This window comes from Pseudomonas sp. 05N433 (assembly GCF_056396925.1).
Window position 1 is genome coordinate 1 of the sequence record NZ_JBFTML010000044.1, and the last position, 53,812, is coordinate 53,812.

Annotated in this window: 63 protein-coding genes and 1 pseudogene (1 of these 64 cut by a window edge); 38 read left to right on the forward strand and 26 right to left on the reverse strand. The window is 57.9% G+C overall.

The window, feature by feature from the left end:
• Window positions 1–232 (forward strand): malate:quinone oxidoreductase (locus AC1DIS_RS21420; RefSeq protein ID WP_477781069.1); only part of this gene is annotated, 232 nt, incomplete at its 5' end.
• A 92-nt stretch (window positions 233–324) separates the two neighbouring features.
• Here the strand turns inward: AC1DIS_RS21420 and AC1DIS_RS21425 are convergent.
• The 3 genes from AC1DIS_RS21425 to AC1DIS_RS21435 are packed head-to-tail and all read right to left on the reverse strand — an operon-like array spanning window position 325 to window position 2,197.
• Window positions 325–585: a hypothetical protein gene (locus AC1DIS_RS21425; RefSeq protein WP_477744406.1), complete on the reverse strand. Its 261-nt coding sequence runs from the start codon at window positions 583–585 to the stop codon at window positions 325–327.
• Window positions 582–974 carry a T6SS effector amidase Tae4 family protein gene (locus AC1DIS_RS21430; RefSeq protein ID WP_477744407.1) on the reverse strand — a complete coding sequence of 131 codons (393 nt, stop codon included), beginning with the start codon at window positions 972–974 and terminating at the stop codon, window positions 582–584. Before AC1DIS_RS21430 ends, AC1DIS_RS21425 begins: the two co-directional genes overlap by 4 nt.
• On the reverse strand, window positions 941–2,197 hold the full coding sequence (locus AC1DIS_RS21435) for a hypothetical protein (RefSeq protein ID WP_477744408.1): 1,257 nt from the start codon (window positions 2,195–2,197) through the stop codon (window positions 941–943). The genes AC1DIS_RS21430 and AC1DIS_RS21435 overlap by 34 nt, the downstream gene beginning before the upstream one ends.
• 531 nt (window positions 2,198–2,728) lie before the next feature.
• Between AC1DIS_RS21435 and AC1DIS_RS21440 the strand changes: the two genes are divergently transcribed.
• Together AC1DIS_RS21440 and AC1DIS_RS21445 are read left to right on the forward strand one after the other, a co-directional pair.
• Window positions 2,729–3,193: a hypothetical protein gene (locus AC1DIS_RS21440; protein ID WP_018928165.1), complete on the forward strand. Its 465-nt coding sequence runs from the start codon at window positions 2,729–2,731 to the stop codon at window positions 3,191–3,193.
• Window positions 3,180–4,073, forward strand: coding sequence for a tyrosinase family protein (locus AC1DIS_RS21445; RefSeq protein ID WP_018928164.1), 894 nt, complete (start codon window positions 3,180–3,182; stop codon window positions 4,071–4,073). Before AC1DIS_RS21440 ends, AC1DIS_RS21445 begins: the two co-directional genes overlap by 14 nt.
• Window positions 4,074–4,079: 6 nt before the next feature.
• Here the strand turns inward: AC1DIS_RS21445 and AC1DIS_RS21450 are convergent, their stop codons facing one another.
• A complete protein-coding gene (locus tag AC1DIS_RS21450) occupies window positions 4,080–4,973 on the reverse strand; it encodes a LysR substrate-binding domain-containing protein (protein ID WP_477744409.1) in 894 nt (297 codons plus the stop codon).
• A 108-nt stretch (window positions 4,974–5,081) separates the two neighbouring features.
• Between AC1DIS_RS21450 and AC1DIS_RS21455 the strand changes: the two genes are divergently transcribed.
• Both AC1DIS_RS21455 and AC1DIS_RS21460 read left to right on the forward strand, forming a co-directional pair.
• Complete coding sequence (locus tag AC1DIS_RS21455) at window positions 5,082–5,456, forward strand: tautomerase family protein (protein ID WP_064616942.1); 375 nt, start codon at window positions 5,082–5,084, stop codon at window positions 5,454–5,456.
• Window positions 5,457–5,561: 105 nt separating this feature from the next.
• Window positions 5,562–5,891, forward strand: coding sequence for a DHCW motif cupin fold protein (locus tag AC1DIS_RS21460; RefSeq protein ID WP_018928161.1), 330 nt, complete (start codon window positions 5,562–5,564; stop codon window positions 5,889–5,891).
• Window positions 5,892–6,201: 310 nt separating this feature from the next.
• On the opposite strand, the gene AC1DIS_RS21465 is transcribed toward AC1DIS_RS21460, so the two are convergent.
• Together AC1DIS_RS21465 and katG are read right to left on the reverse strand one after the other, a co-directional pair.
• The gene (locus AC1DIS_RS21465) at window positions 6,202–6,633 is read right to left on the reverse strand and encodes a hypothetical protein (protein WP_256597089.1); all 432 of its coding nucleotides are present in this window, start codon (window positions 6,631–6,633) and stop codon (window positions 6,202–6,204) included.
• A gap of 254 nt (window positions 6,634–6,887) precedes the next feature.
• The gene (katG, locus tag AC1DIS_RS21470) at window positions 6,888–9,185 is read right to left on the reverse strand and encodes a catalase/peroxidase HPI (RefSeq protein ID WP_477781070.1); all 2,298 of its coding nucleotides are present in this window, start codon (window positions 9,183–9,185) and stop codon (window positions 6,888–6,890) included.
• A gap of 386 nt (window positions 9,186–9,571) precedes the next feature.
• Here katG and AC1DIS_RS21475 point away from each other — a divergent pair, with 386 nt between their 5' ends.
• A complete protein-coding gene (locus AC1DIS_RS21475; RefSeq protein WP_064616944.1) occupies window positions 9,572–10,051 on the forward strand; it encodes a GNAT family N-acetyltransferase in 480 nt (159 codons plus the stop codon).
• A gap of 61 nt (window positions 10,052–10,112) precedes the next feature.
• Here the strand turns inward: AC1DIS_RS21475 and AC1DIS_RS21480 are convergent, their stop codons facing one another.
• The gene (locus tag AC1DIS_RS21480) at window positions 10,113–10,685 is read right to left on the reverse strand and encodes a hypothetical protein (RefSeq protein WP_477744411.1); all 573 of its coding nucleotides are present in this window, start codon (window positions 10,683–10,685) and stop codon (window positions 10,113–10,115) included.
• A 223-nt stretch (window positions 10,686–10,908) separates the two neighbouring features.
• On the opposite strand from AC1DIS_RS21480, the gene AC1DIS_RS21485 reads away from it, so the two are divergent.
• Together AC1DIS_RS21485 and AC1DIS_RS21490 are read left to right on the forward strand one after the other, a co-directional pair.
• Window positions 10,909–11,280 carry a hypothetical protein gene (locus tag AC1DIS_RS21485; protein WP_477744412.1) on the forward strand — a complete coding sequence of 124 codons (372 nt, stop codon included), beginning with the start codon at window positions 10,909–10,911 and terminating at the stop codon, window positions 11,278–11,280.
• Window positions 11,281–11,283: 3 nt separating this feature from the next.
• Window positions 11,284–11,466: a DUF1289 domain-containing protein gene (locus AC1DIS_RS21490; protein ID WP_081626539.1), complete on the forward strand. Its 183-nt coding sequence runs from the start codon at window positions 11,284–11,286 to the stop codon at window positions 11,464–11,466.
• A 7-nt stretch (window positions 11,467–11,473) separates the two neighbouring features.
• On the opposite strand, the gene AC1DIS_RS21495 is transcribed toward AC1DIS_RS21490, so the two are convergent.
• A complete protein-coding gene (locus tag AC1DIS_RS21495; protein WP_111453768.1) occupies window positions 11,474–12,367 on the reverse strand; it encodes a LysR family transcriptional regulator in 894 nt (297 codons plus the stop codon).
• A 128-nt stretch (window positions 12,368–12,495) separates the two neighbouring features.
• Here AC1DIS_RS21495 and AC1DIS_RS21500 point away from each other — a divergent pair, with 128 nt between their 5' ends.
• Window positions 12,496–13,917, forward strand: a complete 1,422-nt coding sequence (locus AC1DIS_RS21500; RefSeq protein WP_477744451.1) for an MFS transporter — start codon at window positions 12,496–12,498, stop codon at window positions 13,915–13,917.
• 274 nt (window positions 13,918–14,191) lie between these two features.
• On the opposite strand, the gene tcuC is transcribed toward AC1DIS_RS21500, so the two are convergent.
• Entirely contained in the window at window positions 14,192–15,493 is a 1,302-nt protein-coding gene (gene tcuC / locus AC1DIS_RS21505; RefSeq protein ID WP_477744413.1) for a tricarballylate/proton symporter TcuC, read from the reverse strand.
• A 212-nt stretch (window positions 15,494–15,705) separates the two neighbouring features.
• Here tcuC and AC1DIS_RS21510 point away from each other — a divergent pair, with 212 nt between their 5' ends.
• Both AC1DIS_RS21510 and sthA read left to right on the forward strand, forming a co-directional pair.
• Window positions 15,706–16,689, forward strand: coding sequence for an FAD:protein FMN transferase (locus AC1DIS_RS21510; protein WP_477744414.1), 984 nt, complete (start codon window positions 15,706–15,708; stop codon window positions 16,687–16,689).
• Between the two features lie 207 nt (window positions 16,690–16,896).
• On the forward strand, window positions 16,897–18,291 hold the full coding sequence (gene sthA, locus AC1DIS_RS21515) for a Si-specific NAD(P)(+) transhydrogenase (RefSeq protein ID WP_007935284.1): 1,395 nt from the start codon (window positions 16,897–16,899) through the stop codon (window positions 18,289–18,291).
• 42 nt (window positions 18,292–18,333) lie between these two features.
• On the opposite strand, the gene AC1DIS_RS21520 is transcribed toward sthA, so the two are convergent.
• Window positions 18,334–19,056: a glycerophosphodiester phosphodiesterase gene (locus AC1DIS_RS21520; RefSeq protein ID WP_018928152.1), complete on the reverse strand. Its 723-nt coding sequence runs from the start codon at window positions 19,054–19,056 to the stop codon at window positions 18,334–18,336.
• A 13-nt stretch (window positions 19,057–19,069) separates the two neighbouring features.
• Window positions 19,070–19,651 carry a PilZ domain-containing protein gene (locus tag AC1DIS_RS21525; RefSeq protein ID WP_028939700.1) on the reverse strand — a complete coding sequence of 194 codons (582 nt, stop codon included), beginning with the start codon at window positions 19,649–19,651 and terminating at the stop codon, window positions 19,070–19,072.
• 94 nt (window positions 19,652–19,745) lie between these two features.
• Here AC1DIS_RS21525 and AC1DIS_RS21530 point away from each other — a divergent pair, with 94 nt between their 5' ends.
• The 3 genes from AC1DIS_RS21530 to AC1DIS_RS21540 all read left to right on the forward strand — a co-directional run bounded on the left by AC1DIS_RS21530 (window position 19,746) and on the right by AC1DIS_RS21540 (window position 22,997).
• Complete coding sequence (locus AC1DIS_RS21530) at window positions 19,746–20,996, forward strand: lipoprotein-releasing ABC transporter permease subunit (protein WP_007935280.1); 1,251 nt, start codon at window positions 19,746–19,748, stop codon at window positions 20,994–20,996.
• A gap of 7 nt (window positions 20,997–21,003) precedes the next feature.
• Window positions 21,004–21,687: a lipoprotein-releasing ABC transporter ATP-binding protein LolD gene (gene lolD, locus AC1DIS_RS21535; protein WP_018928149.1), complete on the forward strand. Its 684-nt coding sequence runs from the start codon at window positions 21,004–21,006 to the stop codon at window positions 21,685–21,687.
• Between the two features lie 65 nt (window positions 21,688–21,752).
• Entirely contained in the window at window positions 21,753–22,997 is a 1,245-nt protein-coding gene (locus AC1DIS_RS21540) for a lipoprotein-releasing ABC transporter permease subunit (RefSeq protein ID WP_018928148.1), read from the forward strand.
• A 35-nt stretch (window positions 22,998–23,032) separates the two neighbouring features.
• Here the strand turns inward: AC1DIS_RS21540 and AC1DIS_RS21545 are convergent, their stop codons facing one another.
• Both AC1DIS_RS21545 and AC1DIS_RS21550 read right to left on the reverse strand, forming a co-directional pair.
• Entirely contained in the window at window positions 23,033–24,382 is a 1,350-nt protein-coding gene (locus AC1DIS_RS21545; RefSeq protein ID WP_477744416.1) for a heavy metal sensor histidine kinase, read from the reverse strand.
• Window positions 24,382–25,062 (reverse strand): heavy metal response regulator transcription factor, encoded by a 681-nt coding sequence (locus tag AC1DIS_RS21550; RefSeq protein WP_019649412.1) that lies wholly within the window; start codon window positions 25,060–25,062, stop codon window positions 24,382–24,384. The genes AC1DIS_RS21545 and AC1DIS_RS21550 overlap by 1 nt, the downstream gene beginning before the upstream one ends.
• Window positions 25,063–25,215: 153 nt before the next feature.
• Here AC1DIS_RS21550 and copI point away from each other — a divergent pair, with 153 nt between their 5' ends.
• Together copI and queF are read left to right on the forward strand one after the other, a co-directional pair.
• On the forward strand, window positions 25,216–25,752 hold the full coding sequence (gene copI, locus AC1DIS_RS21555) for a copper-resistant cuproprotein CopI (RefSeq protein WP_477781071.1): 537 nt from the start codon (window positions 25,216–25,218) through the stop codon (window positions 25,750–25,752).
• 61 nt (window positions 25,753–25,813) lie between these two features.
• A complete protein-coding gene (gene queF, locus AC1DIS_RS21560; RefSeq protein WP_477744417.1) occupies window positions 25,814–26,644 on the forward strand; it encodes an NADPH-dependent 7-cyano-7-deazaguanine reductase QueF in 831 nt (276 codons plus the stop codon).
• An 85-nt stretch (window positions 26,645–26,729) separates the two neighbouring features.
• On the opposite strand, the gene AC1DIS_RS21565 is transcribed toward queF, so the two are convergent.
• Both AC1DIS_RS21565 and AC1DIS_RS21570 read right to left on the reverse strand, forming a co-directional pair.
• Window positions 26,730–26,993, reverse strand: a complete 264-nt coding sequence (locus tag AC1DIS_RS21565; protein WP_018928143.1) for a DUF4404 family protein — start codon at window positions 26,991–26,993, stop codon at window positions 26,730–26,732.
• 110 nt (window positions 26,994–27,103) lie between these two features.
• Window positions 27,104–27,724 carry an HAD family phosphatase gene (locus AC1DIS_RS21570; RefSeq protein ID WP_477744418.1) on the reverse strand — a complete coding sequence of 207 codons (621 nt, stop codon included), beginning with the start codon at window positions 27,722–27,724 and terminating at the stop codon, window positions 27,104–27,106.
• Between the two features lie 199 nt (window positions 27,725–27,923).
• Here AC1DIS_RS21570 and AC1DIS_RS21575 point away from each other — a divergent pair, with 199 nt between their 5' ends.
• On the forward strand, window positions 27,924–28,613 hold the full coding sequence (locus AC1DIS_RS21575; RefSeq protein ID WP_018928141.1) for an MlaA family lipoprotein: 690 nt from the start codon (window positions 27,924–27,926) through the stop codon (window positions 28,611–28,613).
• Between the two features lie 73 nt (window positions 28,614–28,686).
• On the opposite strand, the gene AC1DIS_RS21580 is transcribed toward AC1DIS_RS21575, so the two are convergent.
• Window positions 28,687–28,986, reverse strand: coding sequence for a PilZ domain-containing protein (locus AC1DIS_RS21580; protein ID WP_007935265.1), 300 nt, complete (start codon window positions 28,984–28,986; stop codon window positions 28,687–28,689).
• Window positions 28,987–29,262: 276 nt separating this feature from the next.
• Between AC1DIS_RS21580 and rssB the strand changes: the two genes are divergently transcribed.
• On the forward strand, window positions 29,263–30,444 hold the full coding sequence (gene rssB, locus AC1DIS_RS21585; protein WP_477781072.1) for a two-component system response regulator RssB: 1,182 nt from the start codon (window positions 29,263–29,265) through the stop codon (window positions 30,442–30,444).
• Window positions 30,444–30,926: an anti-sigma factor antagonist RssC gene (rssC, locus tag AC1DIS_RS21590; RefSeq protein WP_007935262.1), complete on the forward strand. Its 483-nt coding sequence runs from the start codon at window positions 30,444–30,446 to the stop codon at window positions 30,924–30,926. Before rssB ends, rssC begins: the two co-directional genes overlap by 1 nt.
• Before the next feature lie 141 nt (window positions 30,927–31,067).
• Here rssC and tal read toward each other — a convergent pair whose 3' ends face one another.
• Complete coding sequence (gene tal / locus AC1DIS_RS21595) at window positions 31,068–31,994, reverse strand: transaldolase (RefSeq protein WP_019582092.1); 927 nt, start codon at window positions 31,992–31,994, stop codon at window positions 31,068–31,070.
• 356 nt (window positions 31,995–32,350) lie between these two features.
• Entirely contained in the window at window positions 32,351–33,370 is a 1,020-nt protein-coding gene (dusA, locus tag AC1DIS_RS21600; protein WP_477748847.1) for a tRNA dihydrouridine(20/20a) synthase DusA, read from the reverse strand.
• 102 nt (window positions 33,371–33,472) lie between these two features.
• On the opposite strand from dusA, the gene AC1DIS_RS21605 reads away from it, so the two are divergent.
• On the forward strand, window positions 33,473–34,570 hold the full coding sequence (locus AC1DIS_RS21605) for a site-specific integrase (RefSeq protein WP_477748848.1): 1,098 nt from the start codon (window positions 33,473–33,475) through the stop codon (window positions 34,568–34,570).
• Between the two features lie 105 nt (window positions 34,571–34,675).
• Window positions 34,676–34,954, forward strand: coding sequence for a DUF3892 domain-containing protein (locus tag AC1DIS_RS21610; RefSeq protein WP_477748849.1), 279 nt, complete (start codon window positions 34,676–34,678; stop codon window positions 34,952–34,954).
• Between the two features lie 52 nt (window positions 34,955–35,006).
• Here the strand turns inward: AC1DIS_RS21610 and AC1DIS_RS21615 are convergent, their stop codons facing one another.
• Genes AC1DIS_RS21615 through AC1DIS_RS21645 form a run of 7 tightly spaced genes read right to left on the reverse strand, consistent with a single transcriptional unit; the run spans window position 35,007 to window position 37,759 of the window.
• Window positions 35,007–35,276: a pyocin activator PrtN family protein gene (locus AC1DIS_RS21615; RefSeq protein WP_477748850.1), complete on the reverse strand. Its 270-nt coding sequence runs from the start codon at window positions 35,274–35,276 to the stop codon at window positions 35,007–35,009.
• Window positions 35,273–35,884 carry a hypothetical protein gene (locus AC1DIS_RS21620; protein WP_477748851.1) on the reverse strand — a complete coding sequence of 204 codons (612 nt, stop codon included), beginning with the start codon at window positions 35,882–35,884 and terminating at the stop codon, window positions 35,273–35,275. Before AC1DIS_RS21620 ends, AC1DIS_RS21615 begins: the two co-directional genes overlap by 4 nt.
• The gene (locus AC1DIS_RS21625) at window positions 35,881–36,360 is read right to left on the reverse strand and encodes a hypothetical protein (protein WP_477748852.1); all 480 of its coding nucleotides are present in this window, start codon (window positions 36,358–36,360) and stop codon (window positions 35,881–35,883) included. The genes AC1DIS_RS21620 and AC1DIS_RS21625 overlap by 4 nt, the downstream gene beginning before the upstream one ends.
• A 58-nt stretch (window positions 36,361–36,418) precedes the next feature.
• Entirely contained in the window at window positions 36,419–36,736 is a 318-nt protein-coding gene (locus AC1DIS_RS21630) for a pyocin activator PrtN family protein (protein ID WP_477748853.1), read from the reverse strand.
• Window positions 36,729–36,908 (reverse strand): hypothetical protein, encoded by a 180-nt coding sequence (locus tag AC1DIS_RS21635; RefSeq protein WP_141696558.1) that lies wholly within the window; start codon window positions 36,906–36,908, stop codon window positions 36,729–36,731. Before AC1DIS_RS21635 ends, AC1DIS_RS21630 begins: the two co-directional genes overlap by 8 nt.
• Window positions 36,895–37,179, reverse strand: coding sequence for a phage antirepressor KilAC domain-containing protein (locus AC1DIS_RS21640; protein WP_477748854.1), 285 nt, complete (start codon window positions 37,177–37,179; stop codon window positions 36,895–36,897). Before AC1DIS_RS21640 ends, AC1DIS_RS21635 begins: the two co-directional genes overlap by 14 nt.
• Window positions 37,180–37,189: 10 nt before the next feature.
• On the reverse strand, window positions 37,190–37,759 hold the full coding sequence (locus AC1DIS_RS21645; RefSeq protein ID WP_477748855.1) for a hypothetical protein: 570 nt from the start codon (window positions 37,757–37,759) through the stop codon (window positions 37,190–37,192).
• Window positions 37,760–38,366: 607 nt separating this feature from the next.
• Between AC1DIS_RS21645 and AC1DIS_RS21650 the strand changes: the two genes are divergently transcribed.
• The gene (locus AC1DIS_RS21650; RefSeq protein ID WP_477781073.1) at window positions 38,367–39,764 is read left to right on the forward strand and encodes a DUF3696 domain-containing protein; all 1,398 of its coding nucleotides are present in this window, start codon (window positions 38,367–38,369) and stop codon (window positions 39,762–39,764) included.
• The gene (locus AC1DIS_RS21655) at window positions 39,761–40,663 is read left to right on the forward strand and encodes a hypothetical protein (protein WP_477748857.1); all 903 of its coding nucleotides are present in this window, start codon (window positions 39,761–39,763) and stop codon (window positions 40,661–40,663) included. Before AC1DIS_RS21650 ends, AC1DIS_RS21655 begins: the two co-directional genes overlap by 4 nt.
• Window positions 40,664–40,783: 120 nt before the next feature.
• Here the strand turns inward: AC1DIS_RS21655 and AC1DIS_RS21660 are convergent, their stop codons facing one another.
• Window positions 40,784–41,515, reverse strand: a complete 732-nt coding sequence (locus AC1DIS_RS21660) for a LexA family protein (protein ID WP_477748858.1) — start codon at window positions 41,513–41,515, stop codon at window positions 40,784–40,786.
• Window positions 41,516–41,594: 79 nt separating this feature from the next.
• Here AC1DIS_RS21660 and AC1DIS_RS21665 point away from each other — a divergent pair, with 79 nt between their 5' ends.
• The 15 genes and pseudogenes from AC1DIS_RS21665 to AC1DIS_RS21735 all read left to right on the forward strand — a co-directional run.
• The gene (locus AC1DIS_RS21665; protein ID WP_477748859.1) at window positions 41,595–41,855 is read left to right on the forward strand and encodes a hypothetical protein; all 261 of its coding nucleotides are present in this window, start codon (window positions 41,595–41,597) and stop codon (window positions 41,853–41,855) included.
• 331 nt (window positions 41,856–42,186) lie between these two features.
• Complete coding sequence (locus tag AC1DIS_RS21670; protein WP_477748860.1) at window positions 42,187–42,705, forward strand: phage regulatory CII family protein; 519 nt, start codon at window positions 42,187–42,189, stop codon at window positions 42,703–42,705.
• Window positions 42,698–42,925, forward strand: coding sequence for a TraR/DksA family transcriptional regulator (locus AC1DIS_RS21675; protein ID WP_477748861.1), 228 nt, complete (start codon window positions 42,698–42,700; stop codon window positions 42,923–42,925). Before AC1DIS_RS21670 ends, AC1DIS_RS21675 begins: the two co-directional genes overlap by 8 nt.
• Window positions 42,915–45,034: pseudogene (locus AC1DIS_RS21680) on the forward strand (VapE domain-containing protein). Before AC1DIS_RS21675 ends, AC1DIS_RS21680 begins: the two are co-directional and overlap by 11 nt.
• Window positions 45,027–45,389 carry a PA0613 family protein gene (locus AC1DIS_RS21685; RefSeq protein WP_477748863.1) on the forward strand — a complete coding sequence of 121 codons (363 nt, stop codon included), beginning with the start codon at window positions 45,027–45,029 and terminating at the stop codon, window positions 45,387–45,389. The pseudogene AC1DIS_RS21680 and the gene AC1DIS_RS21685 overlap by 8 nt, the downstream one beginning before the upstream one ends.
• Before the next feature lie 519 nt (window positions 45,390–45,908).
• Complete coding sequence (locus tag AC1DIS_RS21690) at window positions 45,909–46,247, forward strand: phage holin family protein (protein WP_086945412.1); 339 nt, start codon at window positions 45,909–45,911, stop codon at window positions 46,245–46,247.
• 131 nt (window positions 46,248–46,378) lie between these two features.
• On the forward strand, window positions 46,379–46,903 hold the full coding sequence (locus tag AC1DIS_RS21695) for a terminase small subunit (protein ID WP_477748864.1): 525 nt from the start codon (window positions 46,379–46,381) through the stop codon (window positions 46,901–46,903).
• 43 nt (window positions 46,904–46,946) lie between these two features.
• Window positions 46,947–48,836: a phage terminase large subunit family protein gene (locus tag AC1DIS_RS21700; protein WP_477748865.1), complete on the forward strand. Its 1,890-nt coding sequence runs from the start codon at window positions 46,947–46,949 to the stop codon at window positions 48,834–48,836.
• Window positions 48,837–48,846: 10 nt separating this feature from the next.
• Window positions 48,847–49,062 (forward strand): hypothetical protein, encoded by a 216-nt coding sequence (locus AC1DIS_RS21705; protein ID WP_054597792.1) that lies wholly within the window; start codon window positions 48,847–48,849, stop codon window positions 49,060–49,062.
• A 2-nt stretch (window positions 49,063–49,064) separates the two neighbouring features.
• Window positions 49,065–50,672, forward strand: a complete 1,608-nt coding sequence (locus tag AC1DIS_RS21710; protein WP_477748866.1) for a phage portal protein — start codon at window positions 49,065–49,067, stop codon at window positions 50,670–50,672.
• 2 nt (window positions 50,673–50,674) lie between these two features.
• The gene (locus tag AC1DIS_RS21715; RefSeq protein WP_477748867.1) at window positions 50,675–51,907 is read left to right on the forward strand and encodes a S49 family peptidase; all 1,233 of its coding nucleotides are present in this window, start codon (window positions 50,675–50,677) and stop codon (window positions 51,905–51,907) included.
• A gap of 12 nt (window positions 51,908–51,919) precedes the next feature.
• Window positions 51,920–52,270, forward strand: coding sequence for a head decoration protein (locus tag AC1DIS_RS21720; protein ID WP_477748868.1), 351 nt, complete (start codon window positions 51,920–51,922; stop codon window positions 52,268–52,270).
• A 12-nt stretch (window positions 52,271–52,282) separates the two neighbouring features.
• Entirely contained in the window at window positions 52,283–53,311 is a 1,029-nt protein-coding gene (locus AC1DIS_RS21725; RefSeq protein ID WP_477748869.1) for a major capsid protein, read from the forward strand.
• Between the two features lies 1 nt (window position 53,312).
• On the forward strand, window positions 53,313–53,537 hold the full coding sequence (locus AC1DIS_RS21730; protein WP_477748870.1) for a hypothetical protein: 225 nt from the start codon (window positions 53,313–53,315) through the stop codon (window positions 53,535–53,537).
• Between the two features lie 2 nt (window positions 53,538–53,539).
• Window positions 53,540–53,812, forward strand: the 5' portion of a protein-coding gene (locus AC1DIS_RS21735) for a head-tail joining protein (protein WP_477748871.1). It continues 42 nt past the right edge of the window; the window shows 273 of its 315 coding nt (coding positions 1–273); it begins with the start codon at window positions 53,540–53,542; the stop codon falls past the right edge of the window.

Sequence of the window (53,812 nt, forward strand, 5' to 3'; positions counted from 1 at the left end):
GGACAAGGTTGCCACCCCAGCCTGGCAGGAAAAACTGCACCAGATCGTGCCTAGCTACGGCACTCAGCTGAACAACAGCCCTGAGAAAGTGGCTCAAGAGTGGGCTTACACCGCCAAGGTGTTGGAGCTGACTCCGCCGCCGGTGATTGGTCAGGTGGCGGCTCCGGCTGCTGCTCCGGCTGCTCCGGCTAAGGCGCCGAAGGCCAATGCTGCGACGGATATGGCTCTGTAACTAGAAGCCCTGTCAAAAGCCCACTGAACCGGTGACGGTCAGTGGGCTTTTTTGTGGGCGAAAGATCAAAAGATCGCAGCCTTCGGTAGCTCCTACGTGTTCGTGGTGTTCGTGGTGTTCGTGGTGTTCGCGTGTCGCAGATATCGCCGATACAAAACGACACCCATGACAACCGAAAGCAACCCAACCCCCGCATTACCCAAAAGCCAAATTGCAAAGTTCCGACTTTGGTCTGCCTCACTCTCGTAGAACGGCCCAAAGTAGCCAGACACTGTCACGAATATCAAGTTAAACGCTCCAATGGCCAGGGCAACAATAAGAATGACGAACAATGCCCCTTTAACAATTTTCATATGACCTTCCAAAACCATATTTCCTTCGACTCGTGGTAGTCGGAGAAGCTGCCCTCAATGGAGAACCCCAACTGAATACGAGGGTAGCTCATCCAGTCCGTTAATCTACGCCCGTTCCATAGATCGATATGATCGCCGCTGCGATTGCCGAAGGTCTCGTTGCCTCGGCGCCAGAAATCCTTGAAGAAAATGATGCCTTGTTGCCCTTCAAGATCATCTTCGAAGTCCTTTGGCTTTATCTTTTTGATGGCGTGTAGCCCGGGTATTTTGGCTTGGCTTAACGCCTGCGCGATTTCTTCTGCTGCCGTCCCGACGCGACTGTATATCCGGTACGTGAAGTAGCATTGCCAGTCGCTCACCGTAACTTTGCCTTTGCCTTCTTCAAACATTCATCCATTGCTCTTTCTTGCACTGCTAATATCTTGTTTTGAGGTTGATAGAGTCCCGACACGGTTGTATATCCGGTACGTGATGCGGCATTGTCAGTCGCTCCCTGTAACTTTTCTTTTTCCTTCTTCAAACATTCATCCAATGCTCTTTCTTGCTCTGCCGATACATCGATTTGAGGTTGATGGTTTTCCGGGGTGGCTATATATCCACTGCTGTCATCATTGGGCTCATCGTTTTTAATGGTCCCATCCTTCAAGCGCTCCGATGAACTAGCTATTTCGCTTGAATTACTATCGTCTTTCTTGTTTTCAGTCGCAGCCTGGCTTGAGTTCTGACTGACAGTGTTGTCACTCGATGTCACGGTGTTTGCGGTGGGTGTATCACTAGCTTTATTAGATTTCAGAGGGTGGGCGGCGGGAGCGGAGACGGTGTCTAATTTAACTGTTGGCTTGTTTTTTTTCGTCGACTTATTGCTATTTTTTTGCGTTTTCTTGGCCATTGAAAAAGCAGAGTTTAGTTCTTTTTTGTTCTTGTGGATAAGACTGTCAATCGGCACGTAGCTAATAATTTGGTTGGGTTTTCTTTTGATATTTGAATTATAAAATTTCACTTGCTTCTGCGTTAGCTGGATGTCGGCAACAGGCGACAATCGAATGAGGCCAGAAATCGCCTCGCGAGCAATAGCATATGTCAGTTGATCAAGGCTGTAAAAAAAGCTATTGCTGGTTTTTGGTATGGCAGAGGGGGGCGCTATTAATTCAATGGCACTGTCATGCCTGGAGAGTGTTTTTCCTGCCGCTAAATCTTTATATGTGTAAACAACATTGCATTTCGATCGAGTCCCACCTCGGGCGTTGCTTATAGATACTGAAGATATTTCTGTACTTATTTCAATGCGGCCGCTGTAATGTCCAAATTCGATAAAGCGATCACTGTTATGAATTTCTTTCTGGGTCGCATTCTTGATGGAGTTTCCCCAGTTTGAAATTTGTAATTCACCTGAAAAGTTGTTGTCTGTATCTGCATTTTCTTTGGTTTTTATTTCTGCAGGAAGCACAATAACATCTACATTGTATGCAAGGTCATAATAGTCAATATCAGGAACAATGCTCTTGTTTCTTTCGCTTGAGACTTCTGAATAATTTCTTATGTTGGCACAACTCGTCACTCCGAAAAAGCTAAAAGCCAGCACGAGTAAGGCAGTTATTTTTTTTGTCGACATGTTACCCTCCCGTAATTATTGATCAAGGGCTTGCGTTGTCGTTGACGCATAATAATGATTGGGCCGAATTCGGCGATAACGAAATAATAGAAGCCTCTAGATAACTCTGCGCTACCAATTCCGACTTTTTTAAAAGTCTATATAAATCATAGGCCTATATTTCACGCCCAATCCCTCAGCTGTAATCGCGCGACTTCTGTTTTTTGACGTCAATATACTGTTGGGTCAGATTGATCCGCAGGAGTAGGTGAGGTTCAGGACGGTATCTACGGTTACTAGCTGCCTGTGCTCAACCAGTTCAGGCATATAACCGGGAGCCATGAAGTCGAGGCTCCACCCTGGTCTTTCGGATCATTCTTTCCTGGCAAGGGATCAGAGGACTGGCAGCCGTGTTCAAACTGAATGTCCGCCCCCCAGGAGAGATGCATCCGGTCCCATTATTCTGGCTTCAACAGCATGTCTACCCATCACCAACTACACTTTCTCCAGCCAGTCCGGGCAATCGTCCGGGGGCACACTCCAGGAGGAATCATGACAAGGAAAAATGTCTCCAGCCCTGAACCCTCAGCTACCGAAGCCAACGTGCTGTTGAGCCCGCCCGACATAGCTGCTCTCGCCGAGATATCCATCACTGATCCTGACAAAATGCACCCTGCGTGGATCAAGGAGCAGTTTCCCGAGTACGTGGACCCGCATGCAGGCCATGAGGCCAGGACGGTTCGCGAGATTAATCACAAAGGGCACGTTGTCCGGATCGTGACCACCTACCAGGTGGAGGTGGATGGGGCCCCGGTCCAGGCGCATCTGTTTGTGGACGATGCTGGACAGGTCCATACGCACGCCACTCCATTCGTTTCTTACGGATCGGCTCTCGATTTGATGACAGCGGTGATCGATGCCTATCCCGAGTCTTTCGCCAAGGGCAATGGCGACGGGGGAGAGCACTCCGACCATCCCGTTCACCATGATCACGGAGCACATCATGATCAGGTCTAATGCTGTCAAAGATCTCGCGGCGCTTCAGAAATACGTCGAAGGGGTGAAGCTGCTCAAGGACCCTGCGCTGAATCCCTGGCCTGGGCAGGCCAATCTCTCGATTTATGACTCCTTGGTGGCCTGGCACCACCGGGCCATGATGATTTCAACGCCTGCGGGGCAGATGGCCAGGAATGCTGCGCATGGAGGCCCATCATTTTTACCGTGGCATCGCTACTTTCTAGTGCGGCTGGAATCGTTGCTTCGCAAAGCGGTAAATGACCCACACTTTCGAATTCCATATTGGGACTGGAACACTGACGCGGAACTTCAGGACCCCAGGACATCAGTCATCTGGTCGAATCAGTACCTTGGACAGTTCGTGGACGGGAAGTGGCGGGTACGACTGATGGGTGATGGCCGCACCATGGAACTGGGCCGGGTAAACCGCCCCCTGGTGCGTTATCTGGGGGGAGGTGGGGCGCTGCCCAGCCGAGCCAATGTACGCAAGGTCATCCAGGAAAATACCCTGTATGACAAAGTGCCCTACGACGCGGCGCAATCCACCGGTGGTGCGCGCAACTACATCGAGGGATGGACTGGCAAAGAACGCATTCACAACAACGTCCATGTGTGGGTCGGCGGTGACATGGGGTTGTCGTCTTCGCCAAACGACCCGGTGTTTTTTCTGCATCATTGCAATGTCGACCGGCTCTGGGCGGCATGGCAAGCGAAGCATCCCGCCGCCGCTTACGTACCTGACGCAGCGGCTCCCGATACGCTCAAGTTCCATCGGATCGATGACCCGATGTACAGCCCTTTTCCGGAAAAGGTGACGCCTCGAGATGTTCTGAATTACAGCCAGTACTACAAGTACGACACTTTGAGCGACCTGCTTTAGGCAGCATCAAGCGGGGGAGCCTCTAGTCATACTGAACGCCTGCTCTTGCAGACTCGTTTGTATCAAAGCAGCCAATTGTCGGGGGGCAGGCGCCAAGTGTTCTGCCCCTCGATAAAGCACATAGCCGAGGGTCGGCAGCGGGGGTAGACCGGCAATCACGGCGAGATGCCCTGGCAGACCAATGCGGGTTCGCAACGTGAGGCCCAAACCGGCCGCAACGGCCGCCCAGATTCCACCAACGCTGGGGCTGGTCAGCGCGATTCGCCAGGGAATCCGCGCCTCATCCAGTGCCTGGGTGGCCGCGCTGCGCAACACGCAAGGGGCGTCGAACATGATCAATGGCAGGGGGGAATCGACAGAGCGGTTGATGGGGGGCGAGTCACGAGGCCCGATCCAGTGCATCTGCGTTTCACCCAGGTGCGTGGCGTAGGGGGACTTGTGCCCTGTGTCCCAAGACAGGGCCAGGTCCAGGCCGCCGCTGTCGATCAATGCAAGCAGTTCGGCATTGCGCGCGATCCTGACTTCGAGGCTCACCATCGGGTACATCTTGACGTAGCGTCGCAGAATGTCGCTGAGAAAGTGTTCGCCAAAGTCTTCCTGAAGCCCCAGGCGTACCGTGGCGGCGGTCTGGCTTTCGTGCAGGGTCTGGAAAATGCTGTCGTTCAGTTCAAGCAGTCGGCGGGCGTGGCTGAGCAGGGTTTCACCCACCGGCGTCAACACCAGCCCTCGACCGGATTTGGCCAGCACAGGCGAGCCTACCTGTTCCTCGAGTTTCTTGAGTTGCGCGCTCACGGCAGATGTCGAGCGATTGAGTCGATCCGCCGCTTTGGCAAAGCTGTTGAACTCCACGCCAGTCACAAAAGTGCGAAGCACATCAAGATCGAAGGTCGGACGGCGCATCGAATCATCCATTAATTCGGGACTAAGGCCGCTATTAAATCTGATATTCGGAATGATCGCGACTTGATAGTTTTCCCCTGTCAGTTGGATTTTCAGGAGTAGGTCTTAATGCCATTTGCACGTATTTCACTGCACCGGGGAAAGTCTGCCGAGTATTTACAGGCCCTCTCACAAGGGCTGCACGACGCCTTGGTAGAAAGCTTCGAAGTGCCGATGGCTGATCGATTCCAGGTCATTCACCAACATGAAACGGGCGAGCTGATCTTTGATCCCGACTACCTGGGCGGTCCTCGTAGTGATGACTTTGTGCTGATCGCGATTACTGCCGGTCGCCCTCGAGACATCGAGACGAAACAGCGTTTTTATCGCAACCTGGTCGAGAAACTGGGCCGAGCGCCGGGCATCGATTCTGAGGACGTGATGGTGGTGATTACCACGACCGCGGCAGATGAGTGGTCGTTTGGTGGCGGGCGGGGCAACTAGTTTTTGCTCTCAAGCCTGTATTCCGTAAATGTGGGCTATCTGTGTCTATCGGCAGCGTGGTCCGGTTGATAGGGTCCGTATTCACTTCAAGTTGATGAGGCAATAATGGACCTTACCGCCATCCCCTTTGGGACTACCGATTGGTCGAAGATTGAACCGGTCGAACATGCCGGCCAGACGGGCATGGCCTATTGGCGGACCTGCCAGTTTGGTTCAACGCGTGTGCGGATGGTTGAATACAGCCCCGGATATCTGGCCGATCACTGGTGCTGGAGAGGTCATATCCTGTTGTGCCTGGAAGGCGAGCTACACACAGAACTGGAAGATGGCCGCCAGTTCACACTGACTGCCGGAATGAGCTATCAGGTGGGCAACGATGCCGAGGGGCACCGCTCGTTTACCACCAGCGGTGCGAAGTTGTTCATTGTGGATTGATGCGTCGGATCTGATCCGTATTTTTCTTGGCTATCTGCATCTGTAATGGGATCAGCCTGCGGCTCACAATGACGGCACGGTCAGCAGTGGCGGTAACCGCTGCACCGCAAACTCATAGCGTAGGAGGCCCCATGGGCAAGATGGCAATTTTCCTGGGTGGATTTCTGGTGTTGACCATTTTGATTGGTGCGCTGGCTACGATTTCTCCCGTTTAGTCTCGTCCTGCGATCAGCAAAAAGCACAACGCCTCCACACTGGGAGGCGTTGGTTTTCTTCGGACAAGCTGATGGCAGGGGGGGCCAAGACCGCCTCAACGAATATGCTTGGAATAGGCCGCTTTAAGTGCCTCGGATACAAGGGCAATCAGTATCGGGGTAGAGCTGGACTGCATGTCTCTGCCGATGTCAGTTCGCCGTTCCAGCACTTTGCCAGCGTATTTGGATGCCTGGCCTTCAGACGCGAGTGATAACAGCTCTTCTTCAGTAAAAGACTTCTCATAAGCCGCAGCAAGATTTTGATTCCATTTCGGCTGGTACTGCGGAAGTAGCGCGTCAATTTCGCTCGATACGGCACTGTGTGCTTTTTCACTTCCTAACTTTTCAATGAGCATCGCAAAGGTTTGGGTTTTCTTTGCCGCCAACAGTGCCAGTGTTGGCAGGCTGTCACCCACATGGGTTTGAGCAACAAAAGCGAGCGCTGTCTTATGCGCAAGTACTTCAGCCGCGACCGTGGTGGACAACACGATGGGCGCTACGAATGCGACCGCGACACAAAAAGACCTCATCAATTGATCTGGCTCCTTCGGTTCGCCACGTCGGTGATGCGCTACTGAGAACCCTAGTCGGGAAATACCTATATCGCTAGTGATTCGGTTCCACTTTGGCTTGAGCCAGGGCGACGTTGATGGCGTGACAGCCGTCGTGTACCCAGACTTGAAAAGCCCACTGAACCAGTAACGGTCAGTGGGCTTTTTTCACGCTGGATTGAGCGCCAGCATCACCTCAGATCAAACCGATCCAGATTCATCACCTTGACCCAGGCTGCCACGAAGTCTTTCACAAACTTCTCCTTAGCGTCGTTGCTGGCATAAACCTCAGCCAACGCCCTCAGCTGTGCATTCGAGCCAAACACCAGATCAACACGTGTTCCCGTCCATTTGAGGTCGCCGGTTTTGCGATCACGTCCTTCAAATTCCTCGTTGGCTTCCGACACCGGTTTCCATTCCACGCCCATGTCGAGCAGGTTTTTGAAGAAGTCGTTGGTCAACGCTCCCGGTTGCTTCGTGAACACGCCGTGTTGGGTTTGGCCGACGTTGGTGTTCAGCACGCGCAGGCCACCAATGAGTACGGTCATTTCCGGCGCGGTGAGGGTCAGCAGTTGGGCCTTGTCGATCAGCAGGGCCTCGGCCGGTACGCTGTAGCGGGTTTTGAGGTAGTTGCGGAAGCCATCGGCGGCGGGTTCGAGGTAGCCGAAGGATTCAACGTCCGTTTGCTCTTGCGAGGTGTCCATGCGTCCCGGTGTGAAAGGCACCGTGATGGTATGGCCGGCATTTTTTGCCGCTTGTTCGACGCCGGCACAACCGGCCAGCACGATCAGGTCGGCCAGGGAGATTTTCTTGCCGCCGGTTTGCGYGCTATTGAACTCGTTCTGGATGCTTTCGAGTTTCGCCAGCACACTCGCCAGTTGCTCAGGCTGGTTGACCTGCCAGGATTTCTGCGGGGCCAGACGCAGGCGTCCGCCGTTGGCGCCGCCACGTTTGTCGGAGCCGCGGAAGGTGGAAGCCGCTGCCCAGGCGGTCGACACCAGTTGCGAGACGGTCAGGCCGCTGGCCAGGAGCTTGCCTTTGAGAGCGGCGATGTCGCTGTCGTTGACCAAGGCATGGTCGACCGGTGGTATCGGGTCTTGCCACAGGAGTACTTCGTTGGGCATTTCCGGGCCGAGGTAGCGGGAGAGGGGGCCCATGTCGCGGTGGATCAGTTTGAACCAGGCGCGGGCGAAGGCGTCGGCCAACTGGTCCGGATTGGCGAGGAAGCGCCGCGAAATCGGTTCATAGATCGGGTCGAATCGCAGTGACAGATCCGTGGTCAGCATGGTCGGATTACGCCGCTTGGACGGGTCGTGAGCATCCGGAATGATGCCCGCGCCGGCACCGCCTTTCGCCGTCCACTGGTTGGCGCCCGCCGGGCTCTTGGTCAGTTCCCACTCGAAGCCGAACAGGTTTTCCAGGTAGTTGTTGCTCCATTTGGTGGGCGTGGTGGTCCAGGTCACTTCCAGGCCGCTGGTGATGGTGTCGCCGCCTTTGCCGCTGCCGAATTTGCTCTTCCAGCCCAGGCCCTGTTGTTCAAGGCCAGCGGCTTCGGGCTCGGGACCGACGTTGTCGGCAGGGCCGGCGCCGTGGGTTTTGCCGAAAGCGTGGCCGCCAGCGATCAGCGCCACGGTTTCTTCATCATTCATTGCCATGCGCCCGAAGGTTTCGCGGATATCTATCGCCGCAGCGACCGGGTCCGGGTTGCCTTCCGGGCCTTCGGGGTTGACGTAGATCAGGCCCATTTGCACGGCGGCGAGCGGGTTCTCCAGGTTGCGTTCGCCCTCGGTGCGGCTGTCCTCATTTTTCCCCGGCTCAGCGACGAGAGGACCTTCGCCGGGTTCTTGCATGGGTTCTTTTTTGTCTTTTTCGTAGCGGGTGTCACCTGCCAGCCACTTGTTTTCGGAGCCCCAGTAGACKGCCTCATCCGGTTCCCAGACGTCTGGCCGGCCGCCGGAAAAGCCAAAGGTCTTGAAGCCCATCGACTCCAGTGCAACGTTGCCGGTGAGGACGATCAGGTCAGCCCAGGAGATGTTGCGACCGTACTTTTGCTTGATCGGCCAAAGCAGCCGGCGCGCCTTGTCGAGGCTGACGTTGTCCGGCCAACTGTTGAGCGGGGCGAAGCGCTGCTGACCGGAGCCGGCACCCCCACGACCGTCACCGACGCGGTACGTGCCGGCGGCGTGCCAGGCCATGCGAATAAACAGTGGCCCATAGTGACCGAAGTCCGCAGGCCACCAGTCTTGTGAATCAGTCATCAGTGCATGCAGGTCTTGCTTGACCGCCGCAAAATCCAGTTTTTTGAACGCTTCGGCGTAGTCGTAACCCTCGTCCGTGGGGTCGGACAGCCGCGAGTTCTGGTGCAGGATCTTCAGATTCAGTTGGTTCGGCCACCAATCGCGGTTCGTCGTGCCACCGCCAGCGGCGGCGTGATTGAACGGGCATTTCGATTCATTTGCCATGTGTGCGCTACCTTTGGTCGTGTTCATCCGGCTATCCGGCCCGGGGTTGGGCACGCAATAGCGACGAGCGGAATCAATGACATAGGCTGCAGCCGTGCGATCAATTGATCGTCGTGGTCACACGGGAAATCCGGATAGCGGCAATCGAGTTGCCAGCACGGTGGCCCACGGCAAGCCTAGTACGTTTCCTGACTCATTCGTATCTCTTCTCAGGTCTCAACCGGCCGGCTGATGCCAGCGCTCCAGTAAGGGTAGACGCCTATAAAGCAGTCAGCTAATAGGGGGAGTATTGGGAGGTGATAGGGATAGTCTTTTATCTGAGCCGTCGAGATGGAGTCGCTGTTACGCGTTTCTTTTATCCAGCGCCGGCAAAACGTAATCTGTCGCATCGACCTTTGGATGGAACCAAACCAATGCTGCTAACCCACCGCCCCGTCAGTGCTGAAGACGTGTTGACGATTTGCGACTTTCCTCAAACGCCCCAAGAGCTTTTTTTCATGTTCCCGAAGGCACAGTACCCGCTGACGGAGGCTCAGCTGCTTGCATCGATAGCTCAACGCTCGGACTCAACGGTGGTTGAAGGGGATAATGCTGTTGTCGGTTTTGCTAACTTTTATTCGTTTGAGCGCGATGGCGTTTGCTCAATCGGCAATGTGATCGTTTCGCCCAAGGCTCGGGGGAAAGGTGTCGCGCGGTTTTTGGTGGAAACGATGGTGGGGCTGGCGTTTGAACGTCATCGGGCAAGCGAGGTGCAGCTTTCGTGTTTCAACGAGAACACGGCGGGGCTGCTTTTGTATCCGCAGCTCGGGTTTGTGCCGTTTGGGGTTGAGGAGCGGGTGTCGCAGGATGGGCGCCGTGTCGCGCTGATACACATGCGAAAGACAAGCAAGTAGGACGATGGGAGGGACGGATCAAAATCGATCCGTCCTTTTTCGTAGTGAAGCCTGGTGAGACTTAGTTCTGTTTGTAGGTTCGCATGGTGAATGCTTTTCCTGCTGGGTCGTTGGCTTCAAGCGTTATCTCATCGTCCTTGATCGACAGGATTCGTGCTTCATCGGATGCGCCGGCCGCGTAAGCGTCGCTCAAGTTTGGCATGGACGGCCCAACCAACTTGGCAACCAGTGACGGTGGGATGGATTTGCCATCAATTACATACGACATGGGAATCGTCTTCATGTCAGCCAGGGTGAACGAAAGCAGGCTGGAGTCGGCCGTCCAACTACCAGCGCCGTTTACGTTGTACTCAAAACGGTAAGGTTTGGCTTCAACAGTTCCGTCAACGATGACGGTGCCATTGACGTTGTATCGTCCATTGCGGAAGTACTCAGTGATGCCCTTGAATTCAAACGAGCCGTTGGTGATCGGATAGGTGTAATCAGTTTTCCAACGACCGACGAAGCGCGGGTTGGTTGGGTTGGCGTCATGCAGCGTAGGGTAAATCGTTACAACGCTGGACAGAACCGCAACCACACTCCCGAAGATGAGCCAGGCTTTAAGTGATGCATTCTTTAGAACAGTGAAACTCATTGCGATGGATTCCATTCGATTGGTTAGTCATGTATGCGAACGTGCCTCATGTCCTTTGAGGAAAGCAGGAGCGGCAGATATCACACTCCGGTGTATCGGCCGTTCTGAGGGAAAAATCAACTTCGCATTCGTTCCGTGTCTCGTTTAAGGAACGAGCCGAAAAGGCGAGTGAGGTCACGTATGATGGGCCTTTTTCGTTGACCGCCACCCAAGGATCCACCCGATGTCTTTAAGCAAACGCGATCAGGCACACATCGAACGTCGCCTGGTCGCCACTCTGACCGAGGCGTGCGAAACAGCCAAAGCGGAAATAGTCGGGTTTTGCTGGTTGACCCACGAAATCGATTACGACGCCTTTCCATCCAGCCTGCGAGTGATCTGGGTCTTCGATACGCAGGCCCATAAGGATCAGGCGCTGGCGAGCGGGCAGGGCGAGCGCATGGTCGAACTGACGGCCGTAGCATTAAATGAAGCGGACGTTCTCGTCAGCCCGGTCGAGGCCCATGTGCAGTTTGATTCTGAAGAGCAATGTCAGCGCGCCAATGGCGGCAACTGGCAGCAACGCCTGGCGCCCAAGCGCTCGACGCGAGGTTGAGCCGTGGCCAAGGATATCGAAAATCCGTGTATTTCCGTTTGCCAGCTCAGTGGTGAACTGTGTGTCAGTTGTGGTCGCACCAAGGACGACATCAGAAAGTGGAAACGCATGAAGCGCCCGGAAAAAATGGCGGCGGCGCAGCGGGCGAGTGTGCGGTTGAAGGGGCTTCAGAAAAGGAAGGGTTGAGGGTTCCTCAGGGCCGCGCACAAACCTCTCGAACACATTCACGCAGCCACCGATGCGCCGAATCGGCATCCATCCGCGGATGCCAGAGCATCGAAATGGTGATCGGCGGCAGCTCGAACGGCAGATCGAAACTGTGCAGGCCGGTGCGCAGGTTTTGGGTATGTCGGGCAGGCACGGTGGCGATCAGGTCCGAGGCGCGAGCCAGCGCCAGGGCGGCCGAGAAACCGCCGACGACGGTGATGATTTCCCGCTGCAGTCCCAGCGCTTCCAACGCTTCATCCATCGGCCCCTTATCGACCCCGCGCCGTGAGACCAGGATGTGCCGGCCAGTGGCATAACGGGAGGCAGTGATCTCGCCCTCGCTCAGCGGATGCCCCGTGCGAACGACGCCCACGAAACGATCCTCGAACAATGCCCGGGTGCGCACTTCCGGGCTGGTCGTACCGCCGACCACACCGGTTTCCAGATCAACGGAGCCGTCGCGAAGTGCGGCGCTGTCCTTGCTCAGCTTCTGCACAAAGTGCAAACGCACGCCGGGGGCTTCCTCACTGGCGCGGGCGATCAGCGCCGGGCCGAAGTTTTCCACGAAGCCGTCACTGGTGCGCAGCGTGAATGTTCGAACCAGTTGCTTGAGGTCGAGCTGTTCGGCGGGGCGCAAAACCGCTTCGGCGTCTTGCACCAATCGACTGACGTGTTCGCGCAATTCAAGCGCTCGTGGCGTCGGCACCAGGCCGCGTCCGGCCCGGACCAGCAGCGGGTCGCCTGTCGTTTCGCGCAACCGCGCCAGCGCTCGGCTCATGGCCGACGGGCTCAGGCGCAGTCGTTGGGCGGCGCGGGCGACACTGCCTTCGGCGAGCAGCACGTCCAGGGTAATCAGCAGATTGAGATCGGGAGTGGTCATGCCGCAACGTTAGCACGGCGCGGGGCTGACATGGCGTCAAACGCATCTATCAAGTGCAAATGCTGCGCCTTCCGCCTTGTCACGCACGGGCATACGCTGCTGCTCTACCTTTCAGACGTGGCCAGACAATGAAATCCATCACTCAATCAGGTTCGGTGCGCTGGGCGCTTGCGAGTCTTTCGCTGTCGATGTTGATGCCTTCACTCGACACCAGCATCGCCAATGCGGGATTGCCGACGTTGGCCGAGGCGTTCGATGCTTCCTTCCAACACGTGCAGTGGATTGTTCTGGCGTATCTGCTGGCGATCACCACGCTGATCGTCAGCGTCGGACGGCTCGGCGACATGCTCGGCCGTCGGCGTTTGCTACTGGTGGGCATCGCCATTTTTACCCTGTCATCGCTGGTCTGCGGTGTCGCGCCGTCGCTTGGGTGGCTGGTCGGCGCCCGGGCGGTGCAGGGGCTTGGGGCGGCGATCATGCTGGCGCTGACCGTGGCGTTTGTCGGTGAGACGGTGCCGAAAGCGCAGACCGGCAGCGCCATGGGGTTGCTCGGAACGATGTCGGCGATCGGCACCACGCTGGGGCCGTCGCTCGGTGGGATGTTGATTGCCAGCGTTGGCTGGCAGGCGATTTTTCTGATCAACATACCGTTGGGTGTGCTGAACATCTGGCTCGCATATCGCTATTTGCCGGCGGATGTTCAGCGGGCGAAAGCAGGGCGGGTGGGGTTCGACAAGGCCGGCACGTTGCTGCTGGCGCTGACGCTCGCGGCGTACGCGCTGGCCATGACGATTGGGCACGGTGAATTTGGACCGCTCAATATCGCGCTGCTGCTGGCGGCTGTTTTCGGTGTTGGGCTTTTCATCTTCGTCGAGGCCACGGTCGCATCGCCATTGATCACATTAGCGCTGTTCCGCCAACAGGGATTGAGCGCCAGCCTGGCCATGAGCGCGCTCGTTTCGACGGTGATGATGGCGACGCTGGTGGTCGGGCCGTTTTATCTCTCGGGTGCGCTTGGCCTCGGCACGGCACTTGTCGGTTTCGCCTTGTCGGTCGGCCCGTTGGTGGCTGCATTGACCGGCGTGCCGGCCGGTCGCCTGGTGGACCGTTTTGGCACTCGGCGCATGACCCGTCTCGGGCTCGCGGCAATGGCGCTCGGCGCGAGTGCTTTATCAATGATGCCAGCGGGGTTCGGCCTCCTCGGTTACCTCGCGCCCATCGCGGTGATCACGGCCGGCTACGCGTTGTTTCAGGCGGCCAACAACACCGCGATCATGACTGACATCCGCCCGGACCAGCGCGGCGTGATTTCCGGCATGCTCAGCCTGTCACGCAATCTCGGCCTGATCACTGGAGCTTCGGTGATGGGCGCGGTGTTTGCGCTTGCTTCGGCGACGACAGACATCACCAGCGCGTCTCCCGCGGCCGTCGCCAGCGGCATGCGGATAACGTTTGCCGTCGCCGTGGCACTGATCATCCTGGCCCTTGCCGTGGCCCTGTTTCCACGGGCTTCAGACTGCTGCACTGTGTGCAGCAATGAACTGCAGTGAGCCTATATTGTTCATCTAAAATCGAATACCGATACTGCCTGAACATCGCGCAGTCGACGCTCATGGCGTTCAAGACATGGCTGGAGGCCAGATTTGCAGAGGGRCCGCCTTGGCTGCATGTGGACCGAAGCGAACTAAAACCTATGGGGCACGCCGATTAAATGTGGGAGCGGGCTTGCTCGCGAAGGCGGTGTGTCAGGCAACATCAGTGTTTACTGACACTCCCTCTTCGCGAACAAGCCCGCTCCAGGTTCTGCACCTGACTGCGTTCCTTTTAGTGAGCGCCTCTGATGACAGCCGCTTGCGCCGTGCGCAACGCATGCCGATTGCCACGGAACAACACCAGTGTCGCGATCAACCCCAGCACCGCCGCGCCACTGAGCCAGATCCCCGGCGCTGCCTTGTTGTCCAGCACGTGGATCAGGTACGTACAGGCCGCCGGGGTGAAACCACCGAATGTTGCGGTCGCCAGGCTGTAGGCCAAGGAGAAACCGGTCGTGCGCACTTCCACCGGCATGATCTCGGTCAGGGCCACCACCATGGCGCCGTTGTACGAGCCATACAGGAACGACAACCACAATTCGACAATCAGCAAATGGCTGAAGCTGGGGTTCGCCACCAGCCACGACAGCGCCGGATAAGCCGTGAGAATCGCCAGAATCGTCGCGCCCAGCAGCAGAGGTTTGCGGCCGATCTTGTCGGAAAGCGCGCCCATCACCGGCAGCCAGAAGAAGTTCGACAGGCCGATGCACACCGTCACCAGCAACGCATCCAGATCCGACAGATGCAGCTCGGCTTTGCCGAAGGTCGGGGTGTAGGCGGTGATCAGGTAGAACGACACCGTGGTCATCACCACCAGCGCCATGCCGGCGAGGACGATGCCGAAGTTCTGACCGATCGAGCGGACGATGTCCCGCAGGGTAGGGCGGTGTTTGCGTGCCTGGAATTCCGGGGTTTCTTCCAGCGAACGGCGGATCACGAAGATCGCCGGCACGATCATGCAGCCGATCAGGAACGGCACGCGCCAGCCCCACTCACCCATTTGGTCGGGGCTCAGCCAGTGGTTCAAACCCACGCCGAGCAGGCCGGCGAATACCACCGCGGCTTGCTGGCTGGCGGACTGCCAACTGACGAAGAAGCCTTTGCGACCCGGTGTGGAAATTTCGGCGAGGTACACCGACACACCACCCAGTTCCACGCCTGCTGAAAAGCCCTGCAACAGACGACCGAACAATACGATCAGCGGCGCCGCGACGCCCAGCGTGGCATAACCCGGCACACCGGCAATCAGCACCGTGCCGGCGGCCATCAACGCCAGTGTGATGATCAGGCCTTTGCGGCGGCCGTGGCGGTCGATGTAGGCACCGAGGAAAATCGCCCCCAGCGGACGCATCAGGAAACCGGCCCCGAAAGTGGCCAGAGACAGCATCAGGGAAGCAAACGCGCTATCGGCGGGAAAGAAGGTTTTGGCAATGGCCGTGGCGTAAAAGCCGTAGACCATGAAGTCGAACATTTCGAGAAAGTTACCGCTGACAACGCGAAAAATCGCTTTGCCTTTGCTCGTATTGGAAGACATGTGTAGGTACTCACTCTGGTCGATCTTGTTTGAAAGCGCTGCACCTATGTGGCGAGGGAGCTTGCTCCCGTTCGATTGCGCAGCAATCGTAAAACCGGTCACCGCTATCGCGAGCAGGCTCGCTCCCATGCGCTCTGAAGCCCATAATGGCGGGCGCGGTTTTGAGGGGAGATGAAGATTTGTTAACTGGACGGTGGGGAGGGCTTGTGGTAATGGTCGGGATTTTGTCCGGTTGTGGCAACGGCGACAGCCTGGAACGCTTCGACGGCCCGACCATGGGCAGCAGCTATTCGATCCAATACGTGCGCCATGCCGGTCTTCCCGCACCGGCGGAAGTCCGCGTCCAGGTCGAAAAAATACTCTCTGATGTCGATCGGCAAATGTCGACCTATCGCAGTGACTCCGACATCGAACGCTTCAATAACCTGCCCGCCAACCACTGCCAGACAATGCCTGCGCCGATCCTCGAATTGGTCCGCGTCGGCGAGCGCTTGTCTTTGCAAAGTGACGGCTCCTACGACCTGACGGTGGAACCGCTGCTCAACCTCTGGGGATTTGGCCCGCAGGCGCGTGAGGAAAAAGTCCCGAGCGCCGAAGCACTGGCCGAGGTGCAGCAGCGTGTCGGTCATAATCACCTGCGCATCGAAGGTGACCAGTTGTGCAAGGATGCCGCGGTCGAGGTCGACTTCAACAGCATCGCTGCCGGTTACGCGGTCGACACGATTGCCGCCGAACTCGAAGCGCTGGGCATCCACGACTACCTCGCTGAAGCCACCGGCGAACTCAAGGCCGTCGGTAAAAAACTCGACGGCTCACCGTGGCGCATCGCCCTGGAAGAACCCCGTGATGATCAGCGAGTGGCCGAGCGTGTCATCGCCGTCGACGGCTACGGCGTGTCCACCTCCGGTGATTACCGTAACTATTTCGAGCAGGGTGGCCGGCGCTATTCCCACACCTTCGATGCCCGCACCGGAACACCGGTCCTACACACCCTGGCGTCAGTCACGGTGATTCATCCTTCAGCGTTGATGGCCGATGGCTTATCGACGCTGTTGCTGATTCTTGGCCCTGAACGGGGTTGGGACTATGCCCAAACGCATGACATTGCTGCATTCTTTGTGATTCGTGCCGATACAGGTTTTGTCACACGCACCAATCAGGCTTTTGAGCGCCTGGCCGGTGAGAAAACCGAGTGATTGCGGCTGCAAAAGCATTTTTCGGTGGCTTTGTAGCGCAGGCAAAACTAGCCTACGACGCGACCAAGGGTTAATGTGCGCGGCGTTGACGCTTCTATAGACTGTGTCCGGGTTCTGCACTGGCCCCAAATTGTTCCTTCACGCCGCCGATCGGCGTGATTTAGCCGCGGGCGCCTAAGGTGCCGCGGCCTGTTCTGAGGAGTACGCATGGCTGTCTACAACTACGATGTGGTGGTGTTGGGTTCCGGCCCGGCGGGAGAAGGCGCGGCAATGAACGCCGCCAAGGCAGGGCGCAAGGTGGCGATGGTCGATAGCCGTCGCCAGGTCGGCGGCAACTGCACCCACCTGGGCACCATCCCGTCCAAGGCCTTGCGTCACTCGGTCCGGCAGATCATGCAGTTCAACACCAACCCGATGTTCCGGGCCATTGGTGAGCCGCGTTGGTTCTCGTTCCCGGACGTGTTGAAAAGCGCTGAAAAAGTCATCTCCAAACAAGTCGCCTCGCGCACCGGCTACTACGCCCGTAACCGCGTCGACGTGTTCTTCGGCACCGGCAGCTTCGCCGACGAGCAAACCATCGAAGTCGTCTGCGCCAACGGCGTGGTCGAAAAACTGGTGGCCAAGCACATCATCATCGCCACCGGTTCGCGTCCTTATCGCCCGGCGGACATCGATTTCCATCACCCGCGTATCTACGATAGCGACACCATCCTCAGCCTCGGCCACACCCCGCGTAAACTCATCGTTTACGGCGCCGGCGTGATCGGCTGCGAATACGCCTCGATCTTCAGTGGTCTGGGTGTATTGGTTGAGCTGGTGGACAACCGTGGTCAGTTGCTGAGCTTCCTCGACTCGGAAATTTCCCAGGCCCTGAGTTACCACTTCAGCAACAACAACATCACGGTTCGCCACAACGAAGACTACGACCGCGTCGAAGGCGTGGACAACGGCGTGATCCTGCACCTCAAGTCCGGCAAGAAGATCAAGGCCGACGCCTTGCTCTGGTGCAACGGCCGTACCGGCAACACCGATCAGCTGGGTCTGGAAAACATCGGCGTGAAGGTCAACAGCCGTGGCCAGATCGAAGTCGACGAGAACTACCGCACCTGCGTGCCGAACATTTATGGCGCCGGTGACGTGATCGGCTGGCCGAGCCTGGCCAGTGCCGCCCATGACCAGGGGCGTTCGGCCGCTGGCAGCATCGTCGACAACGGCAGCTGGCGTTTCGTCAATGACGTGCCGACCGGCATCTACACGATTCCGGAGATCAGCTCGATCGGCAAGAACGAGCAGGAGCTGACTCAGGCCAAGGTGCCGTATGAAGTGGGCAAGGCATTCTTCAAGAGCATGGCGCGTGCGCAGATCGCCGGCGAACCGCAAGGCATGCTGAAAATCCTGTTCCACCGCGAGACGCTGGAAGTGCTGGGCGTTCACTGCTTCGGTTATCAGGCATCGGAGATCGTGCACATCGGTCAGGCGATCATGAACCAGCCGGGCGAGCAGAACACCCTGAAGTACTTCGTCAACACGACGTTCAACTACCCGACCATGGCCGAAGCCTATCGGGTAGCGGCGTACGATGGCCTCAACCGGCTTTTTTGAGTGGCTCCGGCCGGTGGCCTGAGCCGGCCGGGGAGACCGATTTCAGCAATTCTCGAGCGTGGCGCTGGCCAAACCGGGAAAGTCTGTAATCAGGCTGTCAACGCCGAAGTCGGCGAGCCTGCGCATCAGCGCGGGCTCGTTGACTGTCCACACCGACACATGCAGCCCCTGACGCTGCGCCTTCTGCAGGCGTTCCGGCGTACACAGGGTCCAGTTCAGCGCCAGCATCTCACAGCCATAGTTTTGCGCGACCTTCAACGGGTCGAGCCAGGCGTACTCGGCCACCAGTCCGCGAGACACGTCCGGCACCAGGTCCAGCGCGGCTTTCAACACTTCGCGTGAACTCGAGGTAATCGTGACCTTGTCCCGTATGCCGAAACGCTGGGCCATTTCGCGAATCGCCAGCACGGTGGTTGCGGCACGGGTGCGTGAAGCGCTTTTGACTTCCAGCTGCCAGTGCTCGAAATCGCATTTTTCGAACAACTCTTCCAGCGTCGGGATCGGGCAGGGTTTGATCCAGCCCGGGCCGCCCTTGCGCGCGTCGTAGGTCACCAGTTCCGCAGCCGTGTGTTCGGCCACTTTGCCGCGGCGGTCTGTGGTGCGTTTGAGGGTCGGGTCGTGGATCACCATCAACTCGCCGTCCTTGGACAGGTGCAGGTCCAGTTCGCAGCGGCGCACGCCGTGCTTGAGGCATTGCTGAAAGCTGGTCAGGGTGTTTTCCGGTGCTTCGCCCTTGGCGCCGCGATGGCCGTAGATGAGAGTCACGGTTCTTCCTTAATTAATGGCCGTTTTCGTTTTGTTCGCGCGCCAGGCGTCGTTCTTGTGCCTGTCGCTGCAAGATGTAGCGGGCCAGCAGTTGTCGCTGGGCATCGGACAGGTATTCGAATTCGGTGCCGACGTCGTAGCCGCCACCCTTGCGGTCGCAATGGGTGACGCGGGCCCGCAGTAACAGGCCGAGGGCTTGTGGCATCAGCACCAGCTTGACCGACAGGTGCGCGCCGACGGCAATGGGCGTCGGATGCTGAAAGTCGATGCCGCCTTCGGAGATGATCACCGGCTGCGGTTCGCCGATCTGTCCGAGCACGGTCAGGGCGACCACCTGGCTCAGCAGATCGATGCGTTTGTTCTGTGATTTGAGGAACGCGGCGATGGCTCGGTCGCGTTCGTTGATCTGGCGCAACAGGTGTTGCGACTCGAATTCGCTCAGGTGCAGTTCGCTGAGCAGGTTGAATAGCGGGGAAGCATCCTGCAACACTTCCTGGCCTGCTGCTTCGGGAGCAGACAGGGGCCGAATTTCCAGTGCGATCGTGTCCTCGATACGGTAGTATTCGCGGCGATCTTCTTCATCTAATGTCGACATGGCGAACCCATGGTAGCGGCGGTGGTCTGAGTGTAAAGCTGGTTATCGACCCCCGCCACAAGGACGTTCCTTTTCCCTCCGAACAAGCCCCGACATGTTCAGACCTCTCTTCGTATTTATCGGCACGCGTTATACCCGTGCAAAACGTCGCAATCATTTTGTGTCATTCATTTCCCTGACCTCGATGATCGGACTCGCCCTCGGCGTGGTCGTGATGATCGTGGTGCTGTCGGTCATGAACGGCTTCGATCATGAGATGCGCACCCGCGTGCTGGGCATGGTGCCCCACGCGACCATCGAGTCCGGCGAGCCGATCAGCGACTGGCAAAGCCTGGCCGCCAAGGTCAAGCAGAACCCGCAGGTGGCGGCGGTTGCGCCCTTCGTCCAGATGCAGGGCCTGCTGACCAACAACGGCAAGGTTTCCAAAGTGCTGCTCAATGCCATCGACCCTGTGCAGGAACGGCAGGTGTCGATCATTGATAACTTCATGCAGCAGGGCAAACTCGACGACCTGGCGCCGGGCAGTTTCGGCATCGTCATCGGCGACAAGGCGGCAGCCAAGCTCGGCGCGGCGGTTGGCGACAAGCTGACGTTTGTCGCGCCGGAAGTCACCGTGACCCCGGCCGGGATGTTCCCGCGCATGAAACGCTTTACTGTGGTCGGCATCTTCCATGTCGGCGCCGGTGAGCTGGACGGCTATCTGGGCCTGACCAATCTGCAGGATCTGGCCAGGTTGCACCGCTGGCAACCGGATCAGGTCCAGGGCCTGCGACTGAAGTTCGACGACCTGTTCCAGGCACCGCGCACCGCGTGGACCATCGCCCAGCAGCTCGGCGAAGACCGTTACTACGCCCGCGACTGGACTCGTACCCACGGCAATCTGTATCAGGCGATCCGCATGGAAAAAGCCATGATCGGCCTGCTGTTGCTGCTGATCGTCGCCGTTGCTGCGTTCAACATCATTTCCACGCTGGTGATGGTGGTGAACGACAAGAAGGGCGACATCGCGATCCTGCGTACCCTGGGCGCCACGCCGGGTTCGATCATGGCGACGTTCATGGTCCAGGGCACGGTCATTGGTGTGGTCGGTACGCTGATCGGCGCCGTGGTCGGGATCTTCGCCGCGCTGAACGTCAGCGCCGCGATCTCGGCCCTTGAAGGGCTGATCGGCCACAAGTTCTTGAACGCCGACGTGTATTTCATCGATTACCTGCCGTCGCAAGTGCAGAGCCAGGACGTGTTGATGGTCTGCGCCGCCGCGTTGGTCCTGAGTTTCCTCGCCACCCTGTATCCAGCCTGGCGTGCCGCGCGCACCCAGCCTGCGGAGGCGCTACGTTATGAGTGAGTCGGGCATGAGTGATAAAGCAATCTTGAGCTGCCGCAATCTGGGCAAATCCTACGTGGAAGGCCCGGAATCGGTAGAGGTTCTGGCCGGTCTGCAACTGGAACTGCATCCGGGTGAGCGCGTGGCGATCGTCGGTACGTCGGGTTCGGGCAAAAGTACCTTGCTCAACCTGCTGGGCGGCCTCGATACGCCGACCAAGGGCAGCGTCTGGCTGGCCGGTGAAGAGCTCTCGGCCCTGAACGAAAAGGCCCGTGGCCTGTTGCGCAACCGGTCGCTGGGTTTCGTTTACCAGTTCCACCACTTGCTGCCTGAGTTCACCGCGCTGGAAAACGTCTGCATGCCGCTGCTGATCGGCAAGACCGCGATCCCGGAAGCGCGTCAGCGTGCGACGGCGTTGCTGGAGCGGGTAGGGCTGGGCCATCGCCTGGAGCACAAGCCGGCGGAATTGTCCGGTGGCGAACGCCAGCGTGTGGCCATTGCCCGCGCCCTGGTGAACAAGCCAGGCCTGGTGATGCTCGACGAGCCGACCGGCAACCTCGACTCCCACACCGCCCAGGGTATTCAGGATTTGATGCTGGAACTCAGCACCTCGATGCGCACGGCGTTCCTGGTGGTGACTCACGACATGAACCTGGCTCGCCAGATGGATCGCGTCCTGCATTTGCAGGAAGGTTGCCTGACCCCCATCTGATTGGCTGAAACCCGGCACACTGAACAGTGCGTCGGGTCTTTTATTTTTATACGGTGCCCCAGCGAATGTTCAGACCGTTATCGATCTTTATCGGCACGCGCTATACCCGCGCCAAGCGCCGCAATCGCTTTGTTTCCTTCATCTCGATGACCTCGATGATCGGCCTCGCCCTGGGCGTGCTGGCGATGATCGTGGTGCTGTCGGTGATGAACGGCTTCCAGCGCGAAATGAGCTCGCGCATCCTCGGCATGGTGCCCCACGCGACCATCGTCGGCGTGAACCCTATCGACGATTGGCAGCCGGTGGCCGCCGCGGCGATGAAGAATCCTGAAGTCACCGCCGCCGTGCCATTCACCGAGATGGAAGGCATGCTGTCCTACAAGGGCACCATGCAGCCGATCCAGGTCAGCGGGGTCGATCCGGCGCTGGAAAGCAAGGTCTCGATCGTTGCCAAGCACATTGTTCAGGGGCGTCTCGACGCCTTGAAGCCGGGCGAATTCGGCGTGGTGATCGGCGAGATCACCGCGCGGCGCTTTCGCTTGAACGTCGGCGACAAGATCACCCTGATCGTGCCGGAAGTCAGCAATGCACCGGGTGGCATCACCCCGCGCATGCAGCGGCTGAACGTGGTGGGCGTGTTCAAGGTCGGTGCCGAACTGGACGGTTCGATGGCGCTGATCCACATGGCCGATGCCGCGCAGATGCAGCACTGGCAACCGAATCAGGTACAGAGCGTGCGCCTGGCGGTGAAGGATCTGTACGCCGCGCCGCAAGTATCGAGCGACATCGCGACCGGCCTGGGCGCCGCCTACAAGGCTGACGACTGGACTCACACCCAGGGCAGTCTGTTCAGCGCGATGAAGATGGAAAAAACCATGATCGGCCTGTTGTTGCTGATGATCGTCGCCGTGGCGGCGTTCAACATCATCGCCACGCTGATCATGGTGGTCAACGACAAGGGCGCGGACATCGCCATCCTGCGCACCATCGGCGCCACACCTCGGCAGATCATGGCGATCTTCATGGTGCAGGGCACGGTGATCGGGATTGTCGGCACCTTGATCGGTGGTGTGCTGGGCGTGATCGCGGCGTTGAACGTCAGTGAACTGGTGGGCTGGATGGAGCGGGTCAGCGGGCAGCACATCTTCAGTTCCGATGTGTACTTCGTCAGCAACTTGCCGTCCGAATTGCAGGGCGCGGATGTGCTGTTGATCTGCTCCGCCGGTTTCATCATGAGCTTTCTTGCGACGGTTTATCCGGCGTGGCGGGCAGCGAAAGTCGAGCCGGCTACCGCGTTGCGGTATTCGTAGTCCGTTAGACCGCGAGGGGGCCAGTCCTGCTGGCCTCAGTCCTTTCTTGGCAACTCAATTATGAACCGCGTCCACCCCTGAGCCGATTCGCAACGAATCTGCCCGCCATGGGCGCGGATGATCGACTGGGTGATCGCCAATCCCAATCCCGCATGCTCACTGATGCCTTCACGGCGCGCGGGGTCTGCCCGGTAGAAGCGGTCAAACAAACGCGGCACCAGGTCCTCGGAAATCCCTTCACCACTGTTTTCAACGGTCAGGCTCAAGCCTGCCGGTTGCTCGACGATCTTTACCCGCACCTCACCACCGGCCGGGGTAAACCGCAACGCATTGTCCAGCAAATTGGACAGTGCCCGGCGCAACATGCTGCGATCGCCCTGCATGCTCGCGTGGCCGTCACGACTCAACTTCACCCGGGCGTCCTCGGCCAGCGGCGCGAAAAACTCCAGCAGCACATCTGCTTCTTCCGCCAGGTCCAGAGGTTCACGCTTGGGCATCAGCAAACCATGGTCAGCCTTGGCCAGGTACAACATGTCGTTGACCAGTTGCGCCATCCATTGCAGTTCTTCGAGGTTGCTGTGCAGCGCCTCGCGGTAATCCTCAAGGGGGCGAGGGCGGGTGAGGGTGACTTGGGTGTGGGTCAGCAGGTTCGACAGCGGTGTGCGCAGTTCATGGGCGATGTCGGCGGAGAAGGCCGAGAGCCGCTGAAAAGAGTCATCGAGGCGTCCGAGCATGGCGTTGAAGCTGTGGGCCATTTCCGCAAGCTCCGGTGGCATGTCTGCTTCCGGCAGACGGGCGTTGAGTGATTGCGCCGACACGCCGCTGGCGACCGCACTCATACGCAGCAACGGACGCAAACCACTGCGCGCCGCCCAGGCACCGAGCAGGGCGGTAGCCAGGGCCGAGAGGCCGACCGTCAGCCAGATCAGGTGCTGCATGCGCTGCAGAAAGTGTTGGTGATGGGTGATGTCCAGCAACAAGGTCAGTTGCGGTGAGTCGGGTTTGTCGAGGAACAGCGGCGCATTCAGGACGCGGTAATCGGTGCCGTCGTCGCTCACTGTCGACAGGCCACGCTTGCGCGGTAAATCTTTGGGCACGCTGGGCGAACTGTCGTACATGCGTTGGCCGTCACTGCTAATGATGCGCAGCGAAAGATCGGCCTGTCGGCTCAATTCATCGGCCAGCCTGGCTTCGGCGTCGCCGGCCTGAATGTCATCCAGCGCCCGGCGTAAACCAATCAGTTTGTCATCCAGCAACTGCTGGTCCAGCTCGACAAAGTGCGCCTCGCTGGCGCGGCTGAACAACACTCCGGCGAACAACGACACCACCGCAGTGCAGGCGGCAAACAGCAGTGCCAGGCGGTTGCTTAATGAAAGCCGGCGCATCAGGCGGGGCGCTCTTCAAGGACGTAACCCATGCCGCGCACGGTGTGAATCAACTTGTTCGGGAAATCGTCGTCGATCTTCAGGCGCAACCGGCGGATCGCCACTTCGATGACGTTGGTGTCGCTGTCGAAATTCATGTCCCACACCTGGGACGCGATCAGCGACTTGGGCAGAACTTCGCCCTGGCGCCGCAGGAGCATTTCCAGCAGGGCGAATTCCTTGGCGGTCAGGTCGATGCGCTGACCGTTACGCTCGACCCGGCGACGGATCAGGTCCAGGCGCAAATCGGCCAGTTGCAGGCTGGTTTCCTGGGGCGTGGCGCTGCCTCGACGCAACAGGCTGCGAACCCGGGCCAGCAGTTCAGAGAAGGCGAAAGGTTTGACCAGGTAATCGTCGGCGCCCAGTTCCAGGCCATGGACTCGGTCCTCCACCGCATCTCGTGCGGTCAGAAACAGTACCGGCGTGTCCAGGCCTGCACCGCGCACCGCTTGCAGAATCTGCCAGCCATCGCGACCGGGGAGCATCACATCGAGAATCAACAAGGCGTAATCGCCACTCAAGGCCAGTTGCTGGCCGGTGGTGCCATCGGCCACCAGTTCGGTGTTGAAGCCAGCCTCGGTCAGGCCCTGGCGCAGGTATTGGCCGGTTTTCGGTTGGTCTTCGACGATCAGCAGTTTCATGGGCGACTCGGGCAGTTTGAACAGGTGCGTTATACCGTGGGCGGCGAGGAAACAGGCCAACCTGACAAAGTTGTAATCTGCCTGTCAGGTAGCTGGCAGAGCCGGCTGGTAGAGTTTCCCACAAGCTGAACCTCATCTTGTTGGAGTGCGACTATGTTTTTGCAAAAGCGTCTGGCACTGGCCGCTTGTTTGCTGACTCTGAGTTTAGGGCTGGAAGCCTCACCGGCGCAGACCTACGATTTCGGTCAACCGGCCTCGGCCGCCCAGGCCACCCGCAGCGTCGAAGTGGTAATGGGCGATATGACCTTCAGTCCCAAGACCATCGATATCAAGGCCGGGGAAACCGTGCGTCTTGTACTGGTGAATAAAGGCCAGTTGCTGCACGAATTCAACCTCGGCGATGCACAGATGCATGCCAGGCATCAGCAGGAAATGCTCCAGATGCAGCAAAGCGGCATGCTGATGCCTACAGGTATGAAGGCCATGGACCACGGTTCCATGGCCGGAATGGATCATGGCGCCATGGATCACGGCATGAAGCATGACGACCCCAACAGTGTGTTGGTGGAGCCGGGTAAAACCGCCGAGCTGACCTGGACCTTCACCAAGGCCACTAACCTGGAATTTGCCTGCAACATCCCCGGCCATTACCAGGCCRGCATGGTCGGCAAACTGACAGTCAGTCAGTAAGCACTCAAAGGCGGGAGCAAAGGCTGGTAGAATCCGCTGATTCTTCAGTCAGGTTTCCGCCATGCATCCCGCAGCCGAACATTCGCCGCTGGGCAAATCCAGCGAATACATCGCCACCTACACGCCGTCCTTGCTGTTCCCGATCCCGCGCGCCGCGAAATGGGCCGAGTTGGGCCTGACCGCGCAAACCCTGCCGTACAAGGGCGTGGACTTCTGGAACTGCTTCGAGCTGTCGTGGCTATTGCCGTCCGGCAAGCCTGTGGTGGCGATCGGCGAATTCAGCATCCCGGCGGATTCGCCGAACATCATCGAGTCGAAGTCGTTCAAGCTGTACCTCAACTCGCTGAACCAGACGCCATTTGCCGACACCGCCAGCCTTGAAGCGACGCTGGTGAAAGATCTCTCGGCCGCTGCCGGCAAATCGGTGGGCGTGCGGGTTCGCAGCCTGAAAGAGGTAGAGGCGGAAGGCGTCGTGGCGTTGCCGGGTGTGTGCATCGATGACCTGGACATCAGTGTCAGCAACTATGAGCATCCGCGTCCGGAATTGCTGCGTTGCGATGAGTTGCGCATCGTTGAAGAGTGCGTGCACAGCCACTTGCTCAAATCCAACTGCCCGGTCACCAGTCAGCCGGACTGGGGCAGCGTGGTGGTGGAGTATCGTGGCGCGGCGCTGGATCACGCGAGTTTGCTGGAATACATCGTGAGCTTCCGCCAGCACTCGGACTTCCATGAACAGTGCGTAGAGCGGATTTTCCTCGACCTGCAGCGGTTGCTGAAGCCGGAGAAATTGACGGTGTACGCGCGGTATGTGCGTCGTGGTGGATTGGACATCAACCCGTATCGCAGCACCGAAGAGGTGCAACTGCCGAACCATCGCTTGGTCCGACAATAAAGAGCCAGTGTGGGATTGCATTTGCACATCCCGGATATGAAAAAGCCCCGCTATCGATAGCGGGGCTTTTTTGCATCTGGCAGGTTCAGATCCCCATATTGCCCAAGGCTTGCACAATGTTGCGCAAGGTGCCGGCCAATGTGGGATGTTCGAGTTCGAAGCGCTCGACGGCCAGATTCACATTGTCGGCGAGGTTGGTGTCCTGGGTTTTGGTTTCCAGCTCAAGCTCCAGTTGGATCTGTTGCATCAGCGCGTGCAGGTCTTCGCGCTCGGCTTCGGTCAGTGGCGGATTCTGTTCCAATTGCTCGCGCAGTTTATTGAGCTGATCTTGCAGTTCGCGGGCGGGCATGGCGTTCTTCCTTTTATCAATAGGCACTGGCATAGACCGCAGCGGCGCGCCAAAAGGTCTATGGCTGACCTTTAGATTAATCCACTCGCGCRCAACCTGCATGATCTCAGTCAGGGCTTTTCGCCTTTGAGCCGACGCAGGCTGATATCGGCCAGGCAGGTGTCGAGCTCGCCCAGATGATCGATTACCGAATGCACGCCCAGGCCGAACAACTGCACCGTCGCCTTGCCGCGCAAGTGTTCCCGTTCCTTCTGGCTCAAGGCTTGCCATTCGTTCGGCGCGAGCCCGCATAGCGAGCCGCACGACGCCAGGCCGATGGTCCACAGCCCGGCGTTCAGGCCCGATTGCAGCAGTCGCGGCTCGCCGCTGACCAGCACGCAACCGTCCAGGCGCTCGACATTCAGCGCCATCAAGGCTTGCCAGCAGGCATTCGGGGCCGGCCATGGATTGATTGTTTCCGAGTGTTGCAAAGATTTGATCCAGGCCGGAAGTGCGACGGCCAGAGAATGGCTGAGGGCAGGGGATAGTTCATCAAGCCAGGCGCAGGGAATCCGTTGTCGCTGCAAGCTGGACAGGCTCTCCAGGGCGCCGGGCGTGACCTCGGCATGCTCGGCAGAAACGGTGCCGTGCTGACGCGTGCGCGCGCCGAAATCTACCAGGCAACCACTGAGACCGAACAGCACGGCGGTCAGATTCGGTGCGGCAAGGGGCAAGACTTCGGCGTGCGGCATGGAAACGTCCCTGAAATAGCGACAAGGCTATTCATGGACGATGACAATCGAGTGACACGGATGTGAATCGCTCGCCGTCAGGAGGCGTCGTTCGTAGACCATCGTGCACGATGCTGCCTAAACCGGGTTTTCCGTCATATACTAGCGGTCTTTGCGCCTGGGCCAAGCGCCCGCGTCAGTACAATCCAAGGAGTTTCTTATGCGCTGGAGCAATCGACTCGCTCAGCTTTGTATGTGTGCCAGTGTATTGCTGGTTCCGTTTGCGACTCAGGCCGCCACGGAAGAAGACCCTTGGGAAAGCATCAACCGCCCGATCTACAAATTCAACGACTTTGTCGACACCTACGCACTGAAGCCGTTGGCTCAGGGCTACCAGTTCGTCACACCGCAGTTCCTGGAAGACGGCATCCACAACATGTTCCGCAACGTCGGCGATGTGACCAACCTCGCCAACGACGTGTTGCAGGCCAAGCCCGCTGCGGCTGGCGTCGACACCGCGCGTTTGATCTTCAACACCACCTTCGGCCTGCTGGGCTTCTTCGACGTGGGCACCAAGATGGGCCTGCACCGCAACGACGAAGACTTCGGCCAGACCCTCGGTTACTGGGGCGTGGGCAGCGGCCCGTACGTGATGCTGCCGCTGCTGGGTCCAAGCACCTTGCGTGATACGCCTTCCAAGTATGTCGATGGCTATACCGGTCCGTACCCCTACATCAACGATATACCGGTACGTAACTCGATTTACGGCCTGAACATCGTCGACACTCGCGCCAGCCTGTTGTCGGCCGAGAAACTGATCACTGGCGACAAATACACCTTTATTCGCAATGCATACCTGCAAAACCGCGAATTCAAGGTCAAGGATGGTAAGGTCGAAGACGATTTTTAATCTCGACCGGTAAAACGAAGAGGGCGGCCAATTGGCCGCCTTCTTTCGTTTGGCTTGCGGGGTTAAGTCAGGGCTATTTCATCTTCAGGATTGTAAGCCCGAGTTTCTGGCCGCCACCGTCCTGTGCTTTCACCCACACCACCTCGGTGTCGGCTTCAAGGCCTTTGAGGGCTGCGTGATCGGAATCGATCCGCACGCTGAGCCGGTCACCGACCTTGAATGAGCGGGGCGCCTCCAGCTGCATGCCACTGCTGGAAAGGTCGATGCAGACGGCTTGCACCTCATCGCCTTCATGAATCAGCGACACATCGGCATCAACCCGCATGCGGATGAAATCGCGCTTTTCGCTGTAGTCCCGATCGGTTTGGCTCATGGGCTCGATCCTTCCTTTGGGTTACGGTTTTGCCTGTTCTTATAACTCTCGGTGATTTGACAAGTAAAGACGTCAAGCGACCATCGGCGTGAGCTTGAAACGCCTCGCGGATGGGAGTACCGTCTGCGCCTTAGAAGGGCACCTCTGGTGGAACAGTGAGTAGGGCAAACGCTCGAAAACGGTGCAGCAGAGAGGCTAGAAAGCGAATCCAGTAGTGTGTGCAGGGCCAAATGCCCAGCCTGCTACGCCAACCTAATTCTGGCGCCGTTTGCCCACATGCCAAAAACCAGTGCCACGCTGCTGATAATCGATGATGACGAAGTAGTGCGTGCGAGCCTCGCGGCCTACTTGGAAGACAGTGGTTTCAGTGTCCTGCAGGCCAGCAATGGCCAGCAGGGTCTTCAGGTATTCGAGCAAGACAAGCCCGACTTGGTCATCTGCGATCTGCGCATGCCGCAGATGGGCGGACTCGAACTCATTCGCCAGGTCACCGAACTGTCGCCGCAAACCCCGGTAATCGTGGTTTCGGGCGCCGGCGTGATGAACGACGCCGTCGAGGCCCTGCGCCTGGGCGCAGCGGACTACCTGATCAAGCCTCTCGAAGATCTCGCCGTGCTCGAGCACTCCGTGCGCCGTGCCCTGGATCGTGCGCGTCTGCTGCTGGAAAACCAGCGCTACCGCGAGAAGCTGGAAAAGGCCAACCGCGAGCTCGAAGCCAGCCTGAACTTGCTCCAGGAAGACCAGAACGCCGGTCGCCAGGTGCAGATGAACATGCTGCCGGTGAGCCCCTGGACCATCAACGAGTTCCAGTTTGCGCACCAGATCATCCCGTCGCTGTACCTGTCGGGCGATTTCGTCGACTACTTTCGGGTCGACGAGCGTCGGGTAGCGTTCTACCTGGCGGACGTTTCCGGTCATGGCGCCTCTTCAGCCTTCGTTACCGTGCTGCTGAAGTTCATGACCACGCGCTTGCTGTTCGAATCCAAGCGCAACGGCACATTGCCGGAAYTCAAGCCTTCAGAAGTCCTTGGTCATATCAACCGGGGCCTGATCAGTTGTAAGCTGGGTAAACACGTCACAATGGTCGGTGGAGTCATCGACGAGGAGACAGGTTTGTTGACCTATAGCATCGGCGGTCATCTGCCGTTGCCCGTGTTGTACACGCCAGACAGTGTTCGTTACCTGGAAGGGCGTGGTCTGCCGGTGGGCCTCTTCAATGAAGCCACCTACGAAGACCACGTACTGGAGCTGCCACCGGTATTCAGCCTGACGCTGATGTCTGATGGCATTCTGGACCTTTTGCCAGAACCCACACTCAAAGATAAAGAAGCTGCTTTGCCTCAACGGGTCAAAGCGGCGGGCGGCAGCCTGGATGGTCTGCGCCAGGTTTTTGGATTGGCCACGCTAGGGGAGATGCCGGATGATATCGCCCTGTTGGTGTTGAGCAGGAATCTTTAATGAGTACCGGTAGAATCCAGTTCGCCGAGCAGGACGGCACCTTCGTCCTGAAGTTCGTCGGTGAAGTTCGCCTGACCCTGTGTTCGGCGTTGGATGCGACTATTGAGCGGATCTTCACTGCGTTGAACTTCAACGCCATCGTGATCGACCTGACCGAAACCCGTAGCATCGACAGCACCACTCTGGGCCTGCTGGCCAAGCTGTCGATCCTGTCGCGGCAAAAAGTCGGCCTGTTGCCGACTGTCGTCACCACCCACGAAGACATCACCCGGCTGCTGCAGTCCATGGGCTTCGAGCAAGTGTTCAACATCGTTGACCGCCCGATCCCATGCCCTGAATGCCTGACCGACCTGCCAGACCAGGACCAGTCCGAAGAAGTGGTGCGGATCAAAGTCCTCGAAGCACACAAAATCCTCATGGGCCTGAACGACTCCAACCGTGAGGCGTTTCATGACCTGGTGAACGCGCTGGAGCGTCACTGATTAATTCCCTGTGGGAGCGGGCTTGCCCGCGAAGGCGCCCTAACAATCACCACATCTTCCAGTGCTAAGCCCATTACCCGAATTCAACGCAAAAAAAGGGCGAACTCATGGTTCGCCCTTTTTGCATCCAGCTAACTCAAATCACAGCTTGGCCTGCAACAACGCCTCAAGCTTCTCCTGGTCCCGAGCAAACTGACGAATGCCCTCAGCCAGTTTTTCGGTCGCCATCGCATCCTCGTTGGACAACCAACGGAACTGCGCTTCATTCAAGCTCAGACGCGCTTCACCCGCATGCCCCGGCACCAACTTGCGCTCCAGCTTGCCGGTATCCGCCGCCAGTTTCTCCAGCAGATCAGGGCTGATGGTCAACCGATCACAACCGGCCAACTGTTCGATCTGATTCAGATTACGGAAGCTGGCACCCATCACTACGGTTTTGTAGTCATTGGCCTTGTAGTAGTTGTAGATGCGCGTCACCGACTGCACGCCCGGATCATCCGCGCCGGTGTAGTCGTTGCCGGTGGCCTTCTTGTACCAGTCGTAGATACGGCCCACGAACGGCGAAATCAGGAAAACTCCAGCGTCAGCACATGCCGCCGCCTGAGCGAAAGAGAACAGCAAGGTCAGGTTGGTCTGAATGCCTTCCTTTTCCAGCTTCTCGGCAGCGCGGATGCCTTCCCAGGTCGAAGCGATCTTGATCAGCACACGGTCACGGCCAACGCCGGCCTTTTCGTACAAGTCGATCAGACGGTGCGCACGCTTCAATACGGCGTCAGTGTCGAACGACAGGCGCGCATCCACTTCAGTGGAAATACGGCCAGGAATCACCTTCAGAATCTCTTGCCCCACCGCCACACCAAAACGGTCACTGGCCAGGCCCACATCGCCCTTGCAGTCGCTGACGCAAGCGTTCAGCAACTCGGCATAACCGGGAATGGCCGCTGCTTTGAGCAGCAGGGAAGGGTTGGTGGTGGCGTCCACGGGTTTAACGCGAGCGATTGCTTCGAAGTCGCCAGTGTCGGCAACCACGGTGGTCATTTGTTTGAGTTGTTCCAGCTTGGAAGTCATGGGCGTGCTCTGTCCTATGGGTCTAATGACATTACCCGAGCGCTGACAGCCACTCAAGGGTGCATGTGCGTATCGAGGCCCCAGTGGCAACATCCTGGAAACGGATGTTTGAAAGGCGGGGCGTGGTCTCGGTAAATACGATGCTGAAATGGAGGGCAGGTTCAATGGAGGTGACGGTTAGCGTGCTGAGCAGGCCTGGGTCATGTCCTCAATGCTTACCGATTTGACCAGCTTGCGAATTAGACCTTTGAGCGCTCGGGCCGAACAAGTGACGGCCGCCATTTCAAAGCGGCCAATTTCTAACGAGACAGAGCGCGGACACCGGCGCGCGAAACCTGCAAGTGAGTGACGAGGGATTAACGTCCCTCCAACAACTCTGCCGCCTGATCCAGCAACGCCAATGGCTCTTTAGCCTTGTGAATATCCACCGACAACAACTGCCGAAACTTGCGCGCCCCCGGAAACCCGGTACCCAGCCCCAGTACATGCCGAGTGATGTGATGCATCGCGCCACCCGCCAGCAGATGCTCGGCAATATAAGGCCGCAACTGCGCCAGCGCCTCGGCCCGAGTGATCACCGGCGCCGTGCTGCCAAACAGCTGCTGATCCACCTCAGCCATCACATAAGGGTTGTGATACGCCTCACGGCCCAGCATCACACCGTCGAACGTCTGCAAATGCTCGTGACAGGCCTCCAGCGTCTTGATCCCGCCGTTGAGAATAATCTCCAGCTCCGGAAAATCCGCCTTCAACCGCGCCGCCACGTCATAACGCAGAGGCGGAATGTCGCGGTTCTCCTTCGGCGACAAACCCTCCAGAATCGCAATCCGCGCATGCACGGTAAAACTTGTGCACCCGGCATCCCGAACCGTGCCGACGAAATCACACAACTCCTCGTAACTGTCCCGCCCATTAATCCCGATCCGATGCTTCACCGTCACCGGAATCGACACCGCATCACGCATCGCCTTCACACAATCGGCCACCAACTGCGGATGCCCCATCAGGCACGCGCCGATCATATTGTTCTGCACCCGATCACTCGGGCAGCCGACATTCAGGTTTACCTCGTCGTAACCGTGCTCCTGGGCCATGCGGGCGCAGGCGGCCAGGTCCAATGGAACGCTGCCGCCGAGCTGAAGAGCTAATGGGTGCTCGGCTTCGTTGTGACGCAGGAAGCGCTCGTGGTCGCCGTTGAGGAGCGCGCCGGTGGTGACCATTTCGGTGTAGAGCAGGGCGTGCTTGGAGAGCAGGCGCAGGAAGAAACGGCAGTGGCGGTCAGTCCAGTCCATCATCGGCGCCACACTGAAGCGGCGAGACGGCTCGGAACGGGTATGGCTAGTGTTTACGGGTGCTTCAGGTTTCTCGGAATTCATTGATACTGATCTTTTATACAGCGGTTTTTACCCATTTTTCCTTGTTTTCCGAAGTCGGTTGCTACAATGTAGCAATCGAATTCAGCAATGTAGCAACTGGAAATGGGCACGATCACATCACGCAAGCGCAAGGACAACTCGACGGCCTACACGGCGCAGATACGGATCAATCGGGACGGGAAGACAGTTTATCAGGAAAGCCAAACCTTCGACCGCAAGCAGGTCGCCCAGGCCTGGATCAAGCGTCGTGAGACGGAGCTGGCGGAACCTGGTGCCATCGAGCGCTCTAACCGTAAGGGTGTGACGATCAAGAAGATGATCGAGCAGTATCTGGACGAATACGAAAAGATCCGGCCGCTAGGGAAGACCAAGAACGCGACGCTGAAAGCGATCAAGGACACCTGGTTGGGCGAGCTCGACGACTCGGCGCTGAATAGCCAGAAACTGGTGGAGTTCGCGCAATGGCGGATGAGTGAGGAGGGCGGCGGCGTCCAGGCACAGACGGTCGGCAACGACCTTTCGCACTTGGGCGCGGTGTTGTCCGTCGCGCGGCCGGCCTGGGGCTATGAGGTGGATCCGCTGGCCATGCCGGATGCGCGCAAGGTGTTGCGCAAGCTAGGCATGGTGAGCAAAAGCAAGGAGCGCAACCGCAGGCCGACGCTGGAGGAGTTAGACAAACTAATGGTTCACTTCTTCGAGATGCAGGCGCGCCGTAAAGCCCAGATCGACATGCCTAAGCTTATCGCTTTCGCGATCTTCTCGACGCGCCGACAGGAAGAGATCACGCGAATTCGCTGGGAGGATTTGGACTGCGCCCGGCAGGCCGTCCTGGTGCGCGACATGAAAAATCCCGGGCAGAAGATCGGCAACGACGTCTGGTGTCACTTGCCGGATGAAGCTTGGGCGATCCTGCATAGCATGCCCAAGGTTGAGAGGGAGATTTTTCCTTACAATGCCAAGTCGGTGTCGGCGTCTTTCACGCGCGCGTGCCCGCTGCTAGGGATTGAAGATTTGCATTTTCATGACCTGCGCCATGAAGGGGTGAGTCGGCTGTTTGAGATGGACTGGGACATCCCCAGAGTGTCCAGTGTCTCGGGGCATCGAGACTGGAACTCGTTGAGACGGTATACGCACCTGCGCGGGCGAGGAGATCGTTACCAAAAAAACCAGTGGATGGTGCGGGTATTAAGGGGAATGTAGCAAAGATGGCAGATAGCCTGCGACTTTAGTCTAGCCCTCTTGATTTGTTCCTCCATCCGGCACCAGATAGGTATTGCAGGGAACAAATGGATAAGGATAGAAAATATGCAGATGTATATTCAAAGAATCAGGGTAAGCAAGCAAACCGGTAACATAACGTCCGTAGGCGCTTATGCTCCGGGCTCGGACACCTATTACTGGATTCCGAGAGGATTTATTGCTCAGTTGATTAGTGAGGGAGTCCCTTTCAACACGCGCTACAAAAAGGGGGAAAACTGGGTGACGGGTGCAAGGGTCGAGGTTTATGAGGGGGACTTCCTGAGAACTGTTGCCAATGGAACTGAAAAAGACAATTTAGAAAGTCTGCCAACAGAGAAGATCTAAATTGGGATTCCTGGCGTTCTCCTGCACGCCAGGATTTTTGATTTGAAGTCGCTTAAGCCGCTCTGCCCATCAACTGATTTTGTTCTCTCATGGCTTTTTCCCGCTGCCGATCTATGTAGTCCGCCAGATCCTTTAAGTGAATACCTAGCGCAGCTTTTTGAGAGTTAGCTCCCAAGCGCACAACAGGAACATCAATCTCTCCATCCAGTTGTTTTCGCTTGAACTTCTCTACCGTCAAATGCATGTAATCCGCGCATACCCGATCAAGCGGGATGACAGCCTGCCCGTCGTACTGAGCCATGAGTAAAAACAAGGTATTCATTGCGGTACCTCTCCTTTGGCTTGCTGGCCAACGAGTGCGACATGCTTCCACGCTCTACACTTCCAGGCTGCAAATCCCGCTCGGTACGCATAGTGCTCACGAGCGAACGAGTCGGATGTCGTCGCGCCTTGAGCGGTGATGTACGTGCCTCGTTTGGTGCAGTACTGCAGACCTTCGGGCACAGGGAACTCTTTTTCGAACTCGGCGCGCTCGTCGATCAGCGCCTCGTTGACGGTTACCTGTGACGGACTTTCGCAGTTGAAGTCAGGCTGCTTATACCCCTCAGCAGGCTGCGCGGGCAGGCGGTTCTGAGCGATTAGCGTTGCATCGGGTGCGGCTGCCTCGCGCAGCTTTTCGTGGGGTGTAAGCGCCACGGTGGTGCTGCTGAAAGGAGCAATAATGCCTGCTGCTACGCAGCAGAGACTGTTTGTTTCTAGTGTGTCGACGCTGGCTTCCTTGCGGAGCAAAGCGGTCGTGGATTGGGTGTTGTGCTGATCCTTTTGTATGCCGCTTTCCTCCGAGGTTCGATAGCAAGTTGGTTCATCGGGCGCTGGTGGAGCGTGAGCCGGGTTTCGGGGGGGGGCGGTTTGGGTGAGGATTTCGCTCATGCTGCGTCCTCCTGCTTTGCYGGCTCCAACAGAGCCGCGATGGCGAGCGCCTGGTCGCGCAAGGTGCGGGTCTCGTGTTCGAGTTTTTTGCAGGTGCGGAAGGCTCTGAACGTCTCAGACGCGATCCGTAGTTTTTCAGCAATTTCCAGTAGCGTAAGTCGCGCTGGTCCTCCTAGTTTCGAGGCGACTAAGGCGCGTTCGTAATGAGCGTACAGTTGCTGGTGTTTATCACGGGCCTGATTAAGGGAAAGCGTCAGATTGCGGATCTCTTCCGAGTTGCCAGACTGCAGAATAGCTTTGCCTTCGTCGATTCCGTCTTGATATCCAACACAGCCGCCGACGTCATAGCCCTCGCCGTATCCGTCAGAATGGCCCTCGGAGTGACCATTGCCGAAGCCGTTCCGGTAGCCGAGCCAATAAACAACGCCGGTCAGAAGGGTGATTGCTATTAGCGCGTAGATTTGTATTGCGGTCATGTGGTGTGCTCCTGAGGATGTCATTGGCTGGTGGTGTCAGCCGTTCGGTTTGTGGGGGCTACTCGGTGGTCTCGTCCTGTTGTCGCTGCATGTCTTCGTCGGCCTTGTAGGCTCGGATGTCGATCAGTGAGGCGACGTGGCGGATGTGAGCGAACTTCGGTGCCTTGCGGCTGGTGTCCAGCGTGGTGATGGGGAGCTGGATGCGGCCGCTGCTGATCTCGGCCACGAACGATTGCTCGTTGAGGTTGCGGAAGTACTGCTCGCGTACTTTATCCAGCGGGATGAGGACGTCGCCGAATATGCGGTAGAGCAATTCCACGGTGGCGGACTCTGGTGCCGGATGCAGGCGGAGAGGGTTTTGCGCTGTGTTACTCATGGCTTTGTTGGGCTTCCTTGCGTTGTGTTCTTGCCGGGTGGTTCCAGGCGTTCAGGCAGTGGCGTTTGGTCAGCTCCCGCAGATGCTCCGGCACTTCGAGGAGCGCGGCATTGCGCTCCTCGCGTGTACGCATGGCGACGATCTGGCGGGCGTACTCTCTAGGCCACGTCACGGCTGTCTACCGGGATGGCAGGTAGATCCAATCCCAGTTGCTCGGCCAGCCAGTGGATGCCGGGTTGTTTGACCCGGGTTGATTGGCTGTACTGCATGCCGAGCTTCTCGTGATACCACTGGCCGTTCTTGACCTTCAGGTATTCGCGGTCGCGGCTGGGGTAGGCCGGCAGATTGCGTTCGTTGAGCAAGCCCTTTTCCCGCATGAGGTTGATGAGCTTCGAACGGGTCAGACGGAGGTGACTTGCGGCTTGGGCGAGTGTGCGATCCATGGCATCCCCCTTACGCGGCGTGCGCAGCAGCCAAGTGGTTGATGGACTCGGTGACCTTGCAGTAGATCTCGATATCGGTGCCGCACACAGTGAAGCATTTGGTGTGTGGGCTCTTTACGCCGATGCTGAGAATGGTGGTGACCCCAGGGCGCGTGTGGGTGCGGTGCACCGCGACGTGCAGGGGGACATCGAAGCCCATGTCGAGGCTCAGTACGCCACCGGTGCGCACTAGCTCAAACACGCGCTGTTTGTCCTGGACTTCAAACCGGCCGTATTCGCGGCTTGAGTGAGGGCGATGCCCCAGGTCGTTGCTCGGGTCGAACGGGCCATTGGCAATTTCTTCGATGAAGTCGGCCAGCTTGAGATGCATCTTCTTGTCGTTTTTCAAGGTCAGCGTGTGGCGTTCGCTGCCCAGTTCGACGACGAAAATTGTCTCCGATGTGCCGCGCTCAACCTTGAGGCGAAATGCCAAGGATTCACTCTTGGGTGCCGTCCGCAATACGTGATTGAAGGTCTCACTAAGGTTGACCTGGGCGTTAAGCAACAGCAGGGTGCGATTATCGAGTTTGAACTTATTCATGCTGCGTGACCTCCGCCATTCGGATCGAAAGGGGCGGGTGCGGTATGGGCTTTCTGCTTGGGTTTGGTGGTTACAAACGAGCAGCCGTATTCGCGGGCTAAGCGGCGAATCTCGAAGATTCGGCAGGGGTCAGCAGCGGCAGGATGGGCGTGCAAGGTGGCCGTGGTGTGCATGGTTACGTTTCGCTCTGTGGTGGAGAGTAAAACGAATATCAACCAATGGCGATCTAATGTCAACTATAGGTTGATATTTGATTGATCAACCTGCTGCTACGAATGGTTTTGAAGTCACCGATACAGGAATGGAGGAAGGTACGTATAGATTTCATCTCGGRCACAGGCTGAACCTGTTACGGGGCTTATAAAGCTGCTTCGTCCGAAAAATCTTAGACTAAAATTTATTGCTAATGCTTTGCTGATGTTTCTTGAGCTTGCACGCATGCGGGGGCGCTGCGATGACTCATCAGTGCTTGCAAGTGAGGAAAAGTTTTGACATAAGGATGTACTGATTCTTACTGCAGGCACTGACGCCACCCCACGCAAGCAGGAGCTAACATTGAAATACTCAACTAACTCCGTAAAACTCAAAAAAATGCGAAACTTTTAATATGATAAGAAGAATTGGTTTCGACAACTTTAAACGTTTCAAGCATGAAATTCTTGATCTAGATAAGCCTATTACGCTCTTGTATGGTGAAAATAGTTCCGGAAAGTCTTCGATCCTGAAAGGGCTCGCTGCCATAATTCAAACGTTTAGTTGGAATCGAAATAAGCACGAGCCGCTAGTAACTCAAGGCGAATATGCGAATTTAGGTATATTCAAGGACTATGTTCATGGTCACGACACTTCGAATAAAATTACATTCTCAATAACATTGGGCTCTTCGCAATGGAGCTCCATGGTTGATGTGGCCTCTAGCAAAGCTAGTACCTATATTATCAATCTATGTTATGACCGTTCTCCATATACAGAGCAAGCTCGAATATACTCTATTGAGGGCGTAGGTGTATCAAGCGATGGAAGTCAGAGGGAAATATTTAAGTTAAAGAGGGCTGAAACAAAATCGTATTATACGCTAACAACCAATCCCGACGTTTTAAGCAGGGTTGCAGGGATGTACGGTGCGAAAAGGATGACAGATAAGGAAATAAAAAGAACTGCAGCCCTTAAAACTAAGCTCTACTATACAGAGGGGTTCTCTTTTAGTCTGGTGTCTGGAAAAAGTGAGGAGCCGGCACATCATAAAATTCGTGTAATGGACCGATTTATGTATATGCTGTTTGATTTGCCTGATAACTATAAGTATTTAGGTCCTCTACGCTCAAGCCCAAGTCGAAGCTATACCCTCTCAGCAGCAAGCTCGGATGTCGGCGCAAGAGGAGAGAACACTCCCTCCGTAATATCGTATCTCAAACGAAGTAGTGAAAGTCTTAAAAAAAATAAAGAGGCATTCCGAAAAATCCAGCATTGGGTGGATCTTATTTTTCCAGGCAGGTCAATTGCAGTTGAAGACTATGAGGAGCTAGTTAAGCTAAAAGTTAAAAGAGACGGGGTGGCAGACTCAATTCAGGATGTTGGCTTTGGATTCTCGCAAATCTTGCCAATTATTGTGCAGGCTGCAGCGTTGKAAAAAGATCAGTCGATGATCGTTGAGCAACCTGAGTTGCACTTACATCCTCGTGCTCAAGTTGCATTTTCGCAATTTCTTGTTGAAGCTTGCCGAGAAGGTAAACGATTCATTATTGAAACGCATAGCGAGCATATACTTCGTGGACTACAGCTTGCGATATCAAATAATTCAATAAAAGAAAGTTTAGGGATTAAGAAGGAGGATCTGAGAGTCTATTATTTCCCGAGCGAGCTAGATGCGCGTACATTCGAAATTGAGATAAACGATGATGGAGAACTGGTTGAAGGGTGGCCTGCGGGATTTTTTGACGAGTCTTACAATCTCACTAAAAAAATAATCAGTAATAAAATCAATAAACTTGCAGGTCTAGCATGAGAGCGGTGATTGAAAAGGAAGTGCTGCAAGAAAGCTTTTCCGGCGCGCTATCAGATATTTTTATTGCAGCTCATTCGGCGGTGCTTGGAGTGACGCCAGCAATCATAAAAGAGTATCTGACAATTTCTGATGGTGCAGGAATGTTYCAGGTGTGGTTTGATAAGGTTTTCAGCACCCAAAATAACTATTATCTGATTTCTCCAGAAAGTCTTGCTAGATACCAGCTTGATAGTACTTGCATTCATTCGAATTATATTGGCGCCGCTTTTCATCATTCAGGTCCAATACTCACCAAGTCAGAAATTTCATTTAGTAAATTTACCCCTGCTGCATGGGGTATATCTATAATTGATGCAAAAAATTACAAGCATGTGCCCGCCAATAATCAGGCTGGGGCGAAAATTGCTGAGATAGTTTCTCTCGTACCTGGTGGTAATAAAAATCCGTCAGTATTGCAAAAATATATATTGAAAGAGAATAGAGTATTTATTTTTGACAAAAGCATTAATCTTAGCGGTGCTGATTTTGTCTGTGAGATAACAAAATACTGCTCCCCGAAATGCAAGATTATAGTTATGTCAAATTTTTCAAATAGCAGCAAGAGAGGTTTGCTTTCTCAGAAGGAACTTGAGAGGCACTTAAATGCTGGAAAATTTAATGGCACTATAGAGGTGCTACAAGCGGATAGGGCCACTATAGATAAGTTTCATGATAGATTTTTGTTTTTAGGTGACCGCTTTCAGCTTTCATTTTCAAGTGGTATTGACTGTTTTGGAAGAGCGCCAAAATGGACGAATAGCGATGGGGATATAACAGTGCATTGCGTACATAATTCAAAGGAGTTTATGGAATTTAAAGCAGGGGCGCAGAAGTATTTTAAGCTAAAATCGAAGGGCTAATGCTTTAGTCGCACGTGTCTGCCCGGATTCTAGGGCAGATGCGGGTTTGATTTCGGTRCTGAGTAAAATGCCTAATGTTGTTTCCGTATTTGTTCGTTTCACTATGATTGGCTGCGCGGGTTACTCTGGTATAAATGAGCCAACTACTTTTCCACAAATATGCGTCTCTTCTGTAATATCAATGATTGGATATTGTGGGTTGATTGGTCTCAGAAACTGTCGACCAGCGTCCTCTACCAAAATCTTGAATGTTGCCTCATTCGTGCGGGGAACTCTGGCAATCACACGATCCCCAGTCTTTGTTTCTGCCTCAGGATCCACAAAAATAATGCATCCTGTTGGATAGCTGCGACCTGGTCCTGGATTCGTCATAGAATCACCAAGAACCTTTAAAGCATAACCTTGATTACTAATCTGAACAGGGCACGAGAGCCAAGAGTCTGCATCGTAGGCCTCAAAGTTGGAGATCGCCTCGCACCAAGCCCCAGCCTGCACCCACGAAATCAATGGAACCTTGCCAAAGCGTTGATTGATTTCGCTGATGTTACTCCCGTGACCGACGACCAATTGGCAAACATTGCTCTCGCCGGTCTGTTCCTTCGGCAACACGCCGTACTCCAGCCATTCCCTGCGTACCTTCAGCCACGAACAAAGCGCAGCAGTGCTGTCTGCTTCGGCCATGGCTTCGCCGTTAAGCCACTTGCTGATGGCCTGAGTGGTTTTATCGACCCCCAAGCTTTTCAACTGACGATGAATGTCCACCCCACGGCCCCGGCTGCGTACGCCGGCATCGTTTAGGGCTTCGTGCAGGCGCTCGCTGAAAGCTGCGCGGAGTGCGTTTTTATCAACCATGAGTTGAGAGTCTCATAAAGGTTGCGCAATAGTCAGTTGATATATAACATCAACTTCAAGTTGATAAGTGGAGGTTGTCATGTTGGACCCCGCAGATTTCCCGAGCGCTATTGCGTTCGCTTTTGAAGCCGTAGGCGGCATCGGGGCCGCCGCAAAGGTATGCAATAGAAGCTATCAGGCTTTGAACAAGTGGCGTCAGGCTGCTTGTTTGCCACGAACTGATTACACCGGTGAAACCCAATACGCCGCACTATTGGCCGCTGCGGCGAAGCACAAGGGCAACGCATTCCAAGCTGCTTGGTTGTTGAACGCTTCGGCTCCTCAAAAAGCCGCGGCGTAGATAGAAAAAAGGCGACCCAAGGGTCGCCCATTTCCTCCCGACATGCACCACCACAGTGCTGTCGGGCCGCGATAAAGATAGGCGGGCACACCACATGCTAACCACCGCTCTTTATCGCGCTTTCCAAGGCACGGATGTCTTGGTGTTGCTGCCTTTTCCACCACAGATTGGGCAGCTGTTGCGCCAGAGGTGAACGACGGATCGTTCGCCTCGGCACGGTGCCGGTATCGATCCTGAAGATCTAGCCGGCGTTTGGGCCCTTTCAAGCCACGCGGCAAATGTAACACCACTGCATGTCGCGCGGCACTGGCAACTTATAAGGATTAATGCCATGAGCCGAATCGCTCTGAGTTCTGTAGAGCGGGCGCAGCGGGAAATCCTGCCGCTCGATTTAGCGCTTTACCATGCTGCTCGGGACTATCCCGGCGGCGCCGCTGCAATTGCCGCCACCACCGGCAGAAACGCCACCACGCTGCAGCACAAGCTATCTCCCACGCATCCCAGTCACACGGTCAACATTCAGGAGTTTGGCGAGATCCTGGAGCTGACCAAGGACCGTCGCATTCTGGATGCGGTGCACGCGTTGGTGGGGGATACGACCTGGCAGGAATTGGCCGAGGCCTACACCAACGACATGCCCGAAACCTTGACCACCGGCATTGCTGAGTATTTTCGGCAAGTAGCGGACTTGGCTGAGACATGGGCCAAGAGCATCGGCGACGGTGTGGTGACGGATCACGAACTGGCCGCGATCCGCCTGCAAGTGTTTCGCGGTATTCAAGGACTGCTGGGTCTGTTCAACCGCGCCACCTACGTTAATCAGACCACGCGAGGTGTCGACCGTGGCTGATATCGCCGACTTTGCCAACGACCTGGTGCAGGAGCGTCTTGATCAGGCTCTTGCTGCACGTAACGCTGCCAAGCCCGCTTTGGCGGCGCATTCATTTCTGTTCTGTGATGGCTGCGATGAGCCGATCCCGGAAGCTCGCCGTTTGGCTATGCCTGGCTGTACGCAGTGTGTGCGTTGCCAGTCCATCGACGAAGTTCGGGAGGCTCGCCATGCTCGATGAGGTGCTGGATCAATTCGCAGACTTTGGTCTTGAGCCAAAACTACCGCTGACTTTCGGCAAGCTGACCCGCTGCAAAACAGCGCAGGACAGGGGCGCGGAAAAGAATGGTTGGTACGTCGTCCACGAGCATCACACCGAGAAAAACGAAACGCTGATCTTCGGCAGTTTTGGTGACTGGCGTTCGGGTGAGTCGCAGAAGGTGAAGGTCAAGGCCGGGCGGATGTCGCCCGAAGAGCGCGAAGTTATGCGCGCTCGTCAAGAGGACGCCAAACGTCGCGCCGCTGAGGTTAAGGCCAATGCAGCGCGTCGTGCCGCGAACCGGGCGGCGGGCCTGTTCAAGCGCATGCCGGAAAAGGGCCGTAGCGACTATCTGGACCGAAAGCAGATCGTCGGTTTCGGCGTTCGATATGCACCGCGCTCCGGCGCGTTTTTGGTGCCTATGTGCAACGTGCGGGATGAGATCGTTGGCCTACAGGTGGTGTTTCCCGCCAAGCAGGAAGACACCGGCCGGGACAAGTCCTACTGGCCCTACGGGATGTCCAAGGAGGGCGCTTTTCACCTGATCGGGCCGCACCCGGATCCGGGTGAGCCGGTGCTGGTGTGTGAGGGCTACGCTACTGGCGCCAGCCTGCACATGGCGACCTCGCTGACGGTGGCCATCGCCTTCGATGCGGGCAACTTGTTGGTAGTCTGCAAGGCCATGCGCGAACGCTTCCCGGGTTGCCCGTTGATTGTCTGCCGCGACGATGACTGGCAGACCAAGCGCCCGAACGGCGAGCCCTGGAACCCTGGTGAAGAGAAGGCGAACAACGCCGCGTTGGTCGTTGGCGGTCAGGTAGTCGCGCCGATCTTTTCCGGCGAACGGGAAGACAAGTGGACCGACTTCAATGATCTGCATGTCGCCGAAGGTTTGGACGCGGTGCGCCGCCAGGTGCTGGCGGTGGTCAAGCCGCCGGCTGCAGGTGGTTGGAAGGATCTGCTGGCTCGCAGCGAAAGCGGTGCCTTGATCGCGCACATGCAGAACGTGGAGTTGATCCTTGCCAATGACGAACGCTGGGCCGGGGTGATCAGTTACAGCGCCTTCAGTTCGAAGATCGTCAAGCTGCGGTCAGCCCTGTGATCGAGGCGGTGAGTGTTGTGGCTCATGACCATGCCTTTCACCCGGTGCGCCAGTACTTGCAAAAACTGGATTGGGATCGTGTCCCGCGCCTTGAAAGCTGGCTCACGGATGTCATGGGGGTGAAGGAAAGCGAATATACGTCGAAGGTTGGCAAGCGTTGGATGCTCTCGGCCGTGGCGCGGGTGATGAAGCCTGGCTGCAAGGCCGACTCGGTGATGATCCTCGAAGGCGCGCAGGGCGCCGGTAAGTCGACGGCAATGAGCATCCTCGGCGGCGAGTGGTTTATGGACACGCCTTTCGCCCTGGGCGACAAGGACGGGTTTCAGGCGATCCGCGGCAAGTGGATCGTCGAGTTGGGCGAGCTGGACAGCTTCAACAAGGCCGAAAGTACCAAGGCCAAGCAGTTCTTTTCGGCGTCGACCGACACTTACCGCGAGAGCTACGGCCGCAGAACCATGGACGTGCCACGCCAGTGTGTGTTCGTCGGTACCACCAACCAGGACGAATACCTCAAGGATGCGACCGGTAACAGGCGCTATTGGCCGGTGGCCTGTACCAAGGTGGATCTGGAGTTGCTGCGCACGATCCGTGACCAGCTGTGGGCCGAGGCAATGTTCTGCTACGACGCGGGGGACCTTTGGTGGGTGACGGTGGACGAGGCGGCGATATTCGGCGATGAGCAGGACGAGCGCTTTGTGGTGGATGAGTGGGAAGGGCCAATTTTGACTTGGCTGGAAGAGTCGCAGATTGGCGAGACCACCACCGGCAGTGAAGTGCTGGCCAACGCGCTGAAGTTGGACTACGGGCACTGGACTAAGCCGGAGCAGATACGGGTGGGGGCGATCATGCACCGGCTGGGTTGGCGGCGTGTGCGTCTGCCGGCATTGGCGAAAAGCGGTCAGCGTCCCTGGGCCTACAAGAAGCCGACAGGTTGGGGCGGTGCCTCGGCGTTGCAGCGGGAAGTGTTCGAGGAGCCTTGCTTTGATTAAGCGAATCGAYGAAATGCTCAAGCTGTGGGCAGAGGATCTGCACAGTCCGCACGAAGTTGGATCGAAGCTGGGTGGCGGCAACATGATTGCCATGCTGATGGAGTGCAAGGGCGAGCTGATTCGCGGCACGCGGGGCAGTCGGGTGCTGTTGGATGAATCGGCGGATATTGAGCTGATCGTCAACAAGCATCTGCCGCCGCAGCTGTCGGTGGTGGTGCGCGAGCACTACTGCAATCACGACAGCTTCCTGACGCAGAAGATCATCTATTGTGGCTGCAGCCGCAAAACCTACTACGAGCGCTTGCACGAGGCTCACGAGTACATCGCCGGCATGCTGATGGGGAAGGCTGCGTGACCCCAGGTTTGGCTCCCGCTGTCCCATTGGCCCACCTTGTCCCATTGCGTTTCGACGTGATGGGACAAGCGCGGGCCTTGTGTTTGTTGGGCTGTCCCATTGTCCCAGCACAAACCGCCTCCCGCCCGTGTGAGCGAAGCGCAGACCTGTACGCGCTATCGCGCGCACGCGTGCTTTTCGATTTTCTTCTTTACACGAGAAAAGAGAATACAGATGGGACAATGGGGCAAAGCCCCGAAATTAGGCGCTCTCAGGTGTCCCATAGCAATTTCGAAGTATGGGACATATGGGGCAACGCCAAAACAACAGAATGCCGAGGTGGGATATTCGCCGACATTCGCTAGGCGTTCACCCGGTGTTACCCACTTATTCACCGGGTGGCATTAAAGTGGGGTTGCTGCCAGGAAATTCGACCTGTAAAAAGTAGTCATCTTCGATAGGTGCGACCGCAGAGAGCGGCAGGCACCACACCACCAAACCCGGCCATTGCGCCGGGTTTTTGCGTTTATGGGGTAGGCGATGACAAACGAGCAACAAGCGCTGGCAGAGATGCCGATCTGGTTAGTGATCGTCCTGGCCCTGGTCGGCGGTGTCTCGGGGGAGATGTGGCGAGCCGATAAGGACGGGGCGCGGGGCTGGGCGTTGTTGCGCCGTCTCGCGTTGCGCTCCGGTGCCTGTATTGCCTGCGGTGTGACCGCGATGATGTTGATGATCGCCGCCGGCATGTCGATATGGACGGCAGGCGCTTTGGGTTGCCTGACCGCGATGGCCGGCGCCGATGTTGCCATCGGCCTCTACGAGCGCTGGGTTGCCAAGCGATTGGGCGTTTCCGAGTCGGCATCGACCGACCACACCTAGGCGGCACCCCGGGCGGGGGCCGATTTTTCTGGGTCCTCCCCGAGGGCCGCCCCCTACACGGGTTATCGAACTCGCGGATTCTCTGCAGCTGAGAATTTTGCAGGGATGTCCGTCTTTTCAAAGGGTTAGATATGGGCAGGACTGTCAACAAGGCCGACTTGAGTGAGATCGTCGGCCGCGACGAACGCACCCTGACCCGTTGGCAAAACGACGGCATGCCCGTAATTGAGTTTGGCATCGGGCGGGGCAACGAAAACCAGTACGACACTGAAGCGGTGATCCAGTGGCTGATGCATCAGGCCTCGCTCAACGGCAAAAAGGAATCCTCCCGCGACCGGCTCGACCGGATCCGGGCCGACCGCGAAGAGCTGGCGATGGCCAAGGATTTGGGTGAAGTGGTCATCGCCGATGACCTGATCGAACGCTTCGAGGCCATGATCACCGCCGCCAAAGTCGAGCTACTCAACTCATTCCCGGATGCGCTGGCCGCCGAGCTGTCGGCGCGTTACGGCGTGGAGGTGGACGACCAACTGATCCGAGATCCCATTGAAGCCATCCTGAGGAGGCTGTCTGACTATGACAAGGATGATGCCCCGTCAGATGGATATTCTGACGAACCGGACGATTCGGAGGGCTTTGAGGAAGGCGGCGACTAAGGCGCTGCGCGGCGCCTGTCGCAAGTGGGCACCACCACCGCGCATGAGCATCATCGAGTGGGCGGACAAATACCGCTGGCTCGCGCCGGAAGAGGCGGCACGCCCTGGCAAATACCGCTTCGATGTGACGCCGCACCTGACTTGGCCGGGCGGCCCGCTGGAAGCGTTGGACGATCCGGCGGTCAGTGAGATCGTCGGCCGCAAATCGGCACAGGTGGCCTGGACGTCTGGTGTGCTGGGCAACGCCCTGGGTAAATGGATCGACATCGACCCGTCGCCGATCCTGGTGCTGTTCCCCAAGGCCGAAGCCGCCAAGCAGTACGTCGGTGAAAAGCTCGAACCGATGATCGAGGCCACGCCACGGCTGCGCAAGAAAGTCGACCTGCGCAGCCGCAAGCTGCAGCAGCGTCAGGACTTCAAACGTTTTCCCGGCGGCTTCCTGAAGATGGTGGGCTCCAACAGCCCGGCCAGTGTGAAGTCCACGCCGGTGCCTCGGGTGGCCATCGAGGAGCCCGACGACTGCAACCTCAACCTGCGCGGGCAGGGCGACAGCATCAAGCTGGCCAAGGAGCGTCTGAAAACCTTTCGCCGCTCGAAGATCATCATCGGCGGTACGCCAACCATCAAAGGTCTGTCAGCGATTGATGCCGAGCTGGAACTGTCAGACAAGCGCGTTGGCCTGGTGCTGTGTCACGAATGTGGTCAGGAACATGCTCTTAGCTTCGACAATCTGCACTGTGATGAGGATCCGGATTACATGCACGAGGTATACGGCAAGAAGCGACCGGAGAAGGCCTTCTACTCGTGTCCGCATTGCGGTGCGATCTGGGACGACAACCAGAAGAACGCCAACCTCAAGCACGGACGCTGGTCGGCCACCGCCGAGTTTCGCGGGATCGCCGGCTACATCCTCAACGAGCTGTACGCGACGTTTTGGGGGTCGCGCTTCCAGGTGCTGATGGAGAAAAAACTCCAGGCCGAACACGCGGCGGCGCAGGGCAACATCGGGCCAATGATCGCCTTCGTCAACAGCTCGAAGGGCGAAAGCTACGAGTACCAAAGCGATGCGCCGAAGACCGACGAACTGGAAAAGCGAGCAGAGCCTTACGCCGAACTGACGGCGCCCAAGGGTGTGCTGCTAATCACCGTCGGCGTCGACGTACAGGGCGACCGACTGGCGCTGGTCATCACCGGCTGGGGCCGTGGCGAGGAGTCCTGGCGGCTGTATTGGGGAGAACTGCACGGTAATCCCATCGATCCGCATGACAGCGTCTGGCAGGAACTGGATCGGGTCATCTCCCGGCCGATTCCCACCGATGGCGGCGCGCAGCTAGCGGTGTCGGCGGTCAGCATCGACAGCTCGGACGGCAACACCAGTGACGCGGTGTACAGCTACGTGCGGGATCGTCAGCGCTACAACGTGATGGCGATCAAAGGCGCGTCCATCGACAGCCGCGACAAGGAGATCTTCACCAAGCCGCCGCAGTCGGTGGACACCTCGCAAGACAACACCAAGGCCGCGAAATACGGCCTGCGGGTGCACATCGTCGGCACGCACAAGGCTAAGACGTTGATCGACGGCCGTCTGCGGTTGAAGGGCGCAGGGCCTGGGCGCATGCACTGGTACAGCGAGATCCGCTCTGACTACTACGAGCAGCTCACCAACGAAGTGCTGGCGCCGCATCCGCGTAACCCCAGCAAGATGGTCTGGCAGAAAAAGGCCGGTCGCCGCAACGAGGCGCTCGACTGTGAGGTGTATGCGTTGCACGCCGCACGCAGTTTGAAAACCCACCTGCTGCGCGATCACGAGTGGGATCAGTTGGAGCAGCAGCTGCTGCAGCCAACCCTGTTCAACACCGAACAACCGGTCGCACCGGTACCGCGCCGAGCAGTCGCTCGCGGGCGGGGCACCCGCAGTCGTGCGGGCTACTAAGGAAACAATCATGACAGACGCACAACAGCGCCTCGCGGAAGTCCGGGCGGCGATCTCTGACGTCCTGAAAAAAGGGCAGCGCCTGCGTCGTGCGGATCGCGAGCTGTACCGCGCCGAGCTGAACAGTCTGCGCTTGCTGGAGCAGCAGTACGCCAAGGAGGTCGCCCTGGAGCAGGCCCAGCAACAGGGCCGAGGCCGCAACCGCATTTCTTACATGGCGATCTGACTATGGGCTTTTTTCGAAAGGATCCGGCCGAGCTGCTGATGCGCGAGGCCATCAAACTCGCCAAGTCGGCTTCCGGCGCACGGCCCATTGTCGCCCAAGGCGGCGGGGGCGGCACCGAGACCCGCTGGCGGGGTGCCTCGCGCGTACTGCGCAGCATGGCCAGTTGGATTCCCGGTCTGGGCAGTCCGCGCCGCGACCTCGACCAGAGTGAACGCCGCATGCTCGTCGCCCGTTCTCGGGACGCCATGCGCAACCACCTGATCGCCCGGGCGGCCATCACCCGCTTGCGCACCAACGTGGTGGGCACTGGGCTGGTCTGCCGTTCGCAGATTGATCACGACGCGCTTGGACTCAGTGAACAACAGGCGGAAGAACTCAACACCCAGCTTGACCGGTTGTGGTCGCTGTATGCCGACGATCCGCGCGAATGCGATGCCGAGGCAACTTTGAACCACTACCAGCTGCAGGCGCTGGTGATGATCTCGTCGATGGTTTGCGGCGACGTACTGATTGCCAGCCCCGACGATGAGCGTCCGGGTTGCGTGTTCAGCACGCGCTTGCAATTGATCGAGTCGGATCGGGTGTGCAATCCGGCCGGCCAATTGGACAGCGCGAACCTGGTGGACGGCGTCGAGTTCGACTGGCTCGGCGCGCCGCTGGCGTACCACGTCTGCAGTGGCTACCCGAACGAGTACACGGCAGGCCAAGCCCTTAAATGGGAACGCCTGCCGGCCTTCGGCGAGGCCACCGGCCGGCGCCGGGTCATGCACGTCATGGCCGACAAGGAGCGGCCCGGCCAGAAACGTGGTGCACCGTACTTGGCGCCGGTGCTGGAGCCGCTGCAGAAGCTGGAGCGCTATAGCAGCGCCGAGCTGATGGCGGCGGTGATCTCGGCGATGTTCACCGTGTTCATCAAGAAGAACAACGACTTTCAGGTCTCCAACCTGCCGCTGTCGGCGCTGGCCAACGAAGGCAACGGTGCCGGCGGCGACACCACGGCCGACGGCGAGTTGGCGTTGGGCGAGGGCGCGATTGTTGACCTGGGGCAGGGCGAGGAGCCGGTGATCGCCAACCCGGCGCGGCCTAATGCGCAGTTCGATCCGTTCTTCACGGCAGTGGTTAAGGAAATCGGCGCTGCCCTGGAGCAGCCGATGGAGGAGCTGTTGCTGCATTACAGCAGCAGTTACAGCGCGGCCCGTGCGGCGATGTTGCAGGCGTGGCGTTTCTACAGTCTGCGCCGTTGGTGGCTGATCTGTGACTTCTGCCAGCCCAGCCGTGAACTGCTGATCGACGAAGCGGTGGCCCGTGGGATGATCAAGTTGCCCGGCTACGCCGATCCGGCCAAGCGCAAGGCGTACTGCCAGGCGATCTGGATCGGGCCGGCGCGCGGTGCCATCGACGAACTGAAAGAGGCCAATGCCGCCGGCAAACGCATCGAGATCGGCGTCAGCAACGAAACGCTGGAAACCGCCGCGATGACTGGCGAGCCGTGGCAACAGGTGTATCGCCAGCGCGTGCGCGAAGTGGAGCAGCGCCGTGCTGACGGCCTGCACGTTTTGCCCAAGGGGCGCGAGCAGGAAACGCCGCCCAATAACCCCAACGAGGAATAACCATGCCCCGCGCATTTGAGCTGGCAGCCTCGCAGCCCTGGCTGATGCTGCCTGGCGCCCTGGACAACCTGCTGACCATTGCTGATCGGATGGGCGATCCGGCGGCGCTGGAGACCCGCACCGGGGTACGCCTGGACAACAGCCGCACTGTCAGCACCCGAAATGGGGTGGCCATTATCCCGGTGGTCGGTCCGGTGTTTCGTTACGCCAATCTCTTCACCGAGATCAGCGGCGCGACCAGTACCCAGGTGCTGGCCACCGACCTACAGGCAGCACTGGATGACCCCAAGGTCAAGGCGATCATCCTGAACATCGACAGCCCCGGAGGCGTGGCCGCCGGGATCAACGAGCTGGCGGACCAGATCCATGATGCTCGTTCACGCAAGCGCATTGTCGCGTACATCGGTGGCACCGGCGCCAGTGCCGCCTACTGGATCGCTTCGGCGGCCAGCGAGATCGTCATCGACGAAACGGCGCTGGCCGGCAGCATCGGTGTCGTCGTCGAGGCCGTAGTGGGGGGCGAAGAAGCCAACGGGCGCAAGCGCTACCAGATCGTCAGCCGCAACGCACCGAATAAGCGCGTGGATCTGGCCACCGAAGAAGGCAGGGCCAAGGTTGGCGAAACGGTCGACGCTATGGGCGACGTGTTCGTGGCCAAAGTCGCCCGCAACCTTGGCGTCGATCCCGAACGCGTGCCCGAGATGGGTGACTTCGGCGGTCTGCGCGTCGGCGCCGCTGCCGTCGAGTCCGGCCTGGCCCACCGGCTGGGCGCCCTTGAATCACTGATTACTGAATTGGCCAAACCGGCCGCAACCCAACCAAGGAAATTCAATATGACCACCGTCAGCAGCACGGCGGAGTTGCGTGAGGCGCTGGCCGCCGGCACGGATCCGCAAACCATTCAGATTGCCCAGGCCAGTCAGCCGGATCTGGAGAACATCCGCACCCAGAGTCGCGAGGAGGGCGCGAGTGCCGAGCGTGAGCGCATCACCGGTATTCATGCCCTGGCGAGCAAGGGCTTCGAAGCCGAAATCTCCGCCGCCATCGATGCCGGCACCTCGGTCGAAGCCACCGCCCTGCAACTGTTCAAGGCGGCCCAGGATCGCGGCATTTCCCTGAATGCGATTAAGGCCGATGGCACCGGTGCCTCGACTGCTACCCCACCCGGCAACGACGACCAAGGCGAACGCAAGGCCGTGGTCGGCGCCATCGTCGCGGGCGCTTCGCGCCGCTGATTGGAGAACTTCATGAGCAATCCAGAACGCCAAACCTACGTGCCGGATCAGCTGTCGGCCGGTGCCTTCCCGGTGATGATCGACATCGCCGTGATCGCCGCAGGCCAGAAACTCAACCGCGGTGCTGTCCTCGGCCAGGTGAAAACCAGCGGTGAATACGTGCTGTGCGCGTCCGCCGCCACCGACGGCTCCGAGGCGCCGAAGGCAATCCTCGACCAGGCCACCGACACCAGCCAAGGCATCCAGGTGGCGCCGATCCGTCTGACCGGCGAAGTGCTGGGCAGCCAACTCTCTCTAGGTGCGGGCCTCACCCTGGCGCAGGCGAAAGCTGCGCTGCGTGGCCTGTGCCTGTTCATTCGCTAAACCGGAGCTTCCATGGATATTTTTGATACCCGCACCATGTTGGAAGCGGTCGAGCAGATGCCGACTGCGCGCCGTTTTCTGCTGAACACCTTCTTCAACGGCGGCAGTCCGGTGACGTTCCCCACCAAAACGGTGGACATCGACATCATCAAGGGCAAACGCAAGATGGCGCCGTTTGTTCACCCGCGCCTGCCGGGTAGCGTGTCGCTGCGTGACGGCTACCACACTGATAACTACACGCCGCCGTACATCCAGCCCAAACGCGAGACCACCGCCGAGCTAGTGCTCAAGCGTGCGGCCGGCGACAACCCGTTCTCCTCGCGCACGCCGCTGGAGCGCGCGGGGCAACTGCTGGGTAAGGATCTGCGCGACCTGGACGATGAGATCACCCGCCGCGAAGAATGGATGTGCGCCCAGGCCCTGACCACCGGCAAAGTACGTGTAGTCGGGGAGGGCGTGGACGACACCATCGACTTCCTGATGGCCAGCGACCACAAAATCAGCCTGGGCAGCGGTCAATGGGGTACTGCTGACAGCGATCCGATTGGCAACCTGCGTGGCTGGAAACGCAAGATTGCCAAGGACTCCGGGCGTACGGCCAATACCGTGGCCATGAGTGGCGAAGCGCTGGACGCGTTCCAGTCCAACGCGACGGTGATGAAACAGCTCAACACCCGTCGCGTCGACATGGGCCTGATCAAGCCCGAAGAGCTGCCGGACGGTGTGACCTACCTGGGCTACCTGAACGATCCGGGCGTCGACCTGTACGGCTATGACGAGTGGTACCTGGACGATGACGATGACGAGCAGCCGATGATTCCGGCGGGTGGCCTGATCTTCGGTTCCTCCTCCACGCGCAACGCCATGCTCTACGGCGCCATTCAGGATCTCGCTGCCGTAGAGAGCGGTCTGGTCGAGGCAGCGCGCTTTCCGAAAAGCTGGGTGACCGAAGAGCCGAGTGCTCGTTGGCTGAAGTTGCAGAGCGCGGCCTTAGCCGGCCTGTTGGAGCCGGATGCCTTCATCTACGCCAAGGTGGTGTGACATGGCCAAAAAAGCCGAATACCTCGTGATCGATGGCTGCGTGCAGGACGGGCGCACGGTGATCGTCAAGGGGGAACCGTACAGCCCTCCGAGCAAGGAGGTGGCGGATGCGCTGCTCGCCGAGGGGCGCATCGCCTCGATCAAGGACCCGCTCGCGCAGCAGCTGCTGCGTGAAACTCAGGGCCTCGCCGGAGATACCGACGATAGCTCTGACGACGGTGCATAACCGTGCGCTTTCGGGAGTTGAGCGACGACATGGACGCCCTGGTGCTGGATGGCCTGGGCGACATTGGACTGGTCGGCGGTCAGGAAATCTCCGGCTTCTTTTCGGCGCCCTGGCTGCAGCCGCGTATGGGGCGTATCAACACCGCGCTGCGGGAACCGCAGTTCGAAATCCGCGTCAGCGATGCCGTGGGGATTGAGCCGGGGCAAGTGGTGGTCATCGACCTGCCGGTACAGGACGGAGGCGGCGACTATGACCTGGTGAAACTGGAACCGGAC

Excerpts from the sequence above, each read along its gene's own strand:
- AC1DIS_RS21665 (WP_477748859.1), top strand. The coding sequence starts at position 41,595 with ATGTTGGACCCCGCAGATTTCCCGAGCGCTATTGCGTTCGCTTTTGAA.
- AC1DIS_RS21670 (WP_477748860.1), top strand. The coding sequence starts at position 42,187 with ATGAGCCGAATCGCTCTGAGTTCTGTAGAGCGGGCGCAGCGGGAAATC.
- AC1DIS_RS21730 (WP_477748870.1), top strand. The coding sequence starts at position 53,313 with ATGGCCAAAAAAGCCGAATACCTCGTGATCGATGGCTGCGTGCAGGAC.
- AC1DIS_RS21570 (WP_477744418.1), bottom strand. The coding sequence starts at position 27,724 with ATGCCGCACGCCGAAGTCTTGCCCCTTGCCGCACCGAATCTGACCGCC.
- AC1DIS_RS21725 (WP_477748869.1), top strand. The coding sequence starts at position 52,283 with ATGGATATTTTTGATACCCGCACCATGTTGGAAGCGGTCGAGCAGATG.
- AC1DIS_RS21630 (WP_477748853.1), bottom strand. The coding sequence starts at position 36,736 with ATGAGTAACACAGCGCAAAACCCTCTCCGCCTGCATCCGGCACCAGAG.
- AC1DIS_RS21425 (WP_477744406.1), bottom strand. The coding sequence starts at position 585 with ATGAAAATTGTTAAAGGGGCATTGTTCGTCATTCTTATTGTTGCCCTG.
- AC1DIS_RS21700 (WP_477748865.1), top strand. The coding sequence starts at position 46,947 with ATGAGCATCATCGAGTGGGCGGACAAATACCGCTGGCTCGCGCCGGAA.
- AC1DIS_RS21495 (WP_111453768.1), bottom strand. The coding sequence starts at position 12,367 with ATGACCACTCCCGATCTCAATCTGCTGATTACCCTGGACGTGCTGCTC.
- AC1DIS_RS21645 (WP_477748855.1), bottom strand. The coding sequence starts at position 37,759 with ATGAATAAGTTCAAACTCGATAATCGCACCCTGCTGTTGCTTAACGCC.
- AC1DIS_RS21660 (WP_477748858.1), bottom strand. The coding sequence starts at position 41,515 with ATGGTTGATAAAAACGCACTCCGCGCAGCTTTCAGCGAGCGCCTGCAC.
- AC1DIS_RS21525 (WP_028939700.1), bottom strand. The coding sequence starts at position 19,651 with ATGTCGACATTAGATGAAGAAGATCGCCGCGAATACTACCGTATCGAG.
- AC1DIS_RS21450 (WP_477744409.1), bottom strand. The coding sequence starts at position 4,973 with ATGCGCCGTCCGACCTTCGATCTTGATGTGCTTCGCACTTTTGTGACT.
- lolD (WP_018928149.1), top strand. The coding sequence starts at position 21,004 with ATGAGTGATAAAGCAATCTTGAGCTGCCGCAATCTGGGCAAATCCTAC.
- AC1DIS_RS21550 (WP_019649412.1), bottom strand. The coding sequence starts at position 25,062 with ATGAAACTGCTGATCGTCGAAGACCAACCGAAAACCGGCCAATACCTG.
- AC1DIS_RS21435 (WP_477744408.1), bottom strand. The coding sequence starts at position 2,197 with ATGTCGACAAAAAAAATAACTGCCTTACTCGTGCTGGCTTTTAGCTTT.
- tal (WP_019582092.1), bottom strand. The coding sequence starts at position 31,994 with ATGACTTCCAAGCTGGAACAACTCAAACAAATGACCACCGTGGTTGCC.
- AC1DIS_RS21455 (WP_064616942.1), top strand. The coding sequence starts at position 5,082 with ATGCCATTTGCACGTATTTCACTGCACCGGGGAAAGTCTGCCGAGTAT.
- AC1DIS_RS21510 (WP_477744414.1), top strand. The coding sequence starts at position 15,706 with ATGGTCGGGATTTTGTCCGGTTGTGGCAACGGCGACAGCCTGGAACGC.
- AC1DIS_RS21695 (WP_477748864.1), top strand. The coding sequence starts at position 46,379 with ATGGGCAGGACTGTCAACAAGGCCGACTTGAGTGAGATCGTCGGCCGC.
- AC1DIS_RS21715 (WP_477748867.1), top strand. The coding sequence starts at position 50,675 with ATGCCCCGCGCATTTGAGCTGGCAGCCTCGCAGCCCTGGCTGATGCTG.
- AC1DIS_RS21640 (WP_477748854.1), bottom strand. The coding sequence starts at position 37,179 with ATGGATCGCACACTCGCCCAAGCCGCAAGTCACCTCCGTCTGACCCGT.
- AC1DIS_RS21565 (WP_018928143.1), bottom strand. The coding sequence starts at position 26,993 with ATGCCCGCCCGCGAACTGCAAGATCAGCTCAATAAACTGCGCGAGCAA.
- AC1DIS_RS21500 (WP_477744451.1), top strand. The coding sequence starts at position 12,496 with ATGAAATCCATCACTCAATCAGGTTCGGTGCGCTGGGCGCTTGCGAGT.
- AC1DIS_RS21430 (WP_477744407.1), bottom strand. The coding sequence starts at position 974 with ATGTTTGAAGAAGGCAAAGGCAAAGTTACGGTGAGCGACTGGCAATGC.
- AC1DIS_RS21460 (WP_018928161.1), top strand. The coding sequence starts at position 5,562 with ATGGACCTTACCGCCATCCCCTTTGGGACTACCGATTGGTCGAAGATT.
- dusA (WP_477748847.1), bottom strand. The coding sequence starts at position 33,370 with ATGAATTCCGAGAAACCTGAAGCACCCGTAAACACTAGCCATACCCGT.
- AC1DIS_RS21440 (WP_018928165.1), top strand. The coding sequence starts at position 2,729 with ATGACAAGGAAAAATGTCTCCAGCCCTGAACCCTCAGCTACCGAAGCC.
- AC1DIS_RS21545 (WP_477744416.1), bottom strand. The coding sequence starts at position 24,382 with ATGCGCCGGCTTTCATTAAGCAACCGCCTGGCACTGCTGTTTGCCGCC.
- queF (WP_477744417.1), top strand. The coding sequence starts at position 25,814 with ATGCATCCCGCAGCCGAACATTCGCCGCTGGGCAAATCCAGCGAATAC.
- sthA (WP_007935284.1), top strand. The coding sequence starts at position 16,897 with ATGGCTGTCTACAACTACGATGTGGTGGTGTTGGGTTCCGGCCCGGCG.
- AC1DIS_RS21445 (WP_018928164.1), top strand. The coding sequence starts at position 3,180 with ATGATCAGGTCTAATGCTGTCAAAGATCTCGCGGCGCTTCAGAAATAC.
- rssC (WP_007935262.1), top strand. The coding sequence starts at position 30,444 with ATGAGTACCGGTAGAATCCAGTTCGCCGAGCAGGACGGCACCTTCGTC.
- tcuC (WP_477744413.1), bottom strand. The coding sequence starts at position 15,493 with ATGTCTTCCAATACGAGCAAAGGCAAAGCGATTTTTCGCGTTGTCAGC.
- AC1DIS_RS21710 (WP_477748866.1), top strand. The coding sequence starts at position 49,065 with ATGGGCTTTTTTCGAAAGGATCCGGCCGAGCTGCTGATGCGCGAGGCC.
- AC1DIS_RS21615 (WP_477748850.1), bottom strand. The coding sequence starts at position 35,276 with ATGAATACCTTGTTTTTACTCATGGCTCAGTACGACGGGCAGGCTGTC.
- AC1DIS_RS21720 (WP_477748868.1), top strand. The coding sequence starts at position 51,920 with ATGAGCAATCCAGAACGCCAAACCTACGTGCCGGATCAGCTGTCGGCC.
- AC1DIS_RS21610 (WP_477748849.1), top strand. The coding sequence starts at position 34,676 with ATGCAGATGTATATTCAAAGAATCAGGGTAAGCAAGCAAACCGGTAAC.
- AC1DIS_RS21475 (WP_064616944.1), top strand. The coding sequence starts at position 9,572 with ATGCTGCTAACCCACCGCCCCGTCAGTGCTGAAGACGTGTTGACGATT.
- AC1DIS_RS21480 (WP_477744411.1), bottom strand. The coding sequence starts at position 10,685 with ATGAGTTTCACTGTTCTAAAGAATGCATCACTTAAAGCCTGGCTCATC.
- AC1DIS_RS21530 (WP_007935280.1), top strand. The coding sequence starts at position 19,746 with ATGTTCAGACCTCTCTTCGTATTTATCGGCACGCGTTATACCCGTGCA.
- AC1DIS_RS21705 (WP_054597792.1), top strand. The coding sequence starts at position 48,847 with ATGACAGACGCACAACAGCGCCTCGCGGAAGTCCGGGCGGCGATCTCT.
- AC1DIS_RS21580 (WP_007935265.1), bottom strand. The coding sequence starts at position 28,986 with ATGAGCCAAACCGATCGGGACTACAGCGAAAAGCGCGATTTCATCCGC.
- AC1DIS_RS21690 (WP_086945412.1), top strand. The coding sequence starts at position 45,909 with ATGACAAACGAGCAACAAGCGCTGGCAGAGATGCCGATCTGGTTAGTG.
- AC1DIS_RS21575 (WP_018928141.1), top strand. The coding sequence starts at position 27,924 with ATGCGCTGGAGCAATCGACTCGCTCAGCTTTGTATGTGTGCCAGTGTA.
- AC1DIS_RS21485 (WP_477744412.1), top strand. The coding sequence starts at position 10,909 with ATGTCTTTAAGCAAACGCGATCAGGCACACATCGAACGTCGCCTGGTC.
- AC1DIS_RS21620 (WP_477748851.1), bottom strand. The coding sequence starts at position 35,884 with ATGAGCGAAATCCTCACCCAAACCGCCCCCCCCCGAAACCCGGCTCAC.
- AC1DIS_RS21540 (WP_018928148.1), top strand. The coding sequence starts at position 21,753 with ATGTTCAGACCGTTATCGATCTTTATCGGCACGCGCTATACCCGCGCC.
- AC1DIS_RS21605 (WP_477748848.1), top strand. The coding sequence starts at position 33,473 with ATGGGCACGATCACATCACGCAAGCGCAAGGACAACTCGACGGCCTAC.